Source organism: Prescottella sp. GW823-FHT02E09, from assembly GCF_058797375.1.
This window is the reverse complement of record NZ_JBXAJP010000002.1, coordinates 287189-344195: the sequence shown is the minus strand read 5'-3', so window position 1 is coordinate 344195 and position 57007 is coordinate 287189. Positions and strand designations below refer to the sequence as shown.

The window sequence follows — 57007 nt, the reverse complement described above, 5'->3', positions numbered from 1 at the left end:
AAGACCGACCCGGAGAAGATCCAGACCGCGATCAGCGAGGTCTTCGACCTGCGTCCCGGCGCGATCATCCGCGACCTGGACCTGATGCGTCCGATCTACGCGCAGACCGCTGCGTACGGACACTTCGGCCGCACCGACATCGATCTGCCGTGGGAGCGCACCGACCGGGCCGAGAAGCTTCGCGCGGCCGCCGGTCTCTGACCGTCGACCGGAAGTCGGCTCGCTGACTGCCACCGACAAGACAGCGGCAGCACACGCGCCCGTGGCGCGAGTGCTGCCGCTGCTTCCTCTCGCCCATCTCGACCGCGAATTCGACTACCTCGTTCCCGCCGAACTCGACGAGCAGGCCCGGCCCGGGGTTCGGGTGCGGGTGCGGTTCGCCGGTCGGCTCGTCGACGGTTTCCTGCTCGAGCGGGCCGATTCCAGTGCCCACACCGGCAAACTCGGCTGGCTCGACCGAGTCGTATCCGGCGAGCGCGTCCTCACCCCCGAGGTCCGCGATCTCGTCGATGCGGTGGCTCAGCGGTACGCGGGGACCCGTGCGGACGTCCTGCGCCTGGCGGTGCCGCCGCGGCACGCGAAGGTCGAGTCCGAGGACACCGCCCAGCGGCCCGTGCCCGCGGCGCCGAAGGTCGACCGCGACGCGTGGTCGGCGTACGTCCACGGCCTCAACTTCGTGGAGGCTCTCGAATCGGGCCGTAGCCCGCGCGCGGTGTGGCAGGCCCTGCCGGGCGAGGACTGGACCACCAGGATCGCGGAACTCGCCGGTGTCGTCGCGGCGTCGGGGCGGGGTGTGGTGCTGGTGGTGCCCGACCAGCGTGATCTGGACCGGGTGCTCCTCGCCTGCGAGTCGGTGATCGGAAAGGATGACGTGGTCGGTCTGGCGGCCGGTCTGGGTCCGTCCGCCCGGTATCGGCGCTGGCTGGCTGCGCTGCGGGGGACCGCCCGCGTGGTCGTCGGCACCCGCGCGTCGGTGTTCGCGCCGACGCCGGACCTCGGCCTGATGCTCGTGTGGGACGACGGCGACGACAGCCTGTCCGAGCCGCGCTCGCCGTACCCGCACGCGCGGGAGGTTGCGTTGCTGCGGGCGTACGGCACCGGTTGTGCACTGGTGCTCGCGGGGCATTCGCGCACCGCGGAGGGCCAGGCCCTCGTGGATTCGGGGTGGGCGCACGATCTCGTCGCCCCTCGTGACGTGGTGCGCGCCCGTGCGCCCAAGGTGACGGCCCTCGCCGACAGCGACCACGCCCTGGCCCGGGACCCGGGTGCCCGCGCGGCCCGTCTGCCCGCGATCGCGTTCGCGGCGGCGCGGCAGGCCATCGCCGCGGGTGCCGGTGTGCTGGTTCAGGTTCCGCGCCGCGGGTACGTTCCGTCGCTGGCGTGCGCGAAGTGTCGCGCACCCGCCCGCTGTCGGCGCTGCAACGGTCCGCTGTCGCTGCCGGCGGCTACCGGACCGGACGGTGCCGGTACCCCGACGTGCCGTTGGTGCGGTGTCGCGGATGCCAACCATCGGTGCCATGCGTGCGGGGCGCGGGCACTGCGCGCCGTGGTGGTGGGGGCGGGCCGCACCGCCGAGGAACTCGGGCGCGCGTTTCCCGGTGTCGCTGTGCACACGTCGGGGGGCACGGACGTCAAGGCCGAGATCGCGTCGGGCCCCAAACTGGTGGTCTCCACCGTGGGTGCCGAACCGGTGATGCCCGGCGGGTACGGTGCGGCGCTGCTGCTCGACGGTTGGGCACTGCTCGGCCGCGCCGACCTGCGGGCCGCGGAGGAGACGTTGCGGCGGTGGATGACCGCGTCGGCGCTCGTGCGGTCACACCGGGACGGCGGCGAGGTGGTGGTGGTCGCCGACTCCGGAATCCCGACGGTGCAGGCCCTGGTCCGCTGGGATCCGTTGTGGCACGCACAGGCTCAGCTCGCCGAGCGTGCCGAGGTGGGTTTCCCGCCGGCGGCGCACATGGCGGCCGTCGACGGGACGGCGGCGTCGGTCGCCGAGCTTCTGGAGCTCGCGTCGCTGCCCGAGTCGGCCGAGGTGCTCGGCCCGGTGCCGTTGCCGCCCGGCCAGCGGATGCCGTTCTCGAGTGACGAGCCGGAGCCGGAAGACGTGGAGCGCATGCTCGTTCGCGTGCCGCGCAGTGCGGGGCGCGCGCTCGCGAAGGGACTGGCCGAGGCCCAGGCCGTCCGGAGCGCCCGCCGGTCCACCGGTCCGGTGCGCGTGCAGGTGGATCCGCTGCGGATCGGCTAGGGGTGGGCCTGCGCGCCGGTGTGGGCGTGGCCGATGATGCCGCGCACGATCGCGAGTAGTTCGTTCATCTCGTCGTCGGTGACGATGCTCGGTGTGCCGGACATCGCGGCGTTGTAGTACAGGCCGTCGCCGATCAACATCACCGCCTGCGCGATCGCAGGGTCGGGGATCTCGGCTGCCATCGCGTCCATCCAGCGGTTGCGGATTCGGAGCAGGGCGTCCTGTGCGCGGGTGTTGGCGCCCTGACTCAGGCAGATCGTTGCGACGATGGCGCGGTCGAGCGCCTTGTCCTCGTAGTTCGAGGTCCGCACGTAGTAGGCGGCGGGACCCTCGGGCGCGGTGCGCATGGCTTCGACGTCGGCCGCGCCCAGTGCCTCGAGGTGCTCGATCAATCCTTCCACCAGGGCGTCCTTCGACCCGAAGTGGTAGAGCAGTCCACCCTTGGAGACTCCGGCGGCCGCGGCGACCGCTTCGAGCGTCGCTGCGCGTTCTCCCTGTCCGATCAGGATCTCGATGAAGGCGTCCAACAGTCTGGCGCGGGCGACGGGCGGCGGTGGCATGAGACGAACCATAGCCGCTCGTTACTGCACCGTCCGGCTGGTACAGTAACGACGGTTGCCGTCCTACGACCAGGAAGTCTTCATGTCGACCGACACCCGTATCGAACGAGCCCAGTCCTCCGCCCTGGCGGGGCCGCGGGAATGGATCGCCCTCGCGGTCCTGATGCTCCCGGTGCTGCTGGTCTCCGTCGACAACACGGTGCTGGCCTTCGCATTGCCGTCGATCACCGAGACGCTGGGCCCCTCCGGCGCGCAGCAGTTGTGGATCATCGACATCTACCCGCTGGTCCTGGCCGGGCTGTTGGTGTCGATGGGCAGCCTCGGTGACCGGTTCGGTCGTCGCCGGCTGCTGCTCATCGGCGCCACGGGCTTCGCCGCGGTGTCCGCGTTCGCGGCCTACGCGCCCGACCCTCAGACGCTGATCGCGGCGCGGGCCGCGCTGGGGTTCTTCGGCGCGATGCTGATGCCCTCGACGCTGTCGCTGCTGCGCAACATCTTCGTCGATGCGACACAGCGCCGGCTGGCCATTGCCGTGTGGGCCGCGTGCTTCGCCGCGGGCGCCGCGCTCGGTCCGATCGTGGGCGGTTTCCTGCTCGAGCACTACTGGTGGGGCTCGGTGTTCCTGCTCGCGATCCCGGTACTCGCCCCGCTGCTGATCCTGGCGCCGATGTTCGTGCCCGAATCGAAGGACCCGAACCCGGGCCGGATCGACCCGGTGAGCATCGCGCTGTCGCTGCTCGCGCTGGCGCCGATCGTGTACGCGATCAAGAACATCGCCAAGGACGGCTCGCTCGTGTACACCGTGGTGCCCGCTGTTGTCGGCGTCGTCGCCACGGCCCTGTTCCTCCGGCGCCAGCTGCGCCGCCGCGATCCGATGCTGGACGTGCGACTGTTCGCGGTGCCCACCTTCTCGGGTGCGGTGGCGGTGAACCTGCTGAGCGTGTTCTCGCTCGTCGGATTCCTGTTCTTCGTCTCGCAGCACCTGCAGCTCGTGATCGGACAGAGCCCGATGCAGGCCGGTATCAGCCTGCTCCCGGGCATGGCGGTCATGGTGGTCTCGGGGCTGGCGGCGGTTCCACTCGTGCGCCGGGTGAAACCGGTGACCGTCGTGGCGGTCGCGCTGCTGGTGTCGGCTCTCGGCTATGCCACCGTGTTCGCCTTCGCATCACCGGGCTCCGTCACGCCGATTCTCGTCGCGTTCGCGCTCCTCGGTGCCGGTATCGGTGCGGCGGAGACGATCTCGAACGACCTGATCGTGTCGAGCGTGCCTGCGACGAAGGCCGGCGCCGCGTCCGCGGTGTCGGAGACCGCCTACGAACTCGGCGCGGTCCTCGGCACGGCCATCCTGGGCACGATCCTGAGTGCTTCCTACCGGGCCAACCTCGTCGTTCCGGAGGGCATCGACGCGACCGCCTCCGAGACCGCTCGCGAGACACTCGGTGGCGCCCATCAGGTCGCGGACGGTCTGCCTGCGGAGCAAGGTGCCGCGCTGCTCGACTCCGCGGGCCACGCGTTCGATACCGGTGTCGGCCTCACCTCTGGAATCGGCACGGTGCTGATGATCATGGCGGCGGGTGTGGCCCTGCTGACCCTGCGGCCGCGCTCGGCCTCGGAGTAGGTCGCGCGCAGCCGCGGACGCGGACTAGCTCTCGTACACGTCGACGACGTACATCCGGGTGCGTGAGCGGTCGAGAAAGTTCTCCTCGTCCGCCTCGATCGCCGCGACGACGTCGGGTTGCGCGTGGGTCGCGAGCATGGCGTCGTAGGCGGCGCGGTCGGCGAACACGAACTCGCTGATCACGTCGAAGTCCGGGTCGACGGCACCGTCCGCGCCGATCCCCGAGTCGCGGTCGAGGTAGTTGCGGCGGTACTCGCGGATCTGCGGCAGGAGGTTCCGGATCAATTTCGAGTGGTTGTTCTCGTAGTACGCGACGAACTCGTCGTGTGACAGTCCAGGTTTGCGGGCGAGCAGCGCGACGGCCTTGATCATGCCGGGACCCTATGCCGTGTCGTCCCGCCGCGGCTGCATGTGATCTCGCTCACCGGAACTGGTGTCAGAGCCAGTGCTGACGCTTGAAGACGAAGAACAGCGTCACCGACGTCGCGACCATCAGCAGTACTGCCATCGGATACCCGAACTGCCAGCTCAGTTCCGGGATGTCCTCGAAGTTCATGCCGTACACGGTGCCCACCAGGGTGGGGGCGAAAAGGATGGCCGCCCAAGCGGAGATCTTCTTGACCTCCTCGTTCTGGGCGAGGCTGGTCATGGTCAGCCGTTGCATCTCCTCGTTCTGCTTCTGGGCGACGAGTGTGGCGTGGACGGTGAGTGCGGTCTGCAGGTGCGCGCGCGACGAGTCGGCGCGCTCGATGACCCGGATCGTGTGGTCGAGGACGTCACGCAGGTGCCGGCGGAGTTCGACGTCGACGTGGTACTTGTCGGAGCCGCGGTCGAGGGCTTCGAGCATCGACACCAGCGGGTGCGTCGCCCGCTGGAAGTCGATCACCTCGCCGGACAGGTCGTAGATGCGCCGGGCGACGGCCGGATCTCCGGTGAACACCTGGTTCTCGATCTCGTCGATGTCGTTCTCGAGTCCGGCCGCGACCGGCAGGTACTCGTCGACGACCTGGTCGAGGATCGCGTACAGGATGGCCTCCGGTCCCAGGCACAACAGATCGGGTGCCGCCTCGAGCCGGCGACGCACCTGGGCGAGATCGGGAGCCTCCGCGTGGCGGATGGTGACGACGAAGTCGGGCCCGACGAAGACGTGCACCTCACCGAACTCCACCTTCTCGACGTCGTCGAGGTACCGCGCGGGCCGGAGTACCACGAACAGGGTCTGGTCGTACCGCTCGAGTTTGGGGCGCTGATGCGCCGCGATCGTGTCCTCGACGGCGAGATGGTGCAGGCCGAACTCGTGTGCCAGTGACTCCACTTCGGCGTGGTCGGGGCGGTACAGACCGATCCACGCCATCCCGTTCAGTCGGCGCATCGTGCGATAGGTGTTGTCCAGCGACGTGGGGCTGTCCACCCGTGCGCCGTCGACGTAGACGGCGTTGTCCACGATGGTCATCCGGGCCCCGTTCGGTCGGCGATGGACCCCAATTCCACCATGTGGAAGTGGATCCGTGCGCCATTGCGCGACCGCGATCGTCTGGTGCTCGTGACCGTTCGCGTGGAGATTCGTGGCGGGACCGTTACCCGCCGGTGCGCATGCCTGCGCTGCGGAGCGGTCGTGATCTTGATAGACACGCTGCAGGTGGCACGACCGGTCGTTCCGGCGAAACGAGGTGTGCGGTGAAACTGCTCGGGAGGGTGCTCGCGGTCGGTGCGGTGGTGGTGACGACCGCGGTGGTCACGGTGTCGGGCGCCCAGGCGGCCCCGGAGGCGGACGCCGACGGTTCCGTGCCGGCGTTCGTGGTCCCCGTCCGGCCCGGGCCGGTCCAGGCCCGGCACGCAGCGGCCCTCCGGTACGCGGACCGTCACCCGGACTCGGCGCCGCTGGGTGCGAACGACTTTCGCTGCCGTCCGGGAACCGATCACCCCAATCCGGTGGTCCTGGCGCACGGCAGCGACTCGGACTCGTACTCGGACTGGGCGGCTCTGTCGCCGATGCTCGCCGAACGAGGGTACTGCGTGTTCACCCTCAACTACGGCACGGACGGCAAGCCGGGCAAGTATGCCCGCGCCGACATCGGCCGCAGCGCACGCGAGGTGGGGGAGTTCGTGGAGCAGGTCCGCGCGGCCACCGGTGCCGGGAAGGTCGATCTGGTGGGCTATTCGCAGGGCGCCACCGTGACCCGGTACTTCATCAATCGACTCGACGGCGCCGCGGTCGTGGATCGGTGGGTGGGGCTGGCCTCGCCCACGTACGGCGGCATCATGTTCGGGCTCGTGCCGATGTTGCGACTGCTGCCGTTTCCTGAGCGGATCGCCGAGTTCCTCACCTCGGAGGCGATCAGCCAGCAGATGCAGGGATCGACCTTCCTGACGGCGCTCAACGGCGGTGGCGACACCGTGCCGGGCCCGGAGTACACGACGATCGGGTCCCGCTACGACGAGATGATCCAACCCCACACGAACATCGCCCTGCGCGATCCGGGTGCGGTGAACCTGCTGGTGCAGGACCTGTGTCCGGAGAACCGGGGCGGGCACTTCAACATGGTCTACGACCCGTTCGCCCTGGGCCTGGTGGTACGGGCACTCGACCCCACGGCTCCCGCACCGACCTGTGCGCCGGTCCCACTGGGCGCCGGGATCGCCGAGATGGTCGTCGTGAGCAATTCCTGACGAGGTGGCGGCGGTTACTCGGCGAGCTTCGCGACGGCCTGGGCCCACAGGAAGTACTTGTTGGTGCCCAGGTCCCGGACCGTCCTGATGCCGAACGCGGCCTTCAGGTGCTCGGCGTCCGATTCGCTGACGCCCTGCAGCGCCGATACCGGTGCGCCGGCCAGGTCGTCGACGGGGCGAGCCTCGAAGGCCTTGTCGAATTTGCTCGAGATCCCGGCCATCTCTACCTCCGATGGAAAAATGTCGTGGACGGATCGATCGGGGGTCCCGCGCGGGCGCCCTTCATCGAGTAGAGCGCACGGGCGGCCGGCCCGCGTGGTTTTGCCGTAGATCGCCTTCCAGGCCTTATGGTTTCCGATCATGAGCATTGCTACCCGGCCGGCCGGGCCCGGCGCGGACACCGCCGCCGACGGATTGGCCGCGATTCCGGTACTCCGACGATTCGGCCGGCGACTGCGCGCCCACGTTCGCCGACTGCACCCGGTCGGTCTGGCCGTAGCACTGGTGTTCTTCACGTGGTCGATGAGCCCGTCGCTGCTCCCGCGTGCCTGGTACCTGCAGGGGCTGGCCACCGGCATCTCGGTCGCGCTCGGGTACGGCGTCGGCTGCCTCGCGGCGTGGATCGTGCGAGCGTGCGGTGTCCAGCCGGCGTGGTCGGCGCGGACGCGACTGATCGGCTGGTGGGTTCTCGGTGTCTCCGCGGCGATCCTGGTTCCGGTGTTCCTGGTGCTCGGCGCCGTGTGGCAGAACTACGTCCGCGAGCTCGTGGGTCTCGACGACACCAATCAGGGGAACATCCTGCTGGTGTTCCTGATCGCCCTCGTGGTGTGGTTCCTTCTGCTCGAGGCCGGGCGCGGGATCCGTCGGGGAACGCGCGCACTCACCGCTCTGGCCCGGCGCCTGGTGCCGCGGCCCGCGGCGAACGTCGCGGGCCTGCTGGTGGCCGTCGTGATCGCCGTGCTGGTGGTCAACGGGGCGCTCTACCAGGGCCTGATCGCATTCGCGAACTGGAGTTTCTCGGGCGCCGACACCGTGACCGCGGAGGGCGTCGAGGAACCGACCGTGCCCGAGCGGAGCGGATCGCCGGCGTCTGCCCAGGCGTGGGACACCCTGGGGCAGGAGGGACGCACGTTCGTCGGCCGCGGCCCGAGCGCGGCCCGGATCACCGAGGTGACGGGCCGGCCCGCCAAGGAGCCGATCCGGGTCTACGCGGGCCGTGAGTCGGCCGAGTCCGTCGCCGGCGTCGCCGATCTCGTCGTCGCGGAACTCGATCGCACCAAGGCGTGGGAACGTGAAGTGATCGCAGTCAACACCACCACCGGCCGCGGCTGGGTGAACCAGAACGTCGCGTCGTCGCTGGAGTACATCGAGGCCGGTGACACGGCGATCGCGTCGATGCAGTACTCCTTCCTGCCGAGCCCGTTGGCGTTCATCGCGGACCGGGAGACCCCGCAGGTGGCGGGTCGGGCGCTGTTCAACGCGGTGTTCGCGCGCTGGATCGACCTGCCCGTCGACACCCGGCCCAAGCTTGTCGTGTTCGGGGAGAGCCTCGGCTCGTACGGTGGGCAGAACGCCTTCGCAGGCTTCCAGGACATGGCGACCCGGGTGGACGGTGCCCTGTGGGTGGGAACGCCGAACTTCACGCCGCAGTGGCGGGAGGTGACCGCCGACCGCGACGCGGGCTCCCCGGAGATCCTGCCGATCATCGGGGACGGGCGATCGGTCCGGTTCGCGTCCGAGCCGGGTGATCTCGACCTCGACACCGAGTGGGGTCCACGACGGGTCGTGTACTGGCAGCACGCCAGCGACCCGATCGTGTGGTGGTCGCCGTCGCTGCTGTTGAACGAGCCGGACTGGCTGCGTGAACCGCGCGGACGCGACGTCGATCCCAACATGTCCTGGCTGCCGCTGGTCACCTTCTGGCAGGTGACCCTCGACATGATCTTCTCGGCGGATGTCCCGGCAGGCCACGGGCACGCGTACGGCCCGGAGGCCGCCGGAATGTGGGCGCGGATCCTGCAGGTGGACGGCTGGTCCGATGCCGACACCGAGCGGGTGGAGGCGGCACTGACCGGTGGCTGAGCTGCTCCTTCGGGTCCGTAGAATCCCGGAGTGAACCCTCTTCCGGCACCGCCGGGATTCGACGCTCCGGGAGCCGCCCTCGTGAACACCTCGCCCACCCGCTCCGACCACCTGGAGGCCCGGAGCTGATGCGCATCGTCTTCGCGGGGACACCGGAACCGGCCGTACCGTCGCTGCAGCGGCTGATCGACTCCGAACGTCACGAGGTGGTCGCCGTCGTGACGCGGCCCGATGCCGTGGCCGGGCGCGGGCGAAAGCTCGTCCGTTCACCGATCGGGCAGCTCGCCGACCAGCACGGCATCGAGGTGCTCACACCCTCGTCGGCGTCGGATCCGGAGTTCCTGGCGCGTCTGCTGGAACTCGAGCCGGACGCGTGCCCGGTGGTCGCGTACGGCAACCTGCTGCCACGTCCGGTGCTCGGCGTTCCGCGGTACGGGTGGATGAACCTGCACTTCTCGCTGCTGCCCGCGTGGCGTGGCGCGGCTCCGGTGCAGGCCGCGATCAACGCCGGTGACGAGATGACGGGCGCGACCGTCTTCGCGCTCGACGAGGGTATGGACACCGGCCCCGTGTACGGCGTCGTGACCGAGGCGATCCGCACCACCGACACTGCGGGGGCCCTGCTCGGGCGGCTGGCCCAGAGCGGCGCGCTGCTGCTCGAAACGGTCCTCGACGGTGTCGAGGACGGGACCGTGCACGCCGTCCCGCAGCCGCCGGACGGGGTGTCCCACGCGCCGAAGGTGTCGGTCGAGTCCGCCCGGATCCGTTGGGATCAGCCGGCACTCGCGGTCCACCGGCACGTGCGTTCGGTGACTCCCGCCCCCGGCGCGTGGACGATGATCGGCGATCTGCGGGTGAAGGTCGGTCCCGTGACGCTGGCCCAGGAGACGTTGCGGCCCGGGCAGATCGAGGTCCGCAAGGACGGCTTCTACGTGGGCACTTCCACGACGGCGGTCCGTCTCGATCAGGTTCAGCCGCAGGGCAAGAAGCAGATGGCAGCAGTCGACTGGGCGCGCGGTGCGCGTCTCGACGGAGAGGTTCGGGCACAGTGAGCGAGTCGAGGCGGCCCAACAGGTCCGGCGGGGGACAGGGCGGCGGCCAGAGCGGCCGCCGAACCGGCGGCCGCGGCGGCAGTGGTGGCAGTGGTGGCCAGGGCGGCCGGGGCAGCGACAACAATCGGCCCCGTCAGGCCAAGCGGCCGGATCCGGCGCAGGCGTCGGTGGACCAGTCGCGCCGCGCGGCCCGCGACGTGCTGCGGGCGGTGCGGGAACGTGACGCGTACGCGAATCTCGTGCTGCCGGGGCTGCTCCGGGAACGACGTCTCGACGGCCGTGACGCCGCCCTCGCGACAGAGTTGGCCTACGGCGCCGCCCGTGCCCGCGGTCTGCTGGACGCGGTCATCGCCAAATGTGCGGGCCGCCCGATCGAGGAGATCGACGGGCCGCTGCTCGACGTCCTGCAACTGGGCGCCTACCAGTTGCTGCGCACCCGCATCGCGTCGCACGCCGCCGTCGCGACGTCGGTGGATCTCGTGCGTGCGGAGGCCGGTTCCGGCAAGGCCGGCTTCGTCAACGCGGTCCTGCGTCGGGTGTCGGAGAAGACCGAGGACCAGTGGGTGGCCGAACTGGCTCCGGACGCCGCCGTGGATCCGGTGGGGCACCTCGCGTTCCGGTACGCCCACCCGACGTGGATCGCGCAGGCGTTCGCCGACGCGCTCGGCTCCGACGCGGGCGAACTCGAGGCCGTGCTCGCGGCCGACGACGCCCGTCCGGCGGTCCACCTGGTCGCACGGCCCGGTGAGATCTCGGCGGAGGAGCTGGCGCTGATCACCGGCGGCGAGGTGGGTCCGTACTCGCCGTACGCAGTCCACCTGGACGGCGGCGATCCCGGTCTGCTCGAGGCGGTCCGCGAGGGGTTGGCGGGCGTCCAGGACGAGGGCAGCCAGTTGGTGGCGCGGGCGCTCACGCTCGCCCCGCTCGAGGGGCCCGACGGCGGACGATGGCTCGACCTGTGCGCAGGTCCCGGCGGCAAGGCCGCGCTGCTCGGCGCGCTGGCGGGGATCGAGGGTGGACGTCTCGACGCGGTGGAGCCGGTCGAGCATCGCGCCGAACTGATCCGCAAGACCACCCGTGAGCTGCCCGTCGACGTCCATGTGGCGGACGGCCGCGATCCCGGCCTGGACGGTGGCTACGACCGGATTCTCGTCGACGCCCCGTGCACCGGGCTGGGTGCCCTGCGACGGCGTCCCGAGGCCCGGTGGCGACGGCAGCCGTCGGACGTGGCGGGTCTGGTGAAGCTGCAGCGGGAACTGCTGGCGTCGGCGCTCGAACTGGTCCGGCCCGGCGGGGTGGTGCTGTATTCCACGTGTTCGCCGCACGTGTCGGAGACCGTCGCCGTCGTCGCCGATGCCGTGCGCCGGCACGGGGCCGTCCCACTCGACACCCGCGAGCTGCTGCCCGGTGTGCCGGGCCTCGGCGAGGGGCCCGGTGTCCAACTGTGGCCGCACCGGCACGGAACGGATGCGATGTTCATGGCGGCGCTGCGGCGGCCCGCCTAGGACGGGCGGGTTCCGAGGCCCGAATCGGGCCTCGGAATGTGTTCCGGTCCACACTGCAACGTGTTGTAATCCACAGTGGGTGGCGGTCGCGCCACCCACTGTGAGCGGGCACGGAGGAGAGCTGATGAATCGGGTCGCCGGAAAAGTCGTTCTGATCACGGGCGCGGCGCGCGGGCAGGGCCGCAGCCACGCCGTACGCCTCGCCGACGAGGGTGCGGACATCATCGCATTCGACGTGTGTGCCGACATCGCGAGCAACGAGTACCCACTGGCCACGGACGCCGATCTCGAGGAAACGGTGCGGCTGGTCGAGAAGGCCGGTGGTCGTGTCGTCGCCGCGAAGGTCGACGTCCGGGACCGGATGGCGCTGGATCGTGAACTCGCCGAGGCGGTCTCGAAGCTCGGGCGACTCGACGTGGTGGTCGCCAATGCGGGAATATGCCCGCTCGGCAATCACATTCCGCCACAGGGCTTCGTCGACGCATTCGACGTCGACTTCGTCGGCGTCGTCAACACGATCCATGCGGCGATGCCGTACCTGGGTGCGGGGGCGTCGATCATCGCGACCGGGTCGGTCGCCGGTCTCGTCCCGCAGACGGGGATCAACGGTCAGCAGGCGTTGCAGGGTCCCGGCGGGGACGGCTACGGGCTCGCGAAGAAGATGATCTCGACGTACACGCAGTCGCTGGCGCTGACGTTGGGTCCCAGCTCGATCCGGGTCAATACGATCCATCCCACCAACGTGAACACCGACATGCTGCAGAGCCCGCCGATGTACAAGACGTTCCGGCCGGATCTCGAGAACCCGACGGCCGAGGATGCGAAGGTCACGTTCCCGTTCATGCAGGCGATGCCGACGCCGTGGGTCGAACCGGAGGACATCTCGCACGCGGTGGTGTATCTCGCGTCCGACGAGTCCCGCTTCGTCACCGGTCAGCAGTTGCGGGTGGACGCCGGCGCTGGCATGAAGCTCGGGATCTGACGCCGGCGTCCGCGCGGATGCGTCCGCGCCGGGCCGATCAGGCGGCCAGCGCCCGGTAGCTCTTCTCTCCGGCGCGGTCCACAGCAGCCTTGACGACCGCGAAGACGGCGCCCTGCAGCGCGGCTGCGAGCAGCACTTCCTTGTTCGACCGGGTCAGGTCCCTGGGATCCGGAGCGGTCTCGTCGTCGCCGACGCGCTTCCACACCTCACGGAACGCGATCCCCGCGAGAATGCCCCCGAGGACGCCGGTGGCGAGGGATAGCGGCTTGTACAGGGCTTTTGCGGCTGCCTTGTTCACGATGTCCGGGTCCTTTCGTTGCGCGCGTTCTCGGTGGTGGCGCGTGAACTACTTCTGGCGGATTATCTAATCTATGTCCGACGGTACATATCGGTCGGCGGTTCCGCGCGGCACCGGCCGCCGACGGTTCGGGCGGCCGATCTGTGGGAATGGACACAGATCCTCGCTGTCCGTGAAACACATTTATTGTTTTGCGGGACTAACTTCGGAGAAACGGTCGAAACTCGCGATGTACTGATCTGGGCGAAGGGCAGGTGCCGGGTGGCGTCAGCGGTGCAGGTGGACGAGAGGCTCGCGTACGGCGTGTACGGGATCTCGGTGGCGGCCGAACTGTCGGGTCTCGGTCCGCAGACGCTGCGCCTCTACGAGAAGCGCGGTCTGATCGTGCCGTCCCGCACCGCCGGTGGCACGCGGCGGTACAGCGATCTCGACGTCCTGCGCCTCGCACGGATCACCGAACTGGTCGAGGCGGGCGTCAACCTCACCGGCATCGACATCATTCTTCGGCTCGAGGACGAGCAGCAACGGTTGCGCGCGGCGAACGACGCTCTGGTGGGCCACCTGGCGGATTCCGGTACGGATCCGTCACCGTCGTAGGGGCGCCGGACCGGTCCGTCGAGCGGGTGATTTCGGGCGCGTGGTGACGAATCGGTCGTTTCTTCGAATAAAATGCGGAAGGCATCACTCGATCGGGTCGGTCGATGCATGCTGCCGTCACTTTCATGCGACGGCCACCGTTCGAAGAGACGAGACGCCACCCGTGCCCCGCAAACAGGAACACACCGACCGATACACGGACGCGATCGCGGCCCTCTCGGCCGCGACGCATCGGCCCACCAACGTCGTCAACTACCGGGACGACTACGTCATCCGCGTCGATTTCGCGTTCGATCGTTTCCTCGTCGCCTCCAATACCGAGGACGGCGGCCTGCACAGTGATCCGGACGCGCCCGGCGGCTGGCTGGTGCGCTTCTGCGAGCAGCAGGGTGAGGAGGAGCTGGTGCTTGCCGAGTCCCATCGGGACTGGCTGGTCGATGCGTTCGACGAGGTCTTCGAGATCGTCGACAAGGCAGGCGACTGGATCGAGTCGGACGCACAGCTCGGTGAACTCACCCAGCAGCGCGGCGACTACGACAAGGACGCCTGACCTTCGGATCTCGCGCCCGTCCGGTCACACCGGTTCCGGCCAGATCCAGTTCCGCACCTCCGGCATGTCCTCGAGGTGTTCGCGCACGTAGCCGTGGTGGCGTTCGAGCATCCGCTCGCAGTAGCCCGTGAGATCGGCGGCACCGTCCGGTTCCCGGCCGCACCGGCGTAGCGCCTCGATCGCCAGGTGGTAGCGGCTCATGTGGTTGAGCACCACCATGTCGAACGGGGTCGTCGTCGAACCCTGCTCGGTGTAGCCGCGCACGTGGAACCGGTCCGGATTCATCCGGCCGTGCAGCAGTTGATGGAAGGACCGGGCGTAGCCGTGCCACGCGACGACGACGTCCACGTCCTCCGTGAACAGGCGCGCGAAGTCCTGGTGCGACCGCCCGTGCGGGTGGACGTCGGGCGGTGCCATCGACATCAGGTCCACCACGTTCACCACCCGGACGCGCAGATCCGGCACGTGCCCGCGCAACAGCGCCGCCGCGGCCAGCATCTCCTCAGTGGGGACGTCGCCCACGCACGCGAGCACGATGTCGGGTCGGGTGGTGGCGGAGTCTGCCGGGTCTGCGAGCTCTTCGGTGCCCGCCCAGTCCCACACCGACGCCCCGGCGCCGACGTGCGCCCGGGCCTGCTCGAGTGTCAGGTACTGCGGATGCGACTGCTTGTCGACCACCAGAAGGTTCACACAGTCGCGCGTGGTGAAGGCGTGCTCGGCGACGATCAGCAGCGAATTCGCGTCCGGTGGCAGGTAGACGCCGGTGACGCCGCCGGACAGTGACAGCACCGTGTCGATCAGCCCGGGCCCCTGATGCGAGAACCCGTTGTGGTCGTTGCGCCAGCAGGTCGAGGTGAGCAGAATGTTCAGGCTCGCGACCGGTGCTCGCCAGTCGAGGGAGCGGGCGCGCTCGAGCCACTTGGTGTGCTGGATCGTCATCGACGCACTCACCATCGCGAACGCCTCGTACGTCGCGAACAGCCCGTGGCGGCCGGTCAGGAGGTACCCCTCGAGCCAGCCCTGGCACAGGTGCTCCGACAGCACCTCCATCACCCGGCCGTGATGCCCGACGTGGTCGTCTCCGGGGATCAGGGTGCCGACGAAGCACCGGTCGGTGACCTCGAAGACGGCGCCGAGTCGGTTGCTGTTGGTCTCGTCCGGGCAGAACAACCGGAAGTCGTCGGGGTTCGCCGAGTAGATGTCCCGCAGCATCTCGCCGAGCGGACGTGTCGTCTCGTGATGGACGGCGCCGGGCGCGCGCACCTCGACGGCGTACCGGTCGGGTGCCGGCTGATCCAGTGCGCGCAGGAGCCGGCCGCCGTTCGCGTGTGGGTTCGCCCCCATCCGCTTGTCTCCGGACGGTGCCAGCGCGGCCAACTCCGGGACCAGACGACCCTGCGGGTCGAACTGGTCCTCGGGCCGGTACGAGCGCATCCACTGCGCGAGCGTGCGCAGGTGCGTGGGGTCCTCGCGCACGTCTGCGATCGGCACTTGGTGCGCCCGGAACGTGCCCTCGACCTGCACGCCGTCGACGATCTCCGGTCCCGTCCAGCCCTTCGGCGTGCGCAGCACGATCGCCGGCCACCGCGGTCGCGCGGCGAAACCCGATCGGCGCGCGTCGTCGCGGATCCGGGCGATCGCGACGTGGGCCCGATCGAGGGCGTCCGCAAGGTCGCGGTGCACCTGCATCGGGTCGTCGCCGGACACCGCCACCGCGTCCCAGCCGTACGCGCGCAGCAGTGCGAGCACCTCGTCGTCGGTGCGGCGTCCGAGGACCGTCGGGCCGGAGATCTTGTAGCCGTTGAGGTGCAGAACGGGTAGCACCGCGCCGTCGCGAGCGGGGTCGAGGAAGAACGGGATCTTCCACGACGCGGACAGCGGGCCCGTCTCGGCCTCGCCGTCGCCGACGACGCACGCGACGACGAGGTCCGGGTTGTCCATCGCGGCACCGGCCGCGTGGGCGAGCGAGTAGCCGAGTTCCCCGCCCTCGTTGATCGAACCCGGCGTTTCGACCCCCGAATGGCTCGGGATCCCGCCCGGGGTCGAGAACTGCCGGGCCAGGCGGCGAAGTCCGGCCTCGTCGGGTGTGACGTCCGGGTACAGCTCGGAATAGGTGCCCTCGAGATATGTGTTGGCCACGACGGCGGGGCCTCCGTGACCCGGGCCGGCGATGAACAGGACGTCCGCGCCGGTGCGCCGGATCAGCCGGTTGAGGTGGGCGTAGACGAGAGACAGGCCGGGGCTCGTGCCCCAATGCCCGAGCAGGCGCGGCTTGATGTCCGACGAGACCAGGGGCTGTCGAAGCAGCACGTTGTCGCGGAGGTAGATCTGGGCCACCGTCAGGTAATTGGCCGCCATCCAGTACCGGTGGAGCAGTTCCAGATCATCGTCGGTCGGGTGCTCGTCCACGGATCGGCTCCTCCGGTCGCGGCGAAGGTCTCTCCATCCTGACGGTTGTCGGCTCCATTGGCCAGGGCCGTGCCTGGGCGAGTCGACACGACCGGTACCTCCGGTTCCCCCTGTTGCCGGGCCGCCGAACCAGGCATCCTGGAAGAGGCGACACGGGCACCGTCCACAGGTGCCGCGCACCGGCTGCGGTCGGCGCCGACGACACGAAGTACGGATCTGGTATGCGGACAGAGCACACGCGGACCTCACGAACCACCACGCCGACCACCATGATGCGTGCCTGGCGGACGACGAGACCCGGCCCGCTCACCGACCGCCCGCTCCAGATCGGCCGGGAACTCATGCCCCGCCCTAACAGTGGTGAACTGTTGGTCCGCGTTCTCGCGTGCGGTGTGTGCCGCACCGACCTCCACGTCGTCGAAGGCGAACTGCCCCCGCACCGTCTCAACGTCATCCCCGGGCACGAGGTGATCGGTGAGGTCGTCGGCTTCGGTGACGACCTCGGACAGCACGCCGGACGATTCACACAGGGACAGCGCGTCGGCGTCCCGTGGCTGCGCAGCACGTGCGGGCACTGCCGCTACTGCGTGCGGGGCGACGAGAACCTCTGTCCCTATTCGACGTACACCGGTTGGGACGCCGACGGCGGCTACGCCGAATACACCACCGTGCCGGCCGACTTCGCGCTGGAGCTGCCCACCGGCTATCCGCTGGTGGAACTCGCGCCGTTGCTGTGCGCGGGCATCATCGGTTACCGGTCCCTGCTGCGCGCCGAACTGCCCGAGGGCGGCCGCCTCGGCATCTACGGGTTCGGTGGCAGTGCGCACCTCACCGCGCAGGTCGCGCTGGCGCGCGGGGCGCGCGTGCACGTGATGACCCGCGGCGACGAGGCCCGTGAACTGGCGTTCAGTCTGGGCGCGGCGTCCGTGCAGGGCGCGGCGGACCCGCCGCCCGAGCCGCTGGATTCGGCCATTCTGTTCGCGCCGACCGGTGATCTCGTGCCGCCCGCGCTCGAGGCGCTCGACGCCGGGGGCACGCTCGCGCTGGCCGGCATCCACCTGAGCGACATTCCGCCCCTCGACTATCAACGGCACCTGTTCCGCGAACGGCAGGTGCGCAGTGTCACCGCGAACACGCGCACGGACGCCCGGGAGTTCCTTGCGTTCGCACAGCGGCACCGGCTCCGGGTGAGCGCCCACCGGTATCCGCTCGACGCCGCGGACCGGGCGCTCGCCGATCTGGCGGGGGGAGTGTTCGGGGGCGCCGCGGTCCTGGTGCCGTGAACCGGCGCCGTGAACGTATCGGGTGTCCTAGCGTGGACTGACGGGTGGTTCTCGACGGCCCGGGCCCGCGAGTGGGAGGACGGCCGACATGATCACGCATCCCGCTTTCACCGTCGAACCCTGGAGCCTGCGAGCCACGAGCCTCGACCTGGACGTGCTCGCCCAGACCGAGTCGCTGTTCACGCTCGCGAACGGTCACCTCGGCTGGCGGGGCAACCTCGACGAGGGTGATCCACACGGCCTGCCGGGCAGCTACCTGGCCGGCGTCTACGAGGTCCGCCCCATGCCGTACGCCGAACCCGGCTACGGATACCCGAACTCGGGCGAGACGATCATCAACATCACCGACGGCAAGATCGTGCGGCTGCTCGTCGACGACGAGCCGTTCGACGTGCGCCGCGGCCGCATCGTCAGGCACGAGCAGGAACTCGACCTGCGCGCCGGTGTGCTGCGCCGGGTCGTCGAGTGGCAGTCCCCGGCCGGGCGGACGGTGCGGGTGTCGACGATCCGGCTCGTGTCGTTCGTGCAGCGGACGATCGGTGCGATCCGTTTCGAGGTGGAGCCACTGGACGGGCCGGCGCGGGTGGTGCTGCAATCCGAGCTGGTCGCGAACGAACCGATGCCGCACGCGGAGGCGGATCCCCGGGCCGCGGCGGTGCTGGCGGAGCCGTTGATCGCGGAGGAACACTTCGACCACGACGCACTGGTCCAGTTGGTGCACACGACCGGCGAGAGCGGCCTACGTATCGCGGTGGCGATGGACCACGAGGTGTCGGGGCCCGAGGTGCATGTCGAGACCGAGAGCTACCCGGACCAGGGGCGCGTGACCATCACCGGGCACACGCGACCGGGCCGGGCCCTGCGCATGGTGAAGTACGTCGCGCACGCCTGGTCGGCGCGACGGACCGCCCCGGCGATGCGCGACCAGGTGGCCGGGGAGTTGACGCTGGCCCGCGAGAGCGGCTGGGACGGACTGGCCGCCGAGCAGCGTGCCTACTTGGACACGTTCTGGGCACGGGCCGACGTCACCGTCGACGGCGACCCTGAGGTGCAGCAGGCGGTGCGGTTCGCGTTGTTCCACATCCTGCAGGCGTCGGCGCGGGCGGAGGGGACGTCCGTCGCGTCCAAGGGCCTGACCGGACGGGGATACGACGGGCACGCCTTCTGGGACACCGAGATGTTCGTGCTGCCGGTCCTCACGTCGGTGCTGCCCGATGCGGTGGGCGACGCGTTGCGCTGGCGGCACTCCACGCTCGGGATGGCGCGGGAGCGGGCGCGGCAACTCGGCTTCGACGGTGCGGCGTTCCCGTGGCGCACCATCACCGGCAAGGAGTGCAGCGGGTACTGGCCGGCGGGGGCGGCCGCGTTCCACGTCAACGCGGCCGTCGCGCACGCGGTGAGCGGGTATCTGCGGGCCGACGGCGACCCCGACTTCGAACTGACGGTCGGCCTGGACCTGCTGGTCGAGAGCGCGCGCCTGTGGCGCTCGCTGGGCTACTTCGACGAGGACGGCCGTTTCCGGATCGACGGGGTGACGGGCCCCGACGAGTACAGCGCGCTGGTCCGCAACAACCTCTACACCAACCTCATGGCCCGCGAGAATCTGACGGCCGCAGTCGAGATCGTCGAGCGGCACCGGGAGCGGATGCCCGACCTCGGTGTGACGGACGAGGAGATCGGCGGCTGGCGGACCGCCGCCGATCGCATGTTCGTGCCGTACGACGCGCGGCGCGGCGTGCACCCGGCGTCGTCGGGGTTCACCGATCGGCAGGTGTGGGACTTCGACGGCACGCCGCCCGAGCACTATCCGCTGCTGCTGCACTATCCGTACTTCGACCTGTACCGCAAGCAGGTGGTCAAGCAGGCCGACGTGGTGCTCGCGATGCAGTGGGTGCCCGACGCGTTCACCGCGGAGGAGAAGGCGCGCAACTTCGCGTACTACGAACGGCTCACGGTCCGGGACTCGTCGCTGTCCGCGTGCAGCCAGGCCGTGGTCGCCGCCGACGTCGGCGCCCTCGACCTGGCGTACGACTACCTGGGTGAGACCGCGCTGATCGATCTGCTCGACCTCGAACACAACACGAGCGACGGGCTGCACCTGGCGTCGCTGGCCGGCATCTGGATCGCGTTGGTGCAGGGGTTCGGCGGTGCCCGCCGTCGGCGGTCCGGGCTGACGTTCCGGCCGGCGCTGCCGCGTGGGATCGATCGACTGTCGTTCGGTGTGGCGGCCGCCGGGTGCCGGCTGCGCGTCGAGATCGACCGAGTCGAGACCCGGTACCGGTTGGCGGAGGGTGACGAATTGACCCTGGTTCACGACGGAACACCGGTCACGTTGCACCGCAACGAGGCTCGGGTGATGCCGACGGTGCATCCGCCCGCGGGACCGGTCGTGACGCAGCCGCCGGGGCGGGAACCGGCCCGGCGGGGGCGCGGTGGATGATCGTGCGGTGAGCCTGCCGACGCGGGGAGACGGGCGACTCGCGGACCATCCGCCCGCGAGCACTTGTCGCAGACCGTCTCCCATTGTCGCAGGGGTTATGCATGTACAGAAACCCTGCGACAGGCGCACACGCTGTGCGACATCACGGTTCGTCGGAGCCACCGAACGCGAGCGGCGGCGTCCCGACGACGGGTTCTCCCGGATGCAGTTGCTGCCGCAGCGCGGCGAGACCGGCGTCGTCGAGGGGGCCTCGGCTGGTCTGGATCGCCCAGTCGAACTCTGTTGTGGACCAGGCGATCTGGTTGCTGTAGGTCTTGACCCGCCACGGTTCGCTCGACCGGGGGCGCCGAGTGAGCCAGCCGCCGTACCGGCCCTGGCCGAGTTCAGCGGAGAATGCGCCGCTGTCGCGGTCGATCCAGTTGACCGCGAACGGGGTGAGATCGACCAGGACCGGCACCCGGATGGGGTCCGAGGCGACGGCGTTGCGGAACCACTCCAGCGACTCCTCCCGGTCGTGCGCGGCGGGAGTGCCGTGGCCGGCGCGGGCCCGGGATTCGTCGTCGGTGATCATCGGCCCGTCCCACGCGAACAGCGACGGATCGAGCGGCTCACCCACTGTCACCTCGGAGAAGGCCGCGCCGTCGATACCGTCGCCGGAATGCTGACCGAGGACCGTGCCGGTGTCGGCGTCGACCACCAGGCGCATCGAAGGTTCCGGTAGGTTGCGGCTCTCGCGTGGGGCCAACTCCACCGACCAGCAGGGCCGTCCCAGGAACTCGACGTCGGTCACCGGTCCGGTCGGCCGTGCCCAATGTTCGCCCGCCCAGTGCGCGACCGGTGGCGTGATGGCGAGATACCTGCCGCTGCCCGGGCTGCGCACGTTCTTCAGTTCGGTGCAGCGGGGCCGGCCCGGATCGGAGGTGAACTCCCAGGCCGTGGTGCCGTCACTGACGAACAGCACCGTCCCGTCGAGCGATTCGATCCGCGATCGGCGACCCCAGCGGAACATCCGGAGGCCGTCCCGGTGCATCGGGAGGAACACCGGCACCTCGCCGTAGCTGCCGAAGTAGTAGCGCAACGGAACATCGCTGTTCCGGTACGGCACCACCGTGCCGTGCACGGGCCGGGTGGGGCCGTCGGCCATGGTCACCAGCATCTGTACCCAAGGGGTCATCGTGTGTCCTCCGGTGTCGGATCTCAGACGTACAGCACGCCTTCGAAGTCGCCGCCTGCGGCTGTCGCCCATGTGCGGGTGCCGGCCTGCTCCATCAGGATGGCCGACGCGTACGCGAGGAAGTTCTCGAGCCGGACGCCCTGCTCGTCGTACAGGTTCAGGCGCGCCACCAGCGTCAGGCCGGGGTAGTGGGTGTGCCGGAAGCGGACGTGGATCCGGCCGTGGGGCCACTGTCCGACGTACGACGCCGACACATCGTGGACCTCGTCGGAGAACCGCATCCCGTCTAACCCTCGCACGCAGTACGCGACGTACGCGCGGTGGTCGAGCGGTTCCGGTCCCACAGGACGGCAGTTGTCGGTGATGTCGATGTCGTCGACCGGTATCGAACGCACACCACCGTCGAGGTCGGCGACGAGCACGGACCTGCTTGTGCCGGTGTGGTTCTCCGGAGTGACCACCATCCACAGGCAGTCGTCGCCGGCCGCGCCGTCGACCACTCGAATACCGGGCACATCGAACGCGGTCGTCGGTGTCGACGCATCCGGCCGGTAGGCCCGAACGATCGTGGTGTCACGTCGACGGGCGTCGAGTCCCCAGTGCCAGCGCAGCGCCGACACGATCGACCGCATACGTCGGTGTGCCTCGTTGTAGGTCGAGTCGGCGTACTCGCTCGTGTACTCGACGGGACGACCCTGTGAGCACGGGTGGGTGTCCGGTCCGATCAGGTCGGGGACCGGGTCGTCGAGCGGGACCTGCAGCACCGATCGGTGGTAGCTCACCTCGAAGCGTTCGCGGTCCGATCCCAGTGTCGTCGGGACCCGTTCCCACGGTTCGTGTTCCACCCCGAGATACAGGAACGCCTCGTCGAACTCGACCGAGACGACCGCCGCGACATCGACGGCTACACGCCTGGTGCCGCCCTCGGGCCGGGCCACCAACAGCGTCGGGGGCCGCAGTGTTCGGCGCGGCTGGACGCCCGAGGAGGCCGTGACGTCGTGTCGTCGACGGGCCACATTCGTACACCACGCACCGGACGGTCCGGCACAGGTCAGACGGTGACCTTCGGTGTATTCGCCGCGGACGATGCCGTCGACGTCGATGCGAACCAACGGTCCGTCGGCATAGTTCTGCACCCACAGGCCGTCGGGGTCACCGACGATCTCGGGGTACTGGTGCGAGCTGGATGGTGCCGCGGGCAGTTCGGTCCACGACACCAGACGGACGAACGCTTCGGTGCTCGGTTCGAACAACGCCGCAATCGGCTGGGATTCGTCGACCACCCACACGTAGCCGGACGAGAAGAACACGAGACGAGGGCGCAGAAATCTGCGCTCGGATGCAGCGCTCATGCGCCTTTCTGCTGCGTCATACCCGCGACGGTACCGCAGATGGGCGCGCTCGTCGCAGGTCGATTCTCACTGTCGCAGGGGTGGTCCACAGGGAGAACCAATGCGGCCGTCACACAGCCCCTGCGACGCGACGACGCTCAGGCGCGCGCCTACCCGAACCGCCACACCCGATCAGTCCGGCAGCAACTAAGCTCGCTGCCGTGGCAACCCCGATGATCGCTCCGTCCATTCTCTCCGCAGACTTCGCGCGCCTCGCCGAGGAGGCCGACGCCGTCGCCGGCGCCGACTGGTTGCACGTGGACGTCATGGACGCCCACTTCGTGCCGAACCTGACGCTCGGTCTGCCCGTCGTGCAGAGCCTGCTGAAGGCCACCGACATCCCGCTGGACTGCCACCTGATGATCGACGATCCGGGCCGCTGGGCGCCGCCGTACGCCGAGGCCGGCGCCCACAACGTCACGTTCCACGCCGAGGCCACCGACGATCCGATCGCGGTCGCCCGCGACATCCGCGCGGCCGGTGCCAAGGCGGGTCTGAGTATCAAGCCGAACACGCCGATCGAGCCGTACCTCGAGATCCTGAAGAACTTCGACACCCTGCTCGTGATGAGCGTCGAACCGGGTTTCGGCGGCCAGTCGTTCATCCCGTCGGTGCTGGACAAGGCCCGGGCGGTCCGCAAGCTGGTCGACGCCGGTGAACTGCGCCTGCTCGTCGAGATCGACGGCGGCATCAACGTCGACACGATCGAACAGGCCGCCGAGGCCGGGATCGACTGCTTCGTCGCCGGATCGGCGGTCTACGGCGCCGCGGATCCTGCGGCGGCGGTCCGCGGACTGCGTGAGCAGGCTGCCAAGGCGTCTCCGCACCTGACGCTGTCGATCTGACGGCCCACCGGTGACCACTCCCGACGCCGCGATGCGGCTCGCGATCGACGCGTCCGAGGCGGTGCGCGGCACCACCAGCCCCAACCCTCCGGTCGGTGCGGTGATCCTCGACGCGTCCGGTGCGGTCGTGGGGGTGGGGGCCACCCGGCCGCCCGGCGGTGCGCACGCCGAGGTCGTCGCGCTCGCCGAGGCCGGGGAACGGGCCCGCGGTGGCACGGCGATCGTCACCCTCGAACCGTGCAACCACCGGGGCCGGACCGGTCCCTGCTCGCAGGCGCTGCTCGACGCCGGTGTCGCCGCGGTGCAGTACGCGGTGTCCGACCCGAACCCGGCCGCGGCCGGTGGGGCCGAGCGGCTCCGGGCGGCGGGCGTGGCGGTGTCGGCGGGGTTGTGCGCCGACGACGTCGAGCGCGGACCGCTCCGGGCGTGGTTGCACCGGCAGCGCCACGGGCGTTTGCACGTCACGTGGAAGTTCGCCGCGACCCTCGACGGCCGCAGCGCCGCCGCGGACGGCACCAGCCAGTGGATCACCGGACCCGAGGCGCGGGCGCGGGTGCATGCCGATCGGGCGCGGCTCGACGCGATCGTCGTCGGAACAGGCACCGTCCTGGCCGACGATCCGTGGCTCACCGCGCGGCTGCCCGACGGCTCGCTCGCGCCGCACCAACCGCTGCGCGTCGTGGTCGGGACCCGCGAGATCCCGCCCACCGCGAGAGTGCTGGACGACGCGGCCCCCACCCTGGTACTGCGCACCCACGACGTCGACGTCGTGCTGGGTGCCCTCGCTGATCACGACGACGTCCTGGTCGAGGGCGGCCCGAAGCTTGCCGGGGCGTTCCTGGCGGCCGGGCGGATCGATCGGATCCAGGCGTACATTGCGCCCGTGATCCTCGGTGCGGGATCCCATGCAGTGGAAGACGCCGGGGTCCACACCATCGCCGAGGCGTTACGGTTTCGGCGGGACAGCGTCGAGACGATCGGCGAAGACCTGTTGTTGAACCTGATCCCGTAGGGATCGGGACGATACGGTCCCGGAAGGGATCTGAAGGAGCGGGCGAGACATGTTCACCGGAATCGTCGAGGAACTCGGCGAGATCGTCGCCAAGGAGGACCTGGCGGACGCGGCTCGGTTCACCGTGCGCGGACCGTTGGTCACCTCGGATGCGGGCCACGGCGACTCGATCGCCGTCAACGGCGTCTGCCTGACGGTCGTCGACGTCCTCGACGCGGAATCCTTCACCGCCGACGTCATGCGCGAGACCCTCGTGCGGTCGAGTCTCGGTGCCCTCACGATCGGCAGCCGGGTCAACCTCGAGCGGGCCGCGGCGGTGAACAGCCGTCTGGGTGGTCACATCGTCCAGGGCCATATCGACACCGTCGGGACGGTCATTTCACGCAGCCCGTCCGAGCACTGGACCGTGGTGCGCATCTCGCTGCCGTCGAGCATCTCCCGCTACGTCGTGGAGAAGGGCTCGATCACGGTCGACGGTGTCTCGCTGACCGTCTCCGCGCTGGGCGGAACCCCGGGCGACGAGTATTTCGAGATCTCGCTGATCCCGACGACGCTCGCGCTGACCACTCTCGGCTCGGCGGAACCGGGAACCCCGGTCAACCTCGAGGTCGACGTCATTGCCAAGTACGTCGAGCGTCTGCACACCGCCGCCGCCCGACAGCCGGAATAACGACCTCGTATCGACAGGTCGTACTGTTGAGGTGCATCTGAAGCGATGCGCCGGGACATACTCGAGCACGCCAGTTCAAGATTTTGGAGCCCAAGCACGTGACCAGGTTCGACAGCATCGAGCGCGCAGTCGCCGATATCGCCGCAGGTAAAGCGGTTGTGGTCGTCGACGACGAGGACCGCGAGAACGAGGGCGACCTCATCTTCGCCGCCGAGAAGGCCACCCCGGAACTCGTGGCGTTCATGGTGCGCTACACGTCCGGTTACCTGTGTGTCCCCCTCGACGGCGAGGACTGTGACCGTCTCGGCCTGCCGCCGATGTACGCGACCAACCAGGACAAGCACGGCACCGCGTACACCGTCACGGTCGACGCCCGCGAAGGCATCGGCACCGGCATCTCCGCGTCCGACCGTGCAGCGACGATGCGACTGCTCGCCGACCCGGACAGCGGTGCGAACGACTTCACCCGTCCGGGCCACGTCGTGCCGCTGCGTGCGAAGGAGGGTGGCGTCCTGCGTCGTCCCGGCCACACCGAGGCCGCGGTCGATCTGGCCCGCATGGCGGACCTGCGTCCGGCTGGTGTGATCTGCGAGATCGTCAGCCAGAAGGACGAGGGCCACATGGCCCAGACCGAGGAACTCCGCGTGTTCGCGGACGACCACGACCTGGCCCTGATCTCGATCGCGGATCTGATCGCGTGGCGTCGCAAGCACGAGAAGCACGTCGTGCGTGTCGCCGAGGCCCGCATCCCCACCCGCCACGGCGACTTCACCGCTGTCGGGTACAAGAGCATCTACGACGATGTCGAGCACGTTGCGCTCGTCCGTGGAGACCTCTCCGACAGCGACGGCACCGACGTGCTGGTCCGCGTCCACTCGGAGTGCCTCACCGGCGACGTCTTCGGTTCGCTGCGCTGCGACTGCGGCCCTCAGCTCGACGCCGCGCTCGACATGATCGCGCAGGAGGGCCGCGGTGTGGTCCTGTACATGCGCGGCCACGAGGGCCGGGGCATCGGTCTTATGCACAAGTTGCAGGCCTACCAGCTGCAGGACGCCGGGTCGGACACCGTCGACGCGAACCTCCAGCTCGGCCTGCCGGCGGACGCCCGTGACTACGGTATCGGCGCGCAGATCCTCGTCGACCTCGGTATCAAGTCGATGCGGCTGCTGACGAACAATCCGGCGAAGCGTGTCGGGCTGGACGGCTACGGCCTGCAGATCACCGACCGGGTTCCGATGCCGCTGCGCGCGAACGCCGAGAACCTCACGTACCTGCGGACCAAGCGGGACCGGATGGGCCACGACATGATCGGCCTGGACGAGTTCGAGGCCGGTGACGCGCTGTGAGCGGTGAGGGACGTCCCGATCTTCAGCTCGGTATGGCCAAGAACCTCAAGCTTGCGATCGTCGCCGGCCAGTGGCACCCCGAGATCAGCGAGGCGCTCGTCGCGGGCGCCAAGCGCGTCGCCAAGCAGGCGCAGATCGAGGAACCGACGCTGATCCGGGTGGCGGGCGCGATCGAGTTGCCGGTCGTGGCGCAGGAACTGGCGCGTTCGCACGACGCCGTCGTGGCCCTCGGCGTCGTGATCCGCGGCGGCACACCGCACTTCGAGTACGTGTGCGACGCCGTGACGGCCGGATTGACACGGGTGTCCCTCGACGAGGGCGTCCCGGTCGGCAACGGCGTGCTCACCACCGACAACGAGCAGCAGGCGCTCGACCGGTCGGGTCTGCCCGGCTCGGTGGAGGACAAGGGTGGCGAGGCGTGCGCGGCGGCGATCGACACCGCGGTCACGCTCGCCCAGCTCCGGGGCATGCGGACGGAGCACGCGAACCGATGAGCGCAAACGAGGACTGGGAATTCGAGGTCCGCTCCAAGAAGTCGCCGCGCTACGCGATGATCGCGGCCGCTGTGCTGGTGGTGGTGCACGTGACGCTGGGAGTCCTGCTGCGGACGTCGGCGACCGGTGTCTACTTCCGGGTGGTGGACCAGTTCGCGATCGCCGGCATCGGGATCCTGCTGGCGGGCGGCGTGCTGCTGTTGACCCGACCTCGCCTGCGGGTCGGTCCGCGGGGCATCGCGGTCCGCAACATTCTCAGCGAGCGCGTCGTCGACTGGGACCTGGACGAGGGCATGTCGTTTCCTGACGGGGCGCCGTGGGCCAGGATCGAACTGCCCGACGACGAGTACGTGCCGGTGATGGCGATCCAGGCCAACGACGGCGAGCACGCGGTGCGGGCGGTCCGCCGGTTCCGCGAGCTCGAAGCGAAGTACACGAGCTCGCGCGCCGCCTGAGTACCGTCGGTACCGCCGACTAACCTTGAATCGTGCCTGATCCTTCGACGTATCGCCCCGCCCCGGGAACCATCCCGGCGGCGCCGGGTGTCTACAAGTTCCGCGATCCGCACGGCCGGGTCATCTACGTCGGCAAGGCCAAGAGCCTGCGGTCGCGACTGAACTCGTACTTCGCCGACGTCTCGTCGCTGCATCCGCGGACCCGCCAGATGGTCACCACCGCGGGCAGCGTCGAATGGACGGTGGTCAGTACCGAGGTGGAGGCCCTCCAGCTCGAGTACAACTGGATCAAGGAGTTCGATCCCCGGTTCAACGTCCGCTATCGCGACGACAAGACCTACCCGGTCCTCGCGGTGACGTTGAACGAGGAGTTCCCGCGGCTGTTCGTCTACCGCGGACCACGCCGCAAGGGAGTGCGGTACTTCGGTCCGTACTCGCACGCCTGGGCGATCCGCGAGACGCTGGATCTGCTGCTGCGGGTGTTTCCGGCCCGGACGTGTTCGACGGGAGTGTTCAAGCGGCACAGCCAGATCGGCCGGCCGTGCCTGCTCGGCTACATCGACAAGTGTTCGGCGCCGTGTGTCGGTCGGGTCAGTGCCGCGGAGCACCGGGAGATCGTCGAGGATTTCTGCGATTTCCTGTCCGGGCGCACCGACCGGCTCGTCCGTCAGCTCGAGGTCCGGATGCAGGACGCCGCCGAGGACCTCGACTTCGAGACCGCCGCCCGGCTGCGTGACGACATCGGTGCCCTGAAGAAGGCTCTCGAGAAGCAGGCCGTGGTACTCGGCGACGGCACCGATGCCGACCTGGTGGCCTTCGCGTCCGACGACCTGGAGGCGGCCGTGCAGGTGTTCCACGTCCGCGGTGGCCGGGTCCGGGGTCAGCGCGGCTGGGTGGTCGAGAAGGCCGGCGACGTGATCGAGCGGGATGCGGTCGCCCTCGATGCCGCCGACGCCGCCGACGCCGCCGGGGCCTCGGAGGAGGCGATCCTCGTCGAGCAGTTCCTCACCCAGTTCTACGGCGAGCAGGCCGCGCTGGGGGACGGTGGCGCGCAGGCGGACCAGCCGGCCAACGCCGTGCCCCGCGAGGTGCTCGTCCCGGTGCTGCCGCGGGGCGCCGAGGAGATCCAGCGGTGGCTCTCGACGCTGCGCGGCTCGTCGGTGCAGTTGCGGGTCCCGCAGCGCGGCGACAAGAAGGCGCTCGCCGAGACCGTCGAACGTAATGCGAAGGAGGCGCTCGCGCAGCACAAGCTCAAGCGCGCAGGTGACTTCACATCGAGATCTGCTGCGCTGCAAGGTATCCAGGAAGCGCTCGATCTCGATTCGGCGCCGCTGCGGATCGAGTGCGTCGACATCAGTCACGTCCAGGGCACCGACGTCGTCGCCTCGCTGGTGGTGTTCGAGGACGGTCTCCCGCGCAAGTCCGACTACCGGCACTACGCGATCAAGGAGGCAGCCGGCGACGGCCGGTCCGACGACGTCGCGAGCATCGCGGAGGTCACCCGTCGACGGTTCCTGCGGCACAACCGGGACGTCGCGGCGGCCGCACGAGTCGACGGCGACGCCGGTTCCGGCGTGGGCGACCCGGACGGCGGCGGTGACGGCGGCGACCTCGCGCCTGAGGCCGCGCTCGATCCCCGGACCGGACGACCCCGCAGGTTCGCGTACCCGCCCAACCTGTACGTCGTGGACGGCGGCGCCCCGCAGGTTGCCGCGGCTGCGGAGGTACTCGACGAGCTCGGGGTCACCGATGTCGCGGTGATCGGGCTCGCGAAGCGTCTCGAGGAGGTGTGGGTGCCGGGGGAGGAGGATCCGGTGATCCTGCCCCGGACCAGCGAATCGCTGTACCTGCTGCAGCGGGTCCGCGACGAGGCACACCGATTCGCGATCACGTTCCACCGCAGCAAGCGATCGCGGCGGATGACCGCGTCGGCGCTGGACTCGGTGCGGGGGCTGGGGGAGACCCGGCGGACCGCGCTGGTGACCCACTTCGGGTCCGTGGCCAGGCTGCGGAGCGCGACCGTCGAGGAGATCACCGCGGTCCCGGGCATCGGCACAGCCACCGCGCAGGCGGTTCTGGAGGCGCTCGCCGGGTCCGATCCGGCGACCGATCCGGCGCCGGCGCCGGGCGAGGCCGGACCGGATGTCACTGCGAGTGACCCCGTCGTGGGGGATGATGTGACGGACATCGGCGCTTCGAAACGAACAGGACACACTCCCGCGTGAACGACCTGCAGGATTCTGGTGAGCACGGCATGGAGGTTGCGCTCGTCACCGGACTGTCCGGGGCGGGGCTGAGCACGGCCGCGAAGGTCCTCGAGGACCTCGGCTGGTACGTCGTCGACAACCTGCCGCCCGAACTGATCGCGCGGATGGTCGACCTCGGTGTCGAGTCGGATCCGCCGATCCGTCGGCTCGCGGTGGTGATGGACGTGCGCAGCCGCCCGTTCTCGGGCGACCTGGGCGGGGTCGTGACCGCACTCGAGGCGATGCCCGTGCAGATCCGGGTGCTGTTCCTCGAAGCCAACGACTCGGTGCTGATCCGTCGGTTCGAGCACGTGCGACGCAGCCATCCACTCCAGAGCGACAGCAAGGAAGGCACCCTGTCGGAGGGGATCGCCGCCGAGCGCGCGAAGCTGGCCCAGGTGCGGGCCGCAGCCGATCTGGTGGTCGACACGTCGTCACTCGCGGTGCGTGAGCTGCGCGAGAAGGTCGAGACGGCATTCGGTGGCGAGGGCAGCGCCGAGATCCAGGTGACCGTGCAGTCCTTCGGGTTCAAGCATGGCCTGCCGATGGACGCGGACCTGGTGTGCGACGTGCGGTTCCTGCCGAATCCGCACTGGATTCCCGAACTGCGCGAGCACACCGGGCTGGAAGAGGCGGTACAGGACTACGTCCTGTCCCGTGACGGGGCTCAGGAGTACCTCGATACGTACCTGCGCCTGCTGGAACTGACGACGGCGGGATACCGCCGGGAGGGAAAGCGCTACATGACCATCGCGGTCGGATGCACCGGTGGCAAACATCGCAGTGTTGCCATGTCGGAGGCGCTCGCAGCGCGACTGCAGAAGGAGGACGGCCTCGCCGTCCGTGTCGTGCACCGTGATGTGGGGCGCGAATGAGCAGCGATCCACTGCACGGAACCGGCCGCACGCCCCGCATCGTCGCGTTGGGCGGCGGGCATGGTCTGTACGCGACCCTCAGTGCCGCGCGGCGGCTGAGCTCGGAGGTCACCGCGGTGGTGACGGTCGCCGACGACGGCGGCTCCTCGGGACGGCTGCGCAGTGAGCTCGGTGTGATCCCGCCGGGCGATCTGCGGATGGCGCTGGCCGCGCTGGCGTCGCGCGAGCCGCAGGTCCAGATGTGGACGGATACCGTCCAGCACCGCTTCGGGGGCACGGGCGCTCTCGCCGGTCACTCGGTCGGGAACCTGATCCTCGCCGGTCTCACCGAGGTTCTCGGCGACACCGTCGCGGCACTCGACACCGTTGCGCGACTGCTCGACATCGAGGGCCGCGTGCTGCCGATGTCACCGGTGGCCCTGGAGATCGAGGCCGACGTCGTGGGGCTGGAGTCCGATCCACGAGTCAGCCGGTGTATTCGCGGACAGGTCGCGGTCGCGACCACGCCGGGAAAGGTGCGCCGTGTGCGGCTGCTGCCGGCGAGCCCGCCCGCGTGCCCGGATGCGCTGGCCGCGATCGAGAACGCCGACGTCGCAGTGCTCGGCCCCGGTTCGTGGTTCTCGAGTGTGATTCCTCACGTTCTCGTGCCGGACCTGCTCGACGGTCTGATGCGTTCGGCTGCGCGGAAGGTGCTGATCCTCAACCTCGCGCCGGAGCCGGGCGAGACTGCAGGATTCTCCGCGGAACGTCATCTGCACGTACTGTGCCAGCACGCACCCGAATTTCGCGTCGACCACGTGGTCGTCGACTCGGGATCGGTTCCGGCCGGGCGCGAACGCGACCATCTGTGCCGCGCCGCGACGCAGCTCGGCGCGGAAGTCGTCTACGCGGACGTCGCCGAGGACGGAACCCACAAGCACCACGCGGGCAAGCTCGCGGCGGTGCTCGAACGGCTCACCGAGCGGCAGGTGGGCGACAACCGCCCCGTCGAGGTGAGCGGCAGCGAGCAGCCCGCCGGACGGACAGCAGGGGGAAGGGAGAGCGCCACGTGGCGATGACAGCCGAGGTCAAGGACGAGCTCAGCAGGCTCACGGTGACGCAGGTGAGTTGCCGGAAGGCGGAGGTGTCGGCACTGCTCCGGTTCGCCGGTGGCCTGCACATCGTGGGTGGCCGTGTGGTCGTGGAAGCCGAGGTGGACCTCGGATCGATCGCGCGGCGCCTGCGCGGCGAGATCCTCGATCTCTACGGGTACCACTCCGACGTGCACGTGCTCAGCGCGAGCGGGCTGCGCAAGAGCTCCCGGTACGTCGTCCGGGTCGCGAAGGAGGGCGAGGCGCTGGCCCGTCGGACCGGGCTGCTCGACATGCGGGGACGTCCGGTGCGGGGCCTGCCGGCACAGGTGGTGGGCGGCAGCGTGGGTGACGCGGAGGCCGCATGGCGCGGCGCGTTCCTGGCGCACGGCTCGCTCACCGAGCCGGGGCGCTCGTCGGCGCTCGAGATCAGCTGCCCGGGTCCGGAGGCGGCCCTCGCGCTGGTCGGTGCGGCTCGCCGCCTCGGTATCGCCGCGAAGGCGCGCGAGGTCCGGGGCACCGACCGGGTGGTGGTGCGCGACGGCGAGGCGATCGGCGCCCTGCTCACCCGGATGGGTGCACAGGACACTCGGCTCACGTGGGAGGAACGGCGCATGCGCCGCGAGGTGCGCGCCACCGCGAACCGTCTCGCGAACTTCGACGACGCGAACCTGCGCCGGTCCGCGCGCGCGGCCGTTGCGGCTGCGGCGCGGGTCGAACGGGCTCTCGAGATCCTCGGTGAGGACGTCCCCGACCACCTCGCGGCGGCGGGCACGTTGCGGGTCAAGCATCGGCAGGCCTCGCTCGAGGAGCTGGGGCAGCTCGCGGACCCGCCGATGACCAAGGACGCTGTCGCCGGTCGCATCCGGCGTCTGCTGTCGATGGCGGATCGCAAGGCCAAGGAGGTCGGGGTTCCCGACACCGAGTCGGCGGTGACCCCGGAGTTGCTCGAAGAGGCGTGACGATCGGTCGACGACCCACCCCGGTTCCGGTGACCGGGGCAGATGCGCGCGCATGTGGGTGCGCGCACTAGGGTGGGACACGCATCGACCGATGAGTCTCGCGTTTCGGTTCGATAGTCGTGGGTATCACGTGCTCGCGAGGTTCTCGCGGGCGAACAACTGGCACACCAGAGTAGATGGGCAAAGGAGCTAACTGTGACGGTCCGGGTAGGCATCAACGGCTTCGGTCGTATCGGACGTAACTTCTTCAGGGCGGTCGATGCGCAGAAGGCGCTCGGCACCACCGACATCGAGATCGTGGCGGTCAACGACCTCACGGACAACGCGACGCTGGCTCACCTGCTCAAGTACGACTCGATCCTGGGTCGTCTGCCGTACGACGTCTCGCTCGAGGGCGAAGACACCATCGTCGTGGGCGACACCAAGATCAAGGCGCTGGCGCATCGCGGCCCGCTGAACGAGCTCCCCTGGGGCGAGCTGGGCGTCGACGTCGTCGTCGAGTCCACGGGCATCTTCACCGACGCCGCGAAGGCGAAGGGTCACCTCGAGGCCGGCGCCAAGAAGGTCATCATCTCCGCGCCCGCCAAGGGCGAGGACCTGACCGTGGTGATGGGCGTCAACGACGATCAGTACGACGGCAGCCAGAACATCATCTCGAACGCCTCGTGCACCACGAACTGCCTCGGCCCGATCGCCAAGGTGCTCGACGACGAGTTCGGCATCGTCAAGGGTCTGATGACCACGATCCACGCGTACACGCAGGATCAGAACCTGCAGGATGCCCCGCACAGCGACCTGCGTCGCGCGCGTGCCGCGGCCCTGAACATCGTCCCGACCGGCACGGGTGCGGCCAAGGCCATCGGCCTGGTCCTTCCGCAGCTGCTGGGCAAGCTGGACGGCTACGCGCTGCGCGTGCCGATCCCCACGGGCTCGGTCACCGACCTCACCGCGAACCTGCGCAAGCCGGCCACGGCCGAAGAGATCAACGCCGCGATGAAGGCGGCCGCCGAGGGTCCGCTGAAGGGCATCCTGAAGTACACCGAGGCTCCCATCGTGTCGTCGGACATCGTGACGGATCCGCACTCCTCGATCTTCGACGCCGGCCTCACCAAGGTCATCGACGACCAGGTCAAGATCGTCTCCTGGTACGACAACGAGTGGGGCTACTCGAACCGCCTCGCGGACCTCATCGGTCTCGTCGCGAAGTCCCTCTGACGCCGTGGCAGTCAAGACTCTGAAGGACCTGCTGGACGAGGGGGTCGAGGGCCGTACCGTGCTGGTGCGCTCCGACCTCAACGTTCCGCTGGACAACGGAACCATCACCGACCCGGGCCGTATCGTGGCGTCGGCACCGACCATCTCGGCGCTGGCCGAGGCGGGCGCGAAGGTCATCGTGATGGCGCACCTGGGCCGCCCCAAGGGCGAGTTCGACGCGGCGCTGTCGCTGGCGCCCGTCGCTGCGAAGCTCGGCGAGGTGCTGGGTCGCAACGTCCAGCTCGCCGGTGACGTCGTCGGCCAGGACGCGCTCGCACGTTCCGAGGGCCTGACGGACGGCGATGTCCTCCTGCTGGAGAACATCCGCTTCGATCCGCGTGAGACCAGCAAGGACGACGCCGAGCGCGAGGCACTCGCCAAGGCGCTCGTCGACCTGGTCGACGGCGACGGTGCGTTCGTGTCCGACGGCTTCGGTGTGGTGCACCGCAAGCAGGCGTCGGTCTACGACATCGCCAAGCTGCTCCCGCACTACGCGGGCAACCTGGTTGCGGCCGAGGTCGAGGTTCTGCAGAAGCTGACGCAGGACTCCGAGCGCCCGTACGCAGTCGTGCTCGGCGGCTCCAAGGTGTCGGACAAGCTCGCCGTGATCGAGGCGTTGGCCCCCAAGGTCGACACCCTCGTCATCGGTGGCGGCATGTACTACACCTTCCTTGCCGCGCAGGGCATCTCGGTGGGCAACTCGCTGTGCCAGGAAGAGATGATCGGCACCTGCAAGGAACTGCTCGAGCGGTACGCGGACGTCATCCACATCCCGCAGGACGTGGTGATCGCGGACTCGTTCTCGGCGGAAGCCGAGTCGAAGACGGTCTCCGTGCTGGAGATTCCGGACGGCTGGATGGGCCTGGACATCGGACCGCAGTCGGTGGAGCGCTTCGCGGCGATCCTCTCGGGTGCCAAGACGGTGTTCTGGAACGGCCCGATGGGCGTGTTCGAGTTCGCCAAGTTCGCGGCCGGCACCAAGGGTGTCGCCGAGGCGATCATCGAGGCCACCGGCAAGGGCGCGTTCAGCGTCGTCGGCGGCGGAGATTCCGCGGCGGCCGTGCGTCAGCTCGGTCTGCCGGAGGACGGCTTCTCGCACATCTCGACCGGTGGCGGCGCGTCCCTCGAGTACCTCGAGGGCAAGACGCTTCCCGGCATCGCGGCGCTGGAGGACTGAGACATGGCACGTAAGCCTTTGATCGCCGGCAACTGGAAGATGAACCTCAATCATCTCGAGGCCATCGCCCTGGTGCAGAAGATCGCGTTCTCGCTGCCCGCGAAGTACTTCGAGAAGGTCGACGTCACGGTCATCCCGCCGTTCACCGACATCCGCAGCGTGCAGACGCTGGTCGAGGGCGACAAACTCCTGCTCACCTACGGTGCGCAGGACGTCTCGGCGCAGGATTCGGGCGCGTACACCGGCGAGATCAGCGGTTCGATGCTGGCCAAGCTGGGCTGCACGTACGTCGTCGTCGGACACTCCGAGCGGCGCACGCTGCACGGCGAGTCCGACGAGACCGTGCTGGCCAAGACCAAGGCCGCGCTGAAGAACGGGCTCACCCCGATCGTGTGCATCGGTGAGGGCCTGAACATCCGCGAGGCCGGCGAGCACGTGGCGTACAACGTTGCGCAGCTGAAGGGTTCGCTCGCGGGTCTGTCGGCCGACGAGATCTCCAAGATCGTCGTCGCGTACGAGCCCGTGTGGGCCATCGGCACCGGCAAGGTGGCCTCGGCCGCCGACGCGCAGGAAGTCTGCAAGGCGGTGCGTGACACGCTCGCCGAGCTGGCCTCGCCCGAGATCGCGCAGGCCGTGCGCGTGCTGTACGGCGGCTCGGTCAACGCCAAGAACGTCGGCGAGCTCATCGCTCAGCCCGACGTGGACGGTGGACTGGTCGGCGGAGCATCGCTCAAGGCGGACGAGTTCGCGACGCTGTCGGCAATCGCCGCCGGCGGGCCGCTCCCGTGATCGGGTAGCAACCGAAGACAGGCGCTGGGCGCGTGACCGTGAAGGTCACGCGCCCAGCGTTTTTCGTCGGTCCGCCCTCGGTCGGCGCGACGCGGGCCTCGGGATGCTGCCGGATCCTAGGGGGCGCGAACGATTCCGGGCATCGGGTACGTGCCGTCGATCAGCCCGGTGGTCGGTCCGTAGAACCGGGCCGCGATCTGGAATCGGCCGTCTCGTGAGGTGGGCAGCCAGTTGCGGTCCTGTCCGGGAGCGGTGGGCCGGTCGGGCTGCAGGTAGAAGGTGACCTGGCCGTCGACGATCGCGTACTGACCGGCCTCGAGTTGTGCACTGGTGGTGCTGTACCGGTCGATCGGATTGTCGATGAAGTAGCCGGCCGAGTCGTAGACGGGCAGTTCCCAGAATTCGGAGGTCGGCGGCAGATCGTCGATGTCGAAGGTCAGGGTGTAGTTGTTCTGCCCGTCGAGGGGTCGGCCTTCGCTGTCGTCGAAAACGTAAGCGATGGTGTGGGAATCGTAGGGAACGGGTGTGCCCCACGCGACGTCGTCGGCCCCGGACTTGGCGACGTAGTCGAGGTCGTCGAAGAACAGGCTCGACTGCAGCCGCCATCCGTTCATGTCGATCTGTGTTTTCTCGAAGGCGCTCCTGGCGGCCTTGCGTGCACGGGCGAACCCTTCGGCGATGCCCGCCTTCTGCTCATCGGTGACCTGGGCGGGGTCGAAGATCGTGCCCTCCACGAGTCCGAGGCGTGCGAGCCGTTCGAGAGTCCGGGTCTCCTTCACCGAGTCGGTGCGGCGGGTGATCGATGGATCGTTGATCGACAGGCTCAGCAACTGCAGGTAGTCGACGGCGGTCATGGACTTCCCGATGTCGGAGATCTCGGCCATGCGAGGGAAGGTGCGGTAGTCGCCCTTGACGACGGGTTGCCGGTCGAGCGGCGGGACCCGGCCGCCGTGCGCGGACCACAGGCTCAGCGGCGCGGCGTGCATTCCGGCCACCGTGCGCCGCGCCGCGGCCAGGTCGGCGTCGTCGCGCGTGGTGACCGCCACCCGGACGGCGATGGTGAAAGAGTCGGAACTCGCCTTGACGATCTCGGTGCCCTTGAAGCCGGCAGGCAGGTTGCCGCGCCGGTCGGGGCCCACGATGATGTACCGCTGAGGTGCGTCGCCGGTGAACTGCGAGCCTGCCTTGAAGAACGTGGTCACGTTCTGGTCCGTGGCCTGGATGCTCCAGTAGCGCCCGTCGGTCACCGCCGGGGTCTCGACGACGATCGGCTCCTTCGAGGTGTCGAACGTGCCGCCGGAGTACAGGGTCGAGGCATTGACGGTGGTGGCGAATCGGATCTTCGCATCGAACAGATTCATCTGAGGTTGCATCCGATTGACGCCGCGGTAGGCGGGCTGCCCCTCCATCTGGGTGTACACGTGCCGGAGTTCGTAGTAGCCGGCGATGTTCAGGCCCCAGTAGAAGGCCTCCTCCGTCAGATCGGCGACCTCGTCGCGCGACAGTGAGGAATCGATCGGTCCCGCTGGCGATTCGGCGGTGGCTTCCGTCGTGGCCGACGGAGGCGCTACGACTCCTGCTTTCGACTTTCGAACTGCGTGGGTCATCGTTCTCCTCGTGGATGCGCTGATCGCGTCGCCTAAGTCACTCTGTCTTAAGTCATGGTCGCGGTCGGCTCCTGTCGGCGCCACGCCGGATTCCATCCAGTGGAACGGTTTGGTGGTTCGCGGGGGAGCGCTGGGCGTGTGGCGAATCCGCCACGCGCCCAGCACTGTTCACGCCGGTGGGTCAGCCGAGCAGCTTGACGGCGATCTTGCCGATGGTTTCCGGCGACAGGCCGAGGCCGGTCCGCAGGTAGTTCTGCACGGTCCCGTACTTTGCGGTCAGCTCGTCGAATCCGGCCTGCAGGTAGCTGGCGTCGACGCCGAGGAGCGGGTCGTAGACCTTGGCGACGTCCTCGCCCAAGCTGGCTGCGATGCCGGCGCGGGACTTGGCCATCGATTCGGCCGTGTACTCGTTGGTGAGCAGGTAGTCGTTCATGATCGTCTCGCGCGACACCCCGGCGATGCTCTGCAGCAGCGCCGACGCCCAACCGGTGCGGTCCTTGCCGGCGGTGCAGTGGAACACCTGCGCGCCCGGGGTTTCGGCGAGATCGGTGAGTAGCTCGGTGAAACCGGCGCGGGCCGCGGGATCGGAAACGAACGATCGGTTCATGTCCCGCATGAAGTTCCGGGCGTCCTCGGGCGTCTTCAGCTTGGCCACACCCGCAGCGAGGTCGCCCGACAGGATCGGGATACGCACGTACTCGGGGCCGACGGGCAGGCGGTCGGGCTTCTGCGCCACCTCCTCGTCGGTCCGGACGTCGTACACCGCGGTCAGATTCATCGCCGTGAGGGTGGTGAGGTCCGCGTCGTTCGGCGTCAGGGCGTTGGCGCGGTAGAAGACGCCGGTGCGCATGTGGCCGAGCGGGGTCTTGTATCCGGGGCCGGCGACGTCCCGGAAGTTGTCGACAGTGGCCAGCCGGGGCGCCTCGACGGTGGCCGGGGCGCTGGAGCCGAAATTCGAGGATCCGAAGGACGGCAGGTCGAGGGAACCGGTGGCGCCCGCGGCGGCCGTCCCGGCGAACAGGAACGAGCCGGATGCCGCGATTGCCACTGCGGTCCGGGTGGTGTGGCGCAGAGCTGTGGAGCGGTGCGTCATGGTGGGGCCTTCCTCGCAAGGGGGTTGACTGACTGCTCGGAAGGTAGTGCGGCACGTTGTGCCACAGAAGTGAGCCGTCTCACTCCGCGGGAGGAAGGTGTGCCCCGCTGCCGTCCCGCTGCGGCGAGATGTCCCCGCCGCGGTGGCCGGTTCGTGCCCGGACGTCTCGGTAACAGGTAAGCTGGGCCCGCTAGTGGCCGAAATCGTCGTGCGTGAAGGGCAGCGAATACCGAAATGGCACTGTTCCTGGACATCTTGCTGGTGATCACCAGCCTGCTGCTGATCCTGCTTGTCCTGTTGCACCGCGCCAAGGGTGGCGGTCTGTCCAGCCTCTTCGGTGGCGGTGTCCAGTCCAGCCTCGCCGGCTCGAGCGTCGTCGAGAAGAACCTCGACCGGCTGACGGTCTTCACCGCAGCGATCTGGCTGATCGCGATTCTCGGTATCGGGCTCGAGATCAAGTTCAGCTGACGATGGCCGGGTACCGCAGCTCGGCGTCCATTCCCGACGCCGCCGCGGCCCTGATCGACGCGCCCGAGTTCGCGACGCTCGCGACGGTCGAGCCGGGTGGTCACCCACAGTTGTCTGTCGTGTGGCTCGAGCGCGATGGCGACGAGGTACTGATTTCCACCGTCCGCGGTCGCCGCAAGACCGACAATCTCTTGCGCGACCCGCGTGCGACGGTGCTGATCTACCCGGCGAGCGGGCCGTACAACTACGTCGAGATCCGTGGCACCACCACGGTCGCCGACGATCCCGGTGGCTCGCTCATCCACAAACTGGCGCGGAAGTACACGGGTGCCGAGCGTTGGGAACACGACACTCCCGACACTCCGCGGGTCATCGTCCGGCTCACGCCGTCGAAGGTGATCTGGAAGGGCTGACGCCCGCGCTGTCGTTGTCGTGCGGGCGGTCGATCGTCGGCCGATAATCGGGAGATGACCGGGATCCCAGATTCGTCGGCAACTTCTTCCTCTGCGCCGTCGGCCCCGCGCGCCGCCACCGAACCGCTCCGAGAGGACATCCGTCTGCTCGGTGGGATTCTGGGGGAAATCGTTCGGGAACAGTCCGGCGACGAGGTCTTCGCGCTGGTCGAGCGCGCCCGTGTCGAGTCGTTTCGGGTTCGGCGTTCGGAGATCGACCGGGCGGACCTCGCGGAGATGTTCGAGCGGATCGACACCGGGGAGGCCATTCCGGTGATCCGCGCCTTCAGTCATTTCGCGCTGCTCGCCAATGTCGCCGAGGACATCCATCGCGAGCGACGGCGCGCGATCCACGTGCGGGCCGGTGAACCTCCACAGGACAGCAGCCTGGCGGCCACCTACGCGAAACTCGATGCGGTGACTCTCGATCCGGCGACGGCGAGCGCCGCGCTGATCGGTGCCCTGGTGGCGCCCGTGATCACCGCCCACCCCACCGAGACGCGCCGACGGACGATCTTCGAGACCCAGAACCGCATCATGGAACTGATGCGGATGCGGGAGTGGGTGTCCGGCGGCGTCGACGAGTCGGTCGCGATCGAGCGTCAGTTGCGCCGCCAGATCCTCACGCTGTGGCAGACCGCGCTGATCCGTCTGTCACGCTTGCGGATCCAGGACGAGATCGAGGTGGGCCTGCGCTACTACGACGCCTCACTGTTCGAGGTGATCCCGCAGATCAACGCCGACCTCCGCGAGGGGCTGCGGGCCCGGTGGCCGGGCGCGACCCTGCTCACGGAACCGATGCTGCGGCCGGGATCGTGGATCGGCGGCGATCGGGACGGGAATCCGTTCGTCACAGCCGATGTCGTCGCCAGGGCCACGCACCGCGCTGCCGAGACCGCGCTCGAACATCACCTCGAGGAACTCGAGGTACTCGAACGGGAGCTGTCGATGTCGGCTCGGCTGGTCACCGTGACCGCCGAATTGGACCGGCTCGCGGACGAGTCCGGTGACGAGTCGGCGTTCCGCGCCGACGAGCCCTACCGGCGTGCCGTCCGGGGCCTGCGTGCACGACTGACGGCCACCGCGGATCGGATTCTCGGTCACCCCGCGGTCCACCGTGTCGGAGCGGCGGCACCGGACCTGCCGGGATACGGCAGCCCGGCCGAGTTGCTGTCGGACCTGGGCGTCATCGACGCGTCGCTGCGTGCGCACGGCGACGACACCGTCGCCGACGACCGCCTGGCGCGGTTGCGGAACTCGGTGGAGGTCTTCGGCTTCCACCTGTGCGGTCTGGACATGCGCCAGAACTCGGAGGTCCACGAGACGGTGGTCGCCGAACTGTTGGCGTGGTCGGGAGTGCACTCGGACTACCGGTCGCTGTCCGAGGACGAGCGGGTCGCGCTGCTCTCCCGGGAACTCGCGACCCGTCGGCCGTTGTCGGGCCCGCACGCCCAGTTCAGCGAGCTGACCACGAAGGAGTTGGGCATCCTCCGAGCAGCCGCCGAGGCCGTCGAGCGGATCGGCCCGGAGGCGATCCCGAACTACATCATCAGCATGTGCGACTCGGTGAGCGACATGCTCGAGGCCGCGATCCTGCTCGCCGAGGTGGGATTGTTCGACCCGGACGGCGACGACGGACCGTCGTGCCCGGTGGGGATCGTGCCGCTGTTCGAGACGATCGAGGACCTGCGCCGTGGCGCCGCGACCCTCACTCGAACGCTGGAGGTGCCGATCTACCGGGCACTGGTCGCCGGCCGCGGCGACAGCCAGGAAGTGATGCTCGGCTACTCCGACTCCAACAAGGACGGCGGATACCTCGCCGCGAACTGGGCGCTGTACCGGGCCGAACTCGACCTGGTGCAGGCGGCGCGGAAGATGGGAATCCGGTTGCGGCTCTTCCACGGTCGCGGCGGCACGGTGGGACGTGGTGGAGGCCCGAGCTACGACGCGATCCTCGCGCAGCCGCCGGGCGCGGTGCAGGGGTCGCTGCGGATCACCGAACAGGGGGAGGTGATTGCGGCGAAGTATGCCGAGCCGCGGCTCGCGCGCCGCAATCTCGAGGCGTTGGTCGCGGCCACCCTCGAATCGACCCTGCTCGACGTCGAGGGGCTCGGCGACGACGCGGCGCCCGCCTACGGAATCCTCGACGAGCTGGCCGAACTGGCGCGGGTCGCGTACGCCGATCTGGTGCACGACACCCCGGGATTCGTCGAGTACTTCAAGGCGTCGACGCCGGTCGCCGAGATCGGTGCCCTCAACATCGGCAGCCGGCCGGCGTCCCGCAAGCCGACCGCGTCGATCTCCGACCTGCGCGCGATCCCGTGGGTCCTGTCCTGGAGCCAGTCGCGGGTGATGCTGCCCGGGTGGTACGGCACCGGAACGGCGTTCGAGCAGTGGGTGAGTGGAGACGCGGACCGCCTCGCCACGCTGACCGACCTCTACGAGCGGTGGCCGTTCTTCCGGACGGTGCTGTCGAACATGGCGCAGGTGATGTCGAAATCCGACATGGGTCTCGCGGCGCGTTACGCGGAGCTGGTGCCCGACGTCGCGCTGCGCCAGGAGGTGTTCGGCAAGATCGCCGCCGAGCACGCCCGCACGATCGCGATGTACCGGGCCATCACCGGGCACGAGAACCTGCTGTGGGACAACCCCGCTCTCGACCGGTCCGTGCACAATCGGTTCCCGTACCTCGAACCGCTCAACCACCTGCAGGTCGAGTTGCTGCGCCGCTACCGCGGCGGCGACGACTCCGACGGCGTCCGGCGCGGCATCCAGCTCACGATGAACGGTCTCGCGACCGCGCTGCGCAACAGCGGCTGATCCGACCGAGTCAGGCCGACCGTCGAGGTCGACGGCCCGGGCGGGGGCAGGCGTTCAGCGCACGTCGGCGTCGGCGCGCGCGCCGGCTGCGACGGCGTGCATCTTCGTCAGGAATGCCCCGATCGTCTCCTGCTCGTGCGGCGGGAAGGATTCGACGACCTCCACCGCGCGGTCGATGAGGGGTCCGAAGAACGACGTACCCAGGTCGACCGCGTGTGAGGTGACCTCGACGACGACCCGACGGCGATCGACGGTGTCTCGTGTGCGGGACAGTAGTTCCGCCTTCTCGAGTCGGTCGATCAGTGCGGTGGTGGAGGCGGAACTGATGCTCAGCTGCGACCCCAACCAACCCGGCGTTGCGCGCTGTCCCGCACGGGCCGCGTCGAGGAGGGCGATCAGCGCCCGAAGGTCGGTCGTGTGCAGGTGGTGCCGTCTGGCGAACTCGGACCCGAAGAGGTTGAGCTCCACCGTCAGCGCCCGCAGTTGGTGCACCGTTGCGTGGCCCCTGATGCGGGGGTCGAGTTCATCGTCGGGCATGGCTTCCTCTTTTCTCCCGTACGGGCCTGGACGGCGGTTATCTCGTTGCCTAGTATCTCGATGATCGAGATAAAAGTCGACAGGTGGGGCCGACCAACGGGGGCAGACTGGTGAAACGAAGTGATGGAGTCGAATTCGCGACGACGGAGAACGGGCGTGAGTTCGCGCAGCGGTACCGCCGAGTGCTCGGACAGTGGCCGGGTGCGGTCGAGGGCGTCGACATCGACACCCGGTTCGGGACCACCCGCGTCAACGTATGTGGGCCGGCCGGTGCCTCGCCGGTGATCCTGCTGCCCGGCGGGGGCGCCACCTCCACGATGTGGTTCGCGGTGGCGGCGGCACTGTGCGGCGATCACCAGGTGTTCGCTGTCGATCTGCCCGGCGACGTCGGTCTCTGGGTGGCCACCGAACCGCCGGGGAACCTGGACGACCTGATGGGCTGGGTATCCGCGGTCGTCGACGCTCTGGGCCTGCGAACGTACGACGTCGTGGGCCACTCGTACGGTGCGATGGTCGCGCTCGCGCACGCGCTGCGTCGGCCCGCCGGGCTCGAGAGGTTGGTCCTGCTGGATCCCAACTCGTGTTTCGCGGGGATGAGCCCGCAGTACCTGGCTCGTGCGGTTCCGGTGCTAGTCCACCCGACCGGTGCGCGGCTGCGGCGCCTGATCGGGTGGGAATCGGCCGGCGCCGCGGTGGACGCCGACTGGCTCGAGCTGGTCGCATTCGGCACCGAACGGTTCCCGGCGCACCGCCTGGTGGTGCCGCGGCGACCCGGGGCGCGCGAGCTCGGGGAGGTGCGTGCCGAGGTGACCGTCGTGCTCGCCGAGCGCAGTCGGGTACACGACGCTGCACGGGTCCGTGAACGGGTTCGTAGTTCGATGCCGCGGGCCGCGGTACACGTGCTTCCCGGTGAATCCCACTACTCGCTGCCGATGAGGTCGTCGCCGGAGTTCGGTGCGGTGCTGCGGACCGCGCTCGGCGGGCAGTAGCGCCGTGTGCCGCTGCCCCTACCGGTTCGTCGGCGAGAACAGCAGCGGGGTGATGGTTCCGTAGTCGTCGTGGCCTTCGATGTGCCACGGCAGCGTCGAGCGTCCCTCGCCCACCCGGGACCACAACGTCGTGAGCCAGGTCGCGGCGGCGTCGACCACCGCGTCCTGGATGCAGAACGGCGGATTCCGGCTCGGCCAGAGCGGGACGTCCGGCTCGAGTCCGTCCTCGGTGTACTCCACCCCGAACAGGTGACGGTGGTCGTCGATCGGCTTGTTCAGCACGAAGGAGTCCGGCCCGTCGAGTCGTGCCCACACATCGAACGTTCCTTCCCCGTCCTGATCGGGAAACACGTCGAACCACAGGGCGGTCGCCTCCGCGGGACAGGCATCGAGGATCGCCGAAATCCTCTGTGCCGCAGCATCCGTGTAGCGGCCGAGGACGGTATGCAGTTCCGAGAGGTACTCCGTGCGGTTCACGTCGAAATCGTAGCGGCCGGACCGGCCGGCGGCGACGGGGAACCGATCGACGATTCGTCGCGTCCTACAGAGCGAAAGGATCTCGAATCCGGGGACGACAGTGGAGGAGTGGGCGAATGGATCGGTGCCCGAGGGGATCGGCGCATCTGCGGTCGACGCTGCGCGCGTCGGCCGGACCGCGCAGCGGTGGACTGCTGGCGACCGGGTGTCGGCCACGACCTGTGGTGGCCGACACCGGTGAACCGCCGCAGTCGGTCCGGCCGATCGACGATCAGCCGGACTGACGCGGTCGACGTCAGGTGCGGGGCAGTCCGCTCGCTGCGGTCTCGTCGAGTAGCCAGACTGTCTTCGCGATCCCGCGCGCACCCGCGGCCGGGATCTCGTCGGACGACGCGCCACCGACAGCGGCAGCGACGGCCTCGGCCTTCGCCTCGCCCGAGACGATGAGCCACACCTCACGCGCCGACTGCAGCGCCGGCAGCGTCAGCGTCACGCGGACCGGCGGCGGCTTGGGGGAGTCGGTGACGGCGACGACGAGCTGCTCGGGCTCACGCACCGCATCGGTGTGCGGGAACAGCGAGTTGACGTGTCCCTCACCGCCCATGCCCAGCAGGTGGACGTCGAACAGTGGGCCGGCGCGATCGGACCCGTACGCGTCGAGCACCTCGGCGTAGGCTGCGGCCGCGGTGACCGGGTCGCTGCCGTACGCGCCGTCGGACGCGGCCATCACGTGGACGCGAGCCGGGTCGACCGGGACATGGTCGAGCAGGGCCTGGTGCGCCTGCACCTCATTGCGCTCGGGATCGCCTGCGGGCAGGAAGCGTTCGTCGCCGAAGAACACGTCGAGCGCCGACCAGTCGATCGTGCCCGGGTGCGCACGGACGTGCTCGAGCAGTGCGATGCCGGTGCCGCCGCCGGTGAGCACCACCGACGCGGACCCACGCTCGCGCTGCGCTGCGACGACCGCGTCGACGAACCGCGCGGCCGCAGCCTGCACCAGCGCGTCGGTGTCCGGGTACCGCTGGATCTCCTGCTGTGCATTCACGTCAGACATACTCCACCTTCGACAGTCCGGTCAGGGCGGCCTCGTAGATCTCGTCCGGGTCGAGCCGGCGCAGCTCCTCGGCGAGACAATCGCGCGTCTCGCGCCGGGCCAGCGCCACCAGGGCGTCGGGCTGACCGGTCCGGCTCAGCGTCGCGGTGGTCTCGACCTGCGGGCGGCTGATCGAGATGGTGTCGTTCGCGAGCTTCAGTTCGACGAACAGATCACCGGTCTGCCGGTAGACCGGGCCGTCGATGCGATCAGCCAGCCAGCCCGCCAGCACGTCGAGTGCGGGCTCGGTGGCCAGCCCCGACACCGTCGCCGACACGATCGGCTCGTGCGGCGGCTGGTCGAGGGCCGAGGTCAGCAGCGCGCGCCAGTACGTGACCCGGCTCCACGCAAGGTCGGTGTCCCCGGCGGTGTACGACCCGAGCCGACTCTTGATCGTCGACGTCGGGTCCTCGGCGCCGGTGGCATCGGTGATCCGACGGATCGCCAAGCGGCCCACCGGATCCAGCGCCGGCACCGTGGGGGCGTCCTCGGGCCACCACGCGACGACGGGCGTGTCGGGCAGCAGGAATGGGACGACGACACTGGCCTCGTGGTCGGCGAGCTCGCCGTACACCCGCAGCACCACGACCTCGGAAGCGCCGGCGTCGCCGCCGACCCGGATCTCGGCGTCGAGATGCGTCTCCTCCGAACGGGACCCGCGCGCCACCACGATGACACGGCAGGGATGTTCCCGGCTGGCCTCGTTCGCGGCGTCGATGACGTCCTCGGAGTTCTTGCTGTCCCGGGTGCACACGACCAGCGTCAGGACCCGGCCCAACGTGACGGCGCCGCCGGACTCGCGGAGCTCGACGAGCTTCTTGTTGATCGCTCCGGTGGTGGTGCCCGGCAGCTCGATGATCACGGCCTTCTCCATTCGCGACCGGTGCGGCGCATCATCTCCTGCGCCGACGGCGGACCCCACGTTCCTGCCTCGTAGGGTTCGGGCTTGCCCTGCTTCGCCCAGTGCTCGAGGACCGGGTCGAGGATTTTCCACGACAGCTCGACCTCGGCGTTGACGGGGAACAGGGACGGCTCGCCCAACAGGACGTCGAGGATCAGTCGCTCGTAGGCCTCCGGGGAGGACTCGGTGAACGCCTGTCCGTAGCTGAAGTCCATGTTGACGTCCCGGACCTCCATGCTCGATCCGGGCACCTTGGAGCCGAACCTCATGGTGACGCCCTCGTCGGGCTGGACCCGGATCACGAGGGCGTTCTGACCGAGGTCCTCGGTCATGGTCGCGTCGAACGGTAGGTGCGGGGCCCGCTTGAACACGACGGCGATCTCGGTGACCCTGCGGCCCAATCGCTTTCCCGTACGCAGGTAGAACGGCACGCCCGCCCAGCGGCGGGTGTCCACCTCGAGGGTGATCGCCGCGTAGGTCTCGGTGGTGGAGTCCTTGGCGAAACCCTCCTCCTCGAGCAGGCCGACGACCTTGCGTCCGCCCTGCCAGCCGCCGGCGTACTGACCGCGGGCGGTGGTCTCGTCGAGGGGCTCGGCGAGGCGCGTCGCGGAGAGCACCTTGATCTTCTCGGCCTGCAGCTCGGACGGCTCGAAACTGATCGGCTCCTCCATCGCGGTGAACGCGAGCAGCTGCAGCAGGTGGTTCTGGATGACGTCACGGGCCGCACCGATGCCGTCGTAGTATCCGGCGCGACCACCGAGGCCGATGTCCTCGGCCATGGTGATCTGCACGTGGTCGACGTAGTGCGCGTTCCAGATCGGGTCGAACAGCTGGTTCGCGAAACGCAGCGCCAGGATGTTCTGGACCGTCTCCTTGCCCAGGTAGTGATCGATGCGGAACACCGTGTCCTCCGGGAACACGTTGTTCACCACCGCATTGAGCTCCTGCGCGCTCTCGAGGTCGTGGCCGAACGGCTTCTCGATGACCACCCGGCGCCACTGCCCGTCCGCGGACTTGGCGAGTCCGGACTTCGACAACTGCTCGCACACCGTGGGGAACTGAGCCGGCGGAATCGACAGGTAGAACGCATGATTGCCGCGGGTGCCGCGCTCACGGTCCAGGGCGTCGAGGGTGTGCGAGAGGTGGGTGAAGGCTTCGGCGTCGTCGAAGCTGCCCTGCACGAAGCGAATCCCCTTCGCCAGCTGCTCCCAGACGTCCTCGCTGAACGGTGTGCGGGCGTGCTCGCGCACCGCGTCGTGCACGACCTGTGCGAAATCCTGGTCCGCCCAGTCACGCCGGGCGAAACCGACCAGAGCGAACCCGGGCGGCAGGAGGCCTCTGTTGGCGAGGTCGTAGACCGCGGGCATCAGCTTCTTGCGAGCCAGATCGCCGGTGACACCGAAGATCACCAGGCCACAGGGGCCGGCGATGCGAGGCAGTCGCCGGTCCCTGCTGTCCCGAAGTGGGTTGATCCAACCGTCCGCCGCGGGTCCGCTCACGGGGTCAGCTCTCTCGAGCAGCGGTGAGCTGCTCCGAGATGGCGTCGAGGAGTTCGTTCCACGAGACCTCGAACTTGTCCACGCCCTCGGTCTCGAGCTTGTCGAACACCGCGGGGATGTCGATCCCGACGGCGGCGAGCTGGTCGAAGACGGCCTGCGACGCCGCGGCGGTGCCCGAGATGGTGTCCCCGGAGACGACGCCGTGATCGGCGACCGCCTCCATGGTCTTCTCCGGCATCGTGTTGACGGTGTTCGGTGCGACGAGGTCGGTCACGTACAGCGTGTCCGAGTAGTCGGGGTTCTTCACACCGGTCGACGCCCACAACGGACGCTGTACGCGGGCGCCGGCGGCCGCCAGCGCCTCCCAGCGCGACCCGCCCTCGAACACCTGCTGGTACGACGCGTACGCCAGGCGGGCGTTGGCCAGACCGGCCTTGCCGCGCAGCGCGAGTGCCGCGTCCGAGCCGATCTTCTCGAGCTGTCCGTCGATCTCGCTGTCCACGCGGGACACGAAGAACGACGCGACCGAATGGATCTTCGACAGATCGTGTCCGGCGGACTTCGCGGCCTCGAGCCCCGCGAGGTAGGCGTCGATGACGGCCTCGTAGCGCTCGACCGAGAAGATCAGCGTGACGTTGACACTGATGCCCTCCGCGATCACCCGGGTGATCGCGGGCAGGCCCGCCTTGGTGGCCGGGATCTTGATCAGCAGGTTGTCGCGGTCGACGAGCTTCCACAGCTCGATCGCCTGCGCCACCGTCGCGTCGGTCTCGTGTGCCAGCCGCGGATCGACCTCGATCGACACCCGGCCGTCGATACCGTCGGACGCCTCGGCCTGCGGTGCCAGTACCTCGCACGCAGCACGGACGTCGTCCGTGGTGAGCGCGCGGACGGTCTCGTCGACGCCGGCGCCGTTATTCGCGAGCTCGCGCAGCTGTGCGTCGTACGCCTCACCCTTGGTGAGGGCGCCCTGGAAGATCGTCGGGTTGGTGGTGACGCCGACGACGCTGCGGGTGGCGATCAGCTCCGCGAGGTTGCCGGTCTCGAGCCGCGTGCGCGACAGGTCGTCGAGCCACACGGACACACCCGCCGCGGACAGTGCCGCGAGGTTCGCATTCTGGGTTGCAGTGTCAGTCATCGTGATTCATCCCTTCACACGTGCAAGGACGCGACGTGCCGCGTCGGTGACCGCGTCGGCCGTGAAGCCGAACTCGCGGAACAGGGTCTTGTGGTCGGCCGACGCGCCGTAGTGCTCGATCGACACGGCCTCGCCGTCGCTGCCGATGATCTTGTACCACGGCATCGAGATGCCGGCCTCGACGGAGACGCGGGCGCGGACCGCCGGCGGCAGGACCTCGTCGCGGTACGCCTGGTCCTGCTGCTCGAACCAGTCGAGGCAGGGGACCGACACGACGCGGGTGGCGATGCCGTCGGCCTCGAGCGCCTCGCGGGCCGCGACGGCCAGCTGGAGCTCCGAGCCGGTGCCCAGCAGGATCACCTCGGGGGTGCCGGTGGATGCCTCGGCCAGCACGTACGCGCCGCGGGTGACACCCTCGGCGGCCTTCTCTCGGGTGCCCTCGAGGACCGGGATGTCCTGACGGGTCAGTGCCAGGGCGGTGGGGCCGGTCTTGTGCTCGAGCGCCGCCTTCCACGCCTGGGCGGTCTCGTTCGCGTCACCCGGACGGATGACGGACATGTTCGGGATCGCGCGCAGCGACGCCAGGTGCTCGATCGGCTGGTGCGTCGGGCCGTCCTCGCCGAGACCGATGGAGTCGTGCGTCCACACGTAGATCGCCGGCGTCTGCATCAGCGACGCGAGGCGGACCGCGGGGCGCATGTAGTCACTGAAGACGAGGAACGTGCCGCCGTACGCGCGGGTGGGGCCGTGCAGCACGATGCCGTTGAGGATCGAACCCATCGCGTGCTCGCGGATGCCGAAGTGCAGCGTCCGGCCGTAGGGCTGGGCGTTCCAGTCCTTGGTGGAGATCGACGTCGGACCGAACGAGTCGGAACCGTCGATCGTGGTGTTGTTGCTGCCCGCGAGGTCGGCCGAGCCGCCCCACAGCTCCGGCAGGATCGGGCCGAGCGCGTTGAGCGTCTTGCCGGAGGCCTTACGGGTGGCGACACCCTTGGCGTCCGCGTCCCACGTCGGCAGGTTGTCGGTCCAGCCCTCGGGGAACTCGCCCGCATGGAGGCGGTCGAACAGCGCCTTGCGCTCCGGCTCGCGAGCGGCCCACGCGTCGAAGTCGGCCTGCCACTGCTGGTGCGCCTGCGCACCACGGTCGACGACCTGGCGGGCGTGCGCCAGTGCGGCCGGGTCGACGTCGAAGCTCTTCTCCGGATCGAAACCGAGGGCGCGCTTGACGCCGGCGACCTCCTCCGCGCCGAGCGCGGCACCGTGCACGTCACCGGTGTTCATCATGGTCGGAGCGGGGTAGCCGATGATCGTGCGGAGCAGGATGATCGACGGCTTGTCGGTGACGGCCTTCGCGGCCTCGACGGCATCGAGGATCGCGGACACGTTCTCGCCGCCCTCGACGGTCTGCACGTGCCAGCCGTACGCCTCGTAGCGCTTGGCGACGTCCTCGCCGAGCGCGATCGCGGTGTCGTGCTCGATCGAGATCTTGTTGTCGTCGTAGAAGACGATCAGGTTGCCGAGCTCCTGGACGCCGGCGATCGACGATGCCTCGGAGGTGACGCCCTCTTCCATGTCGCCGTCGGAGGCGATCACGTAGACGTAGTGGTCGAACGGGCTGGCGCCGGCCACGGCGTCCGGATCGAACAGGCCACGCTCGCGGCGAGCGGCCATCGCCATGCCGACGGAGGATGCCAGACCCTGGCCCAACGGGCCGGTGGTCATCTCGACGCCGACGGTGTGACCGAACTCGGGGTGGCCCGGGGTCAGCGAGCCCCACGTGCGCAGCGCCTCGATGTCGGACAGCTCGAGGCCGTAACCCGACAAGTACAGCTGCAGGTACAGCGTCAGGCTGCTGTGGCCGCAGGACAGGACGAAGCGGTCGCGACCCACCCATTCCGGGTTCTTCGGATCGTGGCGCAACACTCGCTGGAAGAGCGTGTACGCCAGCGGCGCGAGGCTCATCGCGGTGCCCGGGTGGCCGTTGCCGACCTTCTGGACGGCGTCCGCGGCGAGGACTCGTACGGTGTCGACGGCCTTGGTGTCCAGGTCGGTCCAATCGGCAGGGTGGACCGGTTGCGTGAGGACGCGGATCTCGTCTGTGATCGACACGGGCAGATGTCTCCTGACATGGTTGTACGTGGAGCCGGAGGGTGCTGTGGGCGCTAGCGGGCCTCTTGTGCGCCTCCAGCCTAGTTGTGCCTCACCGTTCGGGTCGATTCGGTTCGCAGGTTTGCGGCGTCTACCATCGTTTGTAGTAGTGCAGTAGCAAGCGAGGATGTAGTCGCGTGGGGCAAGGAGATAGCGTGCGTACAGGGCATCGGCCGAGCGGACATGGCTTCGGCAGCCCCGCCGCCGCATCCGAATCGAAGACTGCGCGGGATACCACCACGTTGTGGGGCCGCATCTCGTCGACGATTCTGGCGTACATCGCGTTGACGAAGCCGCGGGTGATCGAGCTGTTGCTCGTCGCCACGATTCCGGCGATGCTCCTCGCGGACCGCGGCCACATCGATCTGGTTCTCATCATCAGCACCCTGTTCGGTGGCTGGATGGGCGCGGCGAGCGCGAACTCGCTCAACTGTGTCGTCGACGCCGACATCGACAAGGTGATGAAGCGCACCGCGCTGCGTCCCCTCGCACGTCAGGCCGTCCCGACGCGGCACGCGTTCGTGTTCGGCATGACGCTCGGTGTCGCGTCGTTCCTGTGGTTGTGGTGGCGCGCGAACCTGCTCGCCGGGTTCCTGGTGGTCCTCACCATCGCCTTCTACGTGCTCGTCTACACGATGGTGCTCAAGCGCCGCACGTGGCAGAACGTGATCTGGGGCGGCGCCGCGGGTTGCATGCCGGTCATGGTCGGCTGGGCGGCGGTCACCGGATCGCTGAGCTGGGAGCCGGTTGTCCTGTTCCTGATCATCTTCTTCTGGACGCCGCCGCACACCTGGGCGCTCGCGATGCGCTACAAGGAGGACTACAAGGCGGCCGGCGTCCCGATGCTCCCGGTCATCGCTTCCGAGGAACACGTCACCAAGCAGATCGTGATCTACACGTGGGCCACGGTCCTCGCCTCGCTGGCACTGGTGCCGGCGGCCGGCTGGATCTACGCGGGCGTCACACTGCTGGCCGGCGCGTGGTTCCTGTTCGTCGCCCACCAGCTGTACAACTCCGTGCGTGGCGGCACTCCGATCAAGCCCCTCAAGCTGTTCCTGCAGTCCAACAACTACCTCGCGGTGGTGTGCTGCGGACTCGCCGTCGACTCCGTCCTCGGCTGGAACACCATCGCCTCGTACTTCTGATCCGACACGAACGACGAAGGGCCCGCTCTCCGGAGCGGGCCCTTCGTCGTCTTTCCCGTGGCTTACGGCACCAGCACGATCGAACCGGTGGTCTTGCGCCCCTCGAGATCTCGGTGCGCCTGTGCGGCGTCCTCCAGGGGGTACGTGCCCCCCACACGCAGACGCAGCGTCCCCGCGGCGATGGCGTCCAGCACGGCACCGGCGCGCCACGTCAGCTCCTCCCGTGTCCGCACGTAGTGCGCGAGGGTGGGGCGGGTGACGTACAGCGATCCGGACGAGTTCAGGCGCTGCAGGTCGAACGGGGGGACGGGCCCGCTCGCGGCCCCGAACAGCACGAGGGTGCCGCGGATCCGCAGCGACGCGAGACTCGCGTCGAACGTGTCCTTGCCGACCCCGTCGTACGCGGCGGCGACGCCCTCGCCGCCGGTGACCTCTCGAACCTGGTCCGCGAGGGTGTCGCCGTACCGCAGGACCCGCCACGCGCCGGCCTCGCGCGACAGGGCCTCCTTCTCGTCGCTCGACACCGTCGTGATCACCTTGACGTCCTTCGCGGCGGCCATCTGGGTGAGCAACAGGCCCACCCCGCCCGCGCCGGCGTGCACGAGGACGGTGTCCCCGGCCTGCGCGGGATACGCCGACTCGATCAGGTAGTGCGCGGTCATGCCCTGCAGCAGCGCCGATGCCGCGAACTCGGGAGCCACACCCTCGGGGACCCGCACCGCCACCGCTGCGGGCACGGCCACCTTCTCCGCATAGCTGGCGGTGGCGGCCGCCCACGCGACACGGTCGCCCACCGCGAAGTCCGTGACGTCCGACCCGACCTCGACCACCACGCCTGAACCCTCGTCGCCGGGTACGTACGGGACGTCGCGGGCGTAGGTTCCGGTGCGGAAGTACGTGTCGATGAAGTTGATGCCGATCGCGTCGGTGGCAACCAGCAGGTCACCGGTGCCGATCACGGGATCGGGCACCTCCGTGGGGACGAGAACCTCCGGACCGCCGAACTGGGACACCACGATTGCACGCATGCTCCCTGTTCTACACCGGGTCGACCCGCTCGGTACCGGAAGGTCGTGACGGTCGTTCGGCTACCGCACAGTAGTCTGACCCCATGAGCACCGATACCCAGAGCACAGCTGCGGCCCCGGTCCTGCCCTCGGGCACGGTCGCCGCGATCCGCAAGTTCCTGTCCGAGCACGGTGGAACCGCGAGCGCGGTCATCCAGCCGGTGGGCCGCGCGGGCGTCCGCATCACCCTCGTCGGCGCCGACGGCATCCTCGGCGACCAGGTGGTCGACACGGTCGCGATCGCCAACGCGGTCGTCGCCTCGTTCGAGGAGATCACCGTCTCGGAGTGGGACCGCGCCCTCACCAGCGTGGTGACCCCGCGCAAGGGTCACTTCGCGAAGATGGCGGGCTGGGTGGCGCACCAGACGCGCTTCCCGAAGGCACGCAACGAGCGCTGAAACACCCGAAGGCCGGGGCCCTGCACAAGTGCAGGACCCCGGCCTTCGTCGTTCGGGGGTGGAGCCGTGTCAGGCCGACGCGACGGGTTCGGCGTCGGCACGGTCGGCGACCGGCTGTCGGACCCGACCCGCCGCGTACAGAGCGGCGGTCGCGGCGGTGCACGCGCCGGCGAGCGCCACGTGGATCGTCACGAGAGCGGCCGGGACGTGCGTCCAGAACTGCACGAGTCCGACGCCGGCCTGCGCAACGACCAGCGCGATCACGACCTTGAGGCGCAGCTTCACCGCGGCGCTCGCACCGACGGCGTACAGGCCGAAGCCGAGGCCGACCAGCAGTGCGAGGTAGCCGACGAGCATCTCGGCATGCAGGTGCACCAGGTTGGTGATATCGAGGTCGAGGCGCTCGACGGTGCGCTCCGGGTTCTTGTCACCGGCGTGCGGGCCGGCCCCGGTCACCATCGTTCCCGCGACCAGCGTGCCGGCCAGCGCGACACCGGTGAGGGCGGTCAGCCAGCTCAGCTGCCTGGGCAGCGTGGTCACCTCGACGCCGTCGTCCGGCTGATCGATCTTGTGGTACAGCATCACCGACAGCCACACCATCGCCATCGACACCAGCAGATGCAGCGCCACCGTCCACCACAGCAGCCCGGTGAGCACGGTGATGCCTCCGAGGACGGCCTGCGCGACGGTCGACAGCGGCATCAGCCACGCGTAGGCGAGGACCTCGCGACGCCGCCCCGCGCGGGTCACCGCGAGGACGACGGCCGCCGCCGTCGCGACCACCAGGAACGTGAGCAGTCGATTACCGAACTCGATGGACTGGTGGAACCAGGGCGCCGTCGAGTCGCCGGTCGGGACGAAACTGCCCGGATAGCACTGCGGCCAGGTGGTGCAGCCCAGACCGGACGCCGTCACACGGACCACCGATCCGGTGACCGCGATGCCGCCCTGCGTCACGATCACCGCGATCGCGATCCACTTCTGGACCGCAAGCGACGGCAGCGGAAGACGGTTGACCAGGTTCACAAACCCGCGATACAGCACACGACGATGGTAGAGGGCGATCCACTACACGCTGTCGTTGGGGGTGGATCCATCGGGGGAAACGCGCAGTACAACCGACCCGCCACGCATATTGTCGCCCTACGATCGAGAGGTCCGTGTGGCGTGCGCAATCACCTGGGAGTGCTGATGCAAGGAAACCTGCCAGACATCTCGTACGGCGGATTGGACTGGGCCTTCTTCTTCCCGACGAACCTGTACGTCGCCTTCGCCGTGTGGTGGAACCAGTTCTGACGCGCGCCGGATTACGACCCGGCCGACCCGCTCGAGCCGCCGGTGCCGGGATTGACCGAGACGATCCCCGAGATCGTGCCCTGCATGTACCGGCCGTCATCGGTGATCAGCGCCGACATCTGCAGCGTGTCCCCGAGCAGGGTTCCGGTGATCGTCCTGGTGGTCTTCACGGCGCCGGTCTCGGGGTCGATCACGGCATACGCGAACCCGTCGAGAGGGGTTGTCGCGTCCAGTCCCTGCCGGACCATCGTGTAGATGTTGCCGTCCTCGACGGACAGGTGTGGCACCGCGGAGCTGCGCACCTTGTTCTGCCACACCGTGCTGCAGCCGCCACCGTCGTCGTCGACGTCCACTCGCGTCATCCCGCCGTGGAACGGAGCCGACGCGGGAACGGCCTCGCCCGCACCGGCCGGGACCGTCGGGTACGGGTAGCCGTAGGTGCTGGCGACGAACACCGAGCGTCCGATGCCGATGGGGGAGTTCTCGCTGCCGCTGCCCGAACCCGTGCTTCCGCCGACGCTGCCGGTGAGGCTGCCCGCCGAGCCGGTGTCGGATCCGGAGCTGCCGCTCGCGCTGCCCGCGCTGCCCGCGCTCCCTCCGCCGTCGGCCGGCGGGAGGACCGGTTCCTTGCAGACCTCGGCGCCGGTGTCGGACCGGTACACCAGCAGGTTCACCTGGCCGTCGGCGTTGTCGACGATCGTGAGGTACTCCGATCCCGTGGTGGGCCCGAAGTAGGTGGGCGTCGATCCGGTGCCCCAGCTGAGCTGTCCGGGTTTGCGTGCCGACCCCCGGTCGTACAGCTGACGCCAGTCGATGACGGGTTGGGCGTCCGGCCCGGCGCTGAGCTGATAGGTGGCGTGCGTCGTGGCGACGGCCGCGCCGCCGACCGACGTCGAGATGCTGTTCTGCACCTGCTCACCGGAGGGCAGGGCGACGGTGCGCGCGACTCCCGCCTGGTCGACGGTGCCGACGATCCCGCCGCCCGTCGCGAACCACACGTTGCCGGCCCAGTCGGGCGCGAGTCCGGTGACGTTGTCGCCGTCCGGGATGGCGGACGTCAGATCGGTGCTGGAATCGATGCTCAGCTTCCACTTCCCGTCGACCAGCGCGTGGCCGATCCGCAGCATGTGCCGGGTGCCGTCGACGACAACCAGGCGGTCGTCCGAATCGAGGTAGGCGTACACCCCGCCGAGCAAGCTGCCCTTGGTGAGCTGCAGCTGGGCGAGCGTGCCGCCCACCGGGAACGTCGACGCATCGGGATCGAGCAGGTGCACGGTCGGGTTCTGGCCGATCATCGTGGTGCACAGCGCCACGACCAGGCCGTCGGAGCCCTGCAACAGTGTCGGGCAGGCCGACGCCAGCGGGTACTGCGCGATCGAGATCGCGCCGGTACCCGGACCCGCCAGCCGTGTCGCGTCCGACGATCCGGCGTCGCCGTGCATGGTCGAGGTCCCGTCGGGACCCAGAAACGGGTTGGGGGGTGCGAGCGGGCCCCACGGGGTGGCCGCGTCCGCGGTCATCGGGGACAGGGCCAGAGCGAGCGCGCCGCAGGCCGCGATCGACGTCCGGCGGATGCCGGTGATGAGGGAGGTAGTCACGACGGCCAGTGTGGTACCGGACGGTCGGTCGCGGGAGCGTTTCGCCCGACACGAGCCGATTGCACGAATACTCGTGTCAGGTGAACTTGAAGGTGCGGGTGGCGACGAAACCGGCCACCGCCGCCCACACCGCCAGGACGGCCACGCACATGAGGTTGATGCTGCCCGCGGTGGCGTCCTCGAGTGCCTGGGCGAGGGCGCCCGACGGAATCAACTGGGCGACGATTCGG

The 57007-nt window shown here is 69.2% G+C and carries 53 protein-coding genes (2 of these 53 cut by a window edge); 32 read left to right on the top strand and 21 right to left on the bottom strand.

Annotated elements, in window-relative coordinates:
• A protein-coding gene (gene metK, locus AC1RIF_RS05745) for a methionine adenosyltransferase (protein WP_492600416.1) crosses the window boundary here: on the top strand, window positions 1–201 show its 3' portion. The gene continues 1011 nt to the left of window position 1, outside the view; the window shows 201 of its 1212 coding nt (coding positions 1012–1212); its start codon lies beyond the left edge, outside the window; its stop codon occupies window positions 199–201.
• A gap of 22 nt (window positions 202–223) precedes the next feature.
• Window positions 224–2245: a primosomal protein N' gene (locus tag AC1RIF_RS05740; RefSeq protein WP_492600780.1), complete on the top strand. Its 2022-nt coding sequence runs from the start codon at window positions 224–226 to the stop codon at window positions 2243–2245.
• Here the strand turns inward: AC1RIF_RS05740 and AC1RIF_RS05735 are convergent.
• Window positions 2242–2805, bottom strand: a complete 564-nt coding sequence (locus tag AC1RIF_RS05735; RefSeq protein WP_492600415.1) for a TetR/AcrR family transcriptional regulator — start codon at window positions 2803–2805, stop codon at window positions 2242–2244. The genes AC1RIF_RS05740 and AC1RIF_RS05735 overlap by 4 nt on opposite strands.
• An 82-nt stretch (window positions 2806–2887) precedes the next feature.
• On the opposite strand from AC1RIF_RS05735, the gene AC1RIF_RS05730 reads away from it, so the two are divergent.
• Window positions 2888–4423: an MFS transporter gene (locus tag AC1RIF_RS05730; RefSeq protein WP_492600414.1), complete on the top strand. Its 1536-nt coding sequence runs from the start codon at window positions 2888–2890 to the stop codon at window positions 4421–4423.
• A 24-nt stretch (window positions 4424–4447) separates the two neighbouring features.
• Here AC1RIF_RS05730 and AC1RIF_RS05725 read toward each other — a convergent pair whose 3' ends face one another.
• Complete coding sequence (locus AC1RIF_RS05725; RefSeq protein ID WP_492600413.1) at window positions 4448–4795, bottom strand: EthD domain-containing protein; 348 nt, start codon at window positions 4793–4795, stop codon at window positions 4448–4450.
• Window positions 4796–4859: 64 nt separating this feature from the next.
• On the bottom strand, window positions 4860–5876 hold the full coding sequence (locus AC1RIF_RS05720; protein WP_492600412.1) for a magnesium and cobalt transport protein CorA: 1017 nt from the start codon (window positions 5874–5876) through the stop codon (window positions 4860–4862).
• Window positions 5877–6100: 224 nt separating this feature from the next.
• Between AC1RIF_RS05720 and AC1RIF_RS05715 the strand changes: the two genes are divergently transcribed.
• The gene (locus AC1RIF_RS05715; protein ID WP_492600411.1) at window positions 6101–7093 is read left to right on the top strand and encodes an esterase/lipase family protein; all 993 of its coding nucleotides are present in this window, start codon (window positions 6101–6103) and stop codon (window positions 7091–7093) included.
• Between the two features lie 14 nt (window positions 7094–7107).
• On the opposite strand, the gene AC1RIF_RS05710 is transcribed toward AC1RIF_RS05715, so the two are convergent.
• Window positions 7108–7314 carry a hypothetical protein gene (locus AC1RIF_RS05710; protein ID WP_492600410.1) on the bottom strand — a complete coding sequence of 69 codons (207 nt, stop codon included), beginning with the start codon at window positions 7312–7314 and terminating at the stop codon, window positions 7108–7110.
• 139 nt (window positions 7315–7453) lie between these two features.
• Between AC1RIF_RS05710 and AC1RIF_RS05705 the strand changes: the two genes are divergently transcribed.
• The 4 genes from AC1RIF_RS05705 (at window position 7454) to AC1RIF_RS05690 (ending at window position 12714) form a co-directional block, all read left to right on the top strand.
• Window positions 7454–9175, top strand: a complete 1722-nt coding sequence (locus AC1RIF_RS05705) for an alpha/beta hydrolase (RefSeq protein ID WP_492600409.1) — start codon at window positions 7454–7456, stop codon at window positions 9173–9175.
• Window positions 9176–9303: 128 nt separating this feature from the next.
• Window positions 9304–10227: a methionyl-tRNA formyltransferase gene (gene fmt / locus AC1RIF_RS05700; protein ID WP_492600408.1), complete on the top strand. Its 924-nt coding sequence runs from the start codon at window positions 9304–9306 to the stop codon at window positions 10225–10227.
• Complete coding sequence (locus tag AC1RIF_RS05695; protein WP_492600407.1) at window positions 10224–11732, top strand: RsmB/NOP family class I SAM-dependent RNA methyltransferase; 1509 nt, start codon at window positions 10224–10226, stop codon at window positions 11730–11732. The genes fmt and AC1RIF_RS05695 overlap by 4 nt, the downstream gene beginning before the upstream one ends.
• A gap of 124 nt (window positions 11733–11856) precedes the next feature.
• Window positions 11857–12714, top strand: coding sequence for a mycofactocin-coupled SDR family oxidoreductase (locus AC1RIF_RS05690; protein WP_492600406.1), 858 nt, complete (start codon window positions 11857–11859; stop codon window positions 12712–12714).
• Window positions 12715–12751: 37 nt separating this feature from the next.
• Here AC1RIF_RS05690 and AC1RIF_RS05685 read toward each other — a convergent pair whose 3' ends face one another.
• Window positions 12752–13012: a DUF4235 domain-containing protein gene (locus AC1RIF_RS05685; RefSeq protein ID WP_492600405.1), complete on the bottom strand. Its 261-nt coding sequence runs from the start codon at window positions 13010–13012 to the stop codon at window positions 12752–12754.
• A gap of 261 nt (window positions 13013–13273) precedes the next feature.
• Here AC1RIF_RS05685 and AC1RIF_RS05680 point away from each other — a divergent pair, with 261 nt between their 5' ends.
• Both AC1RIF_RS05680 and AC1RIF_RS05675 read left to right on the top strand, forming a co-directional pair.
• Complete coding sequence (locus AC1RIF_RS05680) at window positions 13274–13609, top strand: MerR family transcriptional regulator (protein WP_492600404.1); 336 nt, start codon at window positions 13274–13276, stop codon at window positions 13607–13609.
• Window positions 13610–13772: 163 nt separating this feature from the next.
• Window positions 13773–14159, top strand: a complete 387-nt coding sequence (locus tag AC1RIF_RS05675; protein ID WP_492600403.1) for a hypothetical protein — start codon at window positions 13773–13775, stop codon at window positions 14157–14159.
• Between the two features lie 24 nt (window positions 14160–14183).
• Here the strand turns inward: AC1RIF_RS05675 and AC1RIF_RS05670 are convergent, their stop codons facing one another.
• Window positions 14184–16568 carry a phosphoketolase family protein gene (locus AC1RIF_RS05670; RefSeq protein ID WP_492600402.1) on the bottom strand — a complete coding sequence of 795 codons (2385 nt, stop codon included), beginning with the start codon at window positions 16566–16568 and terminating at the stop codon, window positions 14184–14186.
• Window positions 16569–16840: 272 nt separating this feature from the next.
• Here AC1RIF_RS05670 and AC1RIF_RS05665 point away from each other — a divergent pair, with 272 nt between their 5' ends.
• Both AC1RIF_RS05665 and AC1RIF_RS05660 read left to right on the top strand, forming a co-directional pair.
• Window positions 16841–17851, top strand: a complete 1011-nt coding sequence (locus AC1RIF_RS05665) for a zinc-binding alcohol dehydrogenase family protein (protein ID WP_492600779.1) — start codon at window positions 16841–16843, stop codon at window positions 17849–17851.
• 88 nt (window positions 17852–17939) lie between these two features.
• Complete coding sequence (locus AC1RIF_RS05660) at window positions 17940–20291, top strand: glycoside hydrolase family 65 protein (protein ID WP_492600401.1); 2352 nt, start codon at window positions 17940–17942, stop codon at window positions 20289–20291.
• Between the two features lie 142 nt (window positions 20292–20433).
• Here AC1RIF_RS05660 and AC1RIF_RS05655 read toward each other — a convergent pair whose 3' ends face one another.
• Window positions 20434–21465: a hypothetical protein gene (locus tag AC1RIF_RS05655; protein ID WP_492600400.1), complete on the bottom strand. Its 1032-nt coding sequence runs from the start codon at window positions 21463–21465 to the stop codon at window positions 20434–20436.
• Window positions 21466–21488: 23 nt separating this feature from the next.
• Complete coding sequence (locus AC1RIF_RS05650; RefSeq protein ID WP_492600399.1) at window positions 21489–22817, bottom strand: hypothetical protein; 1329 nt, start codon at window positions 22815–22817, stop codon at window positions 21489–21491.
• A gap of 200 nt (window positions 22818–23017) precedes the next feature.
• Between AC1RIF_RS05650 and rpe the strand changes: the two genes are divergently transcribed.
• The 13 genes from rpe (at window position 23018) to tpiA (ending at window position 36051) form a co-directional block, all read left to right on the top strand.
• Window positions 23018–23701 carry a ribulose-phosphate 3-epimerase gene (gene rpe / locus AC1RIF_RS05645; RefSeq protein ID WP_492600398.1) on the top strand — a complete coding sequence of 228 codons (684 nt, stop codon included), beginning with the start codon at window positions 23018–23020 and terminating at the stop codon, window positions 23699–23701.
• 31 nt (window positions 23702–23732) lie between these two features.
• A complete protein-coding gene (ribD, locus tag AC1RIF_RS05640; RefSeq protein WP_492600778.1) occupies window positions 23733–24713 on the top strand; it encodes a bifunctional diaminohydroxyphosphoribosylaminopyrimidine deaminase/5-amino-6-(5-phosphoribosylamino)uracil reductase RibD in 981 nt (326 codons plus the stop codon).
• A gap of 49 nt (window positions 24714–24762) precedes the next feature.
• On the top strand, window positions 24763–25383 hold the full coding sequence (locus tag AC1RIF_RS05635; RefSeq protein WP_492600397.1) for a riboflavin synthase: 621 nt from the start codon (window positions 24763–24765) through the stop codon (window positions 25381–25383).
• A gap of 98 nt (window positions 25384–25481) precedes the next feature.
• Window positions 25482–26729 (top strand): bifunctional 3,4-dihydroxy-2-butanone-4-phosphate synthase/GTP cyclohydrolase II, encoded by a 1248-nt coding sequence (locus AC1RIF_RS05630; protein WP_492600396.1) that lies wholly within the window; start codon window positions 25482–25484, stop codon window positions 26727–26729.
• Window positions 26726–27223: a 6,7-dimethyl-8-ribityllumazine synthase gene (gene ribH, locus AC1RIF_RS05625; RefSeq protein WP_492600395.1), complete on the top strand. Its 498-nt coding sequence runs from the start codon at window positions 26726–26728 to the stop codon at window positions 27221–27223. The genes AC1RIF_RS05630 and ribH overlap by 4 nt, the downstream gene beginning before the upstream one ends.
• On the top strand, window positions 27220–27678 hold the full coding sequence (locus tag AC1RIF_RS05620; RefSeq protein WP_492600394.1) for a PH domain-containing protein: 459 nt from the start codon (window positions 27220–27222) through the stop codon (window positions 27676–27678). The genes ribH and AC1RIF_RS05620 overlap by 4 nt, the downstream gene beginning before the upstream one ends.
• A 32-nt stretch (window positions 27679–27710) precedes the next feature.
• Entirely contained in the window at window positions 27711–29903 is a 2193-nt protein-coding gene (gene uvrC / locus AC1RIF_RS05615; RefSeq protein WP_492600393.1) for an excinuclease ABC subunit UvrC, read from the top strand.
• A gap of 29 nt (window positions 29904–29932) precedes the next feature.
• Window positions 29933–30799 (top strand): RNase adapter RapZ, encoded by an 867-nt coding sequence (gene rapZ, locus AC1RIF_RS05610; RefSeq protein ID WP_492600777.1) that lies wholly within the window; start codon window positions 29933–29935, stop codon window positions 30797–30799.
• Window positions 30796–31857 carry a gluconeogenesis factor YvcK family protein gene (locus AC1RIF_RS05605; RefSeq protein ID WP_492600392.1) on the top strand — a complete coding sequence of 354 codons (1062 nt, stop codon included), beginning with the start codon at window positions 30796–30798 and terminating at the stop codon, window positions 31855–31857. Before rapZ ends, AC1RIF_RS05605 begins: the two co-directional genes overlap by 4 nt.
• Window positions 31848–32831 (top strand): DNA-binding protein WhiA, encoded by a 984-nt coding sequence (gene whiA / locus AC1RIF_RS05600; RefSeq protein WP_511710360.1) that lies wholly within the window; start codon window positions 31848–31850, stop codon window positions 32829–32831. The genes AC1RIF_RS05605 and whiA overlap by 10 nt, the downstream gene beginning before the upstream one ends.
• 195 nt (window positions 32832–33026) lie before the next feature.
• On the top strand, window positions 33027–34046 hold the full coding sequence (gene gap, locus AC1RIF_RS05595; protein ID WP_031937510.1) for a type I glyceraldehyde-3-phosphate dehydrogenase: 1020 nt from the start codon (window positions 33027–33029) through the stop codon (window positions 34044–34046).
• 4 nt (window positions 34047–34050) lie between these two features.
• A complete protein-coding gene (locus AC1RIF_RS05590) occupies window positions 34051–35262 on the top strand; it encodes a phosphoglycerate kinase (RefSeq protein WP_492600391.1) in 1212 nt (403 codons plus the stop codon).
• A 3-nt stretch (window positions 35263–35265) separates the two neighbouring features.
• The gene (gene tpiA, locus AC1RIF_RS05585) at window positions 35266–36051 is read left to right on the top strand and encodes a triose-phosphate isomerase (protein ID WP_492600390.1); all 786 of its coding nucleotides are present in this window, start codon (window positions 35266–35268) and stop codon (window positions 36049–36051) included.
• A gap of 116 nt (window positions 36052–36167) precedes the next feature.
• On the opposite strand, the gene AC1RIF_RS05580 is transcribed toward tpiA, so the two are convergent.
• Both AC1RIF_RS05580 and AC1RIF_RS05575 read right to left on the bottom strand, forming a co-directional pair.
• Window positions 36168–37658, bottom strand: a complete 1491-nt coding sequence (locus tag AC1RIF_RS05580) for a DUF1214 domain-containing protein (protein WP_492600389.1) — start codon at window positions 37656–37658, stop codon at window positions 36168–36170.
• 181 nt (window positions 37659–37839) lie between these two features.
• Window positions 37840–38751, bottom strand: coding sequence for a tyrosine-protein phosphatase (locus tag AC1RIF_RS05575; protein WP_492600388.1), 912 nt, complete (start codon window positions 38749–38751; stop codon window positions 37840–37842).
• 234 nt (window positions 38752–38985) lie between these two features.
• Here AC1RIF_RS05575 and secG point away from each other — a divergent pair, with 234 nt between their 5' ends.
• From secG to ppc, 3 genes are read left to right on the top strand one after another with little or no spacing between them, the layout of a single operon-like run.
• Window positions 38986–39219 carry a preprotein translocase subunit SecG gene (gene secG, locus AC1RIF_RS05570; protein WP_492600387.1) on the top strand — a complete coding sequence of 78 codons (234 nt, stop codon included), beginning with the start codon at window positions 38986–38988 and terminating at the stop codon, window positions 39217–39219.
• 2 nt (window positions 39220–39221) lie between these two features.
• Entirely contained in the window at window positions 39222–39632 is a 411-nt protein-coding gene (locus AC1RIF_RS05565) for a PPOX class F420-dependent oxidoreductase (protein ID WP_492600386.1), read from the top strand.
• A gap of 54 nt (window positions 39633–39686) precedes the next feature.
• Window positions 39687–42491 (top strand): phosphoenolpyruvate carboxylase, encoded by a 2805-nt coding sequence (gene ppc / locus AC1RIF_RS05560; protein ID WP_492600385.1) that lies wholly within the window; start codon window positions 39687–39689, stop codon window positions 42489–42491.
• 54 nt (window positions 42492–42545) lie between these two features.
• Here the strand turns inward: ppc and AC1RIF_RS05555 are convergent, their stop codons facing one another.
• The gene (locus AC1RIF_RS05555; protein WP_492600384.1) at window positions 42546–43028 is read right to left on the bottom strand and encodes a MarR family transcriptional regulator; all 483 of its coding nucleotides are present in this window, start codon (window positions 43026–43028) and stop codon (window positions 42546–42548) included.
• Between the two features lie 110 nt (window positions 43029–43138).
• Between AC1RIF_RS05555 and AC1RIF_RS05550 the strand changes: the two genes are divergently transcribed.
• Complete coding sequence (locus AC1RIF_RS05550) at window positions 43139–44017, top strand: alpha/beta fold hydrolase (protein ID WP_492600383.1); 879 nt, start codon at window positions 43139–43141, stop codon at window positions 44015–44017.
• A gap of 18 nt (window positions 44018–44035) precedes the next feature.
• Here the strand turns inward: AC1RIF_RS05550 and AC1RIF_RS05545 are convergent, their stop codons facing one another.
• Window positions 44036–44494 (bottom strand): DUF6389 family protein, encoded by a 459-nt coding sequence (locus tag AC1RIF_RS05545; RefSeq protein ID WP_492600382.1) that lies wholly within the window; start codon window positions 44492–44494, stop codon window positions 44036–44038.
• A gap of 116 nt (window positions 44495–44610) precedes the next feature.
• Between AC1RIF_RS05545 and AC1RIF_RS05540 the strand changes: the two genes are divergently transcribed.
• Window positions 44611–44778, top strand: coding sequence for a hypothetical protein (locus tag AC1RIF_RS05540; protein ID WP_492600381.1), 168 nt, complete (start codon window positions 44611–44613; stop codon window positions 44776–44778).
• 11 nt (window positions 44779–44789) lie between these two features.
• On the opposite strand, the gene pgl is transcribed toward AC1RIF_RS05540, so the two are convergent.
• Genes pgl through tkt form a run of 5 tightly spaced genes read right to left on the bottom strand, consistent with a single transcriptional unit; the run spans window position 44790 to window position 51234 of the window.
• Window positions 44790–45548, bottom strand: coding sequence for a 6-phosphogluconolactonase (gene pgl, locus AC1RIF_RS05535; protein WP_492600380.1), 759 nt, complete (start codon window positions 45546–45548; stop codon window positions 44790–44792).
• Window positions 45541–46449 carry a glucose-6-phosphate dehydrogenase assembly protein OpcA gene (gene opcA, locus AC1RIF_RS05530; RefSeq protein ID WP_492600379.1) on the bottom strand — a complete coding sequence of 303 codons (909 nt, stop codon included), beginning with the start codon at window positions 46447–46449 and terminating at the stop codon, window positions 45541–45543. The genes pgl and opcA overlap by 8 nt, the downstream gene beginning before the upstream one ends.
• Window positions 46446–47987, bottom strand: a complete 1542-nt coding sequence (zwf, locus tag AC1RIF_RS05525) for a glucose-6-phosphate dehydrogenase (RefSeq protein WP_492600378.1) — start codon at window positions 47985–47987, stop codon at window positions 46446–46448. The genes opcA and zwf overlap by 4 nt, the downstream gene beginning before the upstream one ends.
• A gap of 4 nt (window positions 47988–47991) precedes the next feature.
• On the bottom strand, window positions 47992–49125 hold the full coding sequence (gene tal, locus AC1RIF_RS05520) for a transaldolase (protein WP_492600377.1): 1134 nt from the start codon (window positions 49123–49125) through the stop codon (window positions 47992–47994).
• A gap of 6 nt (window positions 49126–49131) precedes the next feature.
• Complete coding sequence (tkt, locus tag AC1RIF_RS05515; protein ID WP_492600376.1) at window positions 49132–51234, bottom strand: transketolase; 2103 nt, start codon at window positions 51232–51234, stop codon at window positions 49132–49134.
• Between the two features lie 194 nt (window positions 51235–51428).
• Here tkt and AC1RIF_RS05510 point away from each other — a divergent pair, with 194 nt between their 5' ends.
• Window positions 51429–52418: a heme o synthase gene (locus AC1RIF_RS05510; RefSeq protein WP_492600375.1), complete on the top strand. Its 990-nt coding sequence runs from the start codon at window positions 51429–51431 to the stop codon at window positions 52416–52418.
• Window positions 52419–52480: 62 nt separating this feature from the next.
• On the opposite strand, the gene AC1RIF_RS05505 is transcribed toward AC1RIF_RS05510, so the two are convergent.
• Window positions 52481–53446, bottom strand: coding sequence for a quinone oxidoreductase family protein (locus AC1RIF_RS05505; protein ID WP_492600374.1), 966 nt, complete (start codon window positions 53444–53446; stop codon window positions 52481–52483).
• An 83-nt stretch (window positions 53447–53529) separates the two neighbouring features.
• Here AC1RIF_RS05505 and AC1RIF_RS05500 point away from each other — a divergent pair, with 83 nt between their 5' ends.
• Complete coding sequence (locus AC1RIF_RS05500) at window positions 53530–53883, top strand: hypothetical protein (RefSeq protein ID WP_492600373.1); 354 nt, start codon at window positions 53530–53532, stop codon at window positions 53881–53883.
• Between the two features lie 69 nt (window positions 53884–53952).
• Here the strand turns inward: AC1RIF_RS05500 and AC1RIF_RS05495 are convergent, their stop codons facing one another.
• From AC1RIF_RS05495 to AC1RIF_RS05485, 3 genes are all read right to left on the bottom strand, one after another.
• On the bottom strand, window positions 53953–54927 hold the full coding sequence (locus AC1RIF_RS05495) for a COX15/CtaA family protein (protein ID WP_492600372.1): 975 nt from the start codon (window positions 54925–54927) through the stop codon (window positions 53953–53955).
• A gap of 263 nt (window positions 54928–55190) precedes the next feature.
• Window positions 55191–56699 (bottom strand): hypothetical protein, encoded by a 1509-nt coding sequence (locus AC1RIF_RS05490; protein WP_492600775.1) that lies wholly within the window; start codon window positions 56697–56699, stop codon window positions 55191–55193.
• A 154-nt stretch (window positions 56700–56853) separates the two neighbouring features.
• Window positions 56854–57007 carry the end of an ABC transporter permease gene (locus tag AC1RIF_RS05485; RefSeq protein ID WP_492600371.1) on the bottom strand. 644 nt of this gene lie beyond the right edge of the window, so 154 of the gene's 798 nt are visible here — the last part of the coding sequence; its start codon lies off the right edge, out of view; it ends in the stop codon at window positions 56854–56856.

What these genes read in the sequence shown, in the direction of transcription:
- AC1RIF_RS05575 (WP_492600388.1), bottom strand. Translation starts at nt 38,751, where the DNA reads ATGACGCACCGCTCCACAGCTCTGCGCCACACCACCCGGACCGCAGTG.
- AC1RIF_RS05505 (WP_492600374.1), bottom strand. Translation starts at nt 53,446, where the DNA reads ATGCGTGCAATCGTGGTGTCCCAGTTCGGCGGTCCGGAGGTTCTCGTC.
- AC1RIF_RS05690 (WP_492600406.1), top strand. Translation starts at nt 11,857, where the DNA reads ATGAATCGGGTCGCCGGAAAAGTCGTTCTGATCACGGGCGCGGCGCGC.
- AC1RIF_RS05490 (WP_492600775.1), bottom strand. Translation starts at nt 56,699, where the DNA reads ATGACCGCGGACGCGGCCACCCCGTGGGGCCCGCTCGCACCCCCCAAC.
- AC1RIF_RS05500 (WP_492600373.1), top strand. Translation starts at nt 53,530, where the DNA reads ATGAGCACCGATACCCAGAGCACAGCTGCGGCCCCGGTCCTGCCCTCG.
- AC1RIF_RS05580 (WP_492600389.1), bottom strand. Translation starts at nt 37,658, where the DNA reads ATGACCCACGCAGTTCGAAAGTCGAAAGCAGGAGTCGTAGCGCCTCCG.
- ribD (WP_492600778.1), top strand. Translation starts at nt 23,733, where the DNA reads ATGCGGCTCGCGATCGACGCGTCCGAGGCGGTGCGCGGCACCACCAGC.
- secG (WP_492600387.1), top strand. Translation starts at nt 38,986, where the DNA reads ATGGCACTGTTCCTGGACATCTTGCTGGTGATCACCAGCCTGCTGCTG.
- AC1RIF_RS05605 (WP_492600392.1), top strand. Translation starts at nt 30,796, where the DNA reads ATGAGCAGCGATCCACTGCACGGAACCGGCCGCACGCCCCGCATCGTC.
- AC1RIF_RS05655 (WP_492600400.1), bottom strand. Translation starts at nt 21,465, where the DNA reads ATGACCCCTTGGGTACAGATGCTGGTGACCATGGCCGACGGCCCCACC.
- AC1RIF_RS05735 (WP_492600415.1), bottom strand. Translation starts at nt 2,805, where the DNA reads ATGCCACCGCCGCCCGTCGCCCGCGCCAGACTGTTGGACGCCTTCATC.
- pgl (WP_492600380.1), bottom strand. Translation starts at nt 45,548, where the DNA reads ATGTCTGACGTGAATGCACAGCAGGAGATCCAGCGGTACCCGGACACC.
- rapZ (WP_492600777.1), top strand. Translation starts at nt 29,933, where the DNA reads ATGGAGGTTGCGCTCGTCACCGGACTGTCCGGGGCGGGGCTGAGCACG.
- AC1RIF_RS05620 (WP_492600394.1), top strand. Translation starts at nt 27,220, where the DNA reads ATGAGCGCAAACGAGGACTGGGAATTCGAGGTCCGCTCCAAGAAGTCG.
- AC1RIF_RS05725 (WP_492600413.1), bottom strand. Translation starts at nt 4,795, where the DNA reads ATGATCAAGGCCGTCGCGCTGCTCGCCCGCAAACCTGGACTGTCACAC.
- AC1RIF_RS05555 (WP_492600384.1), bottom strand. Translation starts at nt 43,028, where the DNA reads ATGCCCGACGATGAACTCGACCCCCGCATCAGGGGCCACGCAACGGTG.
- AC1RIF_RS05540 (WP_492600381.1), top strand. Translation starts at nt 44,611, where the DNA reads ATGGATCGGTGCCCGAGGGGATCGGCGCATCTGCGGTCGACGCTGCGC.
- AC1RIF_RS05720 (WP_492600412.1), bottom strand. Translation starts at nt 5,876, where the DNA reads ATGACCATCGTGGACAACGCCGTCTACGTCGACGGCGCACGGGTGGAC.
- AC1RIF_RS05650 (WP_492600399.1), bottom strand. Translation starts at nt 22,817, where the DNA reads ATGAGCGCTGCATCCGAGCGCAGATTTCTGCGCCCTCGTCTCGTGTTC.
- AC1RIF_RS05665 (WP_492600779.1), top strand. Translation starts at nt 16,841, where the DNA reads ATGCGTGCCTGGCGGACGACGAGACCCGGCCCGCTCACCGACCGCCCG.
- AC1RIF_RS05710 (WP_492600410.1), bottom strand. Translation starts at nt 7,314, where the DNA reads ATGGCCGGGATCTCGAGCAAATTCGACAAGGCCTTCGAGGCTCGCCCC.
- fmt (WP_492600408.1), top strand. Translation starts at nt 9,304, where the DNA reads ATGCGCATCGTCTTCGCGGGGACACCGGAACCGGCCGTACCGTCGCTG.
- AC1RIF_RS05730 (WP_492600414.1), top strand. Translation starts at nt 2,888, where the DNA reads ATGTCGACCGACACCCGTATCGAACGAGCCCAGTCCTCCGCCCTGGCG.
- tal (WP_492600377.1), bottom strand. Translation starts at nt 49,125, where the DNA reads ATGACTGACACTGCAACCCAGAATGCGAACCTCGCGGCACTGTCCGCG.
- ppc (WP_492600385.1), top strand. Translation starts at nt 39,687, where the DNA reads ATGACCGGGATCCCAGATTCGTCGGCAACTTCTTCCTCTGCGCCGTCG.
- AC1RIF_RS05705 (WP_492600409.1), top strand. Translation starts at nt 7,454, where the DNA reads ATGAGCATTGCTACCCGGCCGGCCGGGCCCGGCGCGGACACCGCCGCC.
- AC1RIF_RS05660 (WP_492600401.1), top strand. Translation starts at nt 17,940, where the DNA reads ATGATCACGCATCCCGCTTTCACCGTCGAACCCTGGAGCCTGCGAGCC.
- tpiA (WP_492600390.1), top strand. Translation starts at nt 35,266, where the DNA reads ATGGCACGTAAGCCTTTGATCGCCGGCAACTGGAAGATGAACCTCAAT.
- AC1RIF_RS05635 (WP_492600397.1), top strand. Translation starts at nt 24,763, where the DNA reads ATGTTCACCGGAATCGTCGAGGAACTCGGCGAGATCGTCGCCAAGGAG.
- AC1RIF_RS05565 (WP_492600386.1), top strand. Translation starts at nt 39,222, where the DNA reads ATGGCCGGGTACCGCAGCTCGGCGTCCATTCCCGACGCCGCCGCGGCC.